This is a genomic window from Caproiciproducens galactitolivorans, assembly GCF_004768785.1.
GTDB lineage: Bacteria > Bacillota > Clostridia > Oscillospirales > Acutalibacteraceae > Caproiciproducens > Caproiciproducens galactitolivorans.
On record NZ_SRMQ01000014.1, the window covers coordinates 1 to 44331 of the forward strand.

Below are 44331 nucleotides of genomic sequence, written 5' to 3' on the forward strand. Positions count from 1 at the left end.
TGAAAATGTCGGCCGCCGACAGGCTCCCGCCCGGGTGTCCTGACTTTGCGTGGTACACACCTTCAACCACGCCACGCCTTACTTTACAGGCCAGTATTCGCAGTTCCTTCTTTTCCATGTTGTTCATGAATTCTCCTCCTGTTTATTAATAGTTGGCCTTTTTATAAATTTCATAGACATCCTTGCCGTCAAGCTTTTTAAATCCGCCGATCGTGCGTTTTCCGTGGAACACGCAGCTATCCGCCAACTGACGAAGAACATCGTCGCTCTGCGCCCCGATACCCAGCTGCGTAAAACAGGTCGGCATTTGGAGCGAAGCAAAATAAGAAACCATTTGGGCAATCGCCGCCTTCACGGTTTCCTCGGTACCGCTCTTTCGGATTCCCCAAACCTTGTCCGCGAAACGCACGAAGCGCTCGGGTTTATCGCGCCAGCAATAAGCAGCCCAGGAGCCCCATACGGTCGAGAGGCTCGCGCCGTGCGCAACGTCAAAACGGGCGCTCAGCTCGTGGCCAAGCTGATGGGGCGCGAAATCCGTTACGGCGCCGAGCCCGGTCAGCCCGTTGTGCGAAAGGCTTCCGCACCACATCAGTTCACTCATCGCGTCGTAATCGTGTGGATTTTCATGTGCGATTCTTCCATTCTTTATGACAACCCGCAGAAGGGATTCGGCGATTTCATCCGTAATCTCATTTCCCTCTGTCGGTGTAAAATAGCGATCAAGCGTATGCATCATGATGTCGACGATGCCGCAGGAAACCTGAAAAGGAGGAAGCGAATAGGTCAGTTCCGGATTCATAATGGCAAACCGGGGGCGGTTGAACGGGGTGTTCAGCCCTCTTTTTACGCCCAGCTCCATATTCGTCAGCACAGCCGAATCGCTGGTTTCGCTTCCGGCTGCGGAAATAGTCAGCACCGCGCCGACGGGCATGGATTTCGTAAGCTCCTTTTCACGCGTCCAGAAAAGCCATAAATCCGTATCCGGGTTCGCCACTCCGTGCGCGACCGCTTTCGCCGTATCAATCACGCTTCCGCCGCCGACGCCAAGGAAAAAGTCCGCACCGAAAGCAATCGCTTTGGCAACCGCATCGCGCGCAAAGGACACGCGGGGGTTCGGCTGGACTCCTCCAACCGTCAGAAAAGGCAGGCCCGCCTTTTTGAGGGTCTGTTCCACTTTTGCGATCAAGCCGCTCCTCACCGCGCTTCCGCCGCCGTAAAGGACCATAACGCGTGTGCCGCCGTGCTTTATAATTTCATCCGCTACCTGAAGCTCGGAATCTTTTCCGAAAATGATTTCCGTAGGGGAATAAAATGTAAAATTTTTCATCTGCAAGACCCTTTCGTTAATCGCTGATATCATTTTACACCATTTTTGAAATGTGTCAAATGTTTGAATCCCCACACCAGTTTATTTAAAAAATATTATGCGCAACTCAGCAGTTCCGGATTCGCATGAAGCAAAAAGCAGGAGTTATGACACTAAAAAGAGAAAAATTCCAATAATAACAGCCGTCCGATAAATTTGCGTTTAAAGGACGGCCGTACACACTTTAATGGAGCCAGATAATGGATAATACCGCAATCAGAATCCCGAGAGCCATGCCGGCGATCACTTCCGTGGGCGTATGCCCCAGCGATTCATTCAGCCCCGTAAGCATATGTTCAAAATATTCGTCACCTTCCGGCAGCTCGTACCGGTGCTTTTTCAGATAAGCCTGTATGGAATTAATCGCTTTCGCTTGCTCACCGGCCGCGTGCCGGACGCCCATGGCGTCGTACATAACAATCACAGCCAGCGTAAAGGCAAAGGAAAAGTAAGGAGATGAAAGGCCGTATTCGTGGGCGGTTCCAACCGCTACGGAACAAACGAGTGCGGAGTGCGCACTTGGCATCCCCCCCGCGCCGGAAAGTGTTTTGAAATCGATCCGCTTGTTGCGGAAAATAAAAATCAAGGATTTAATTGCCTGCGCGGCAATCCATGAAACAACGCCAATCGTAATCAAGTAATTAAAAGTAAGAATTTTATAGATCATCGAACCCCATCTTTCCCTTTATATGCCGGGCGGCGAATTGACATTTAAAAGTGTAATTCATTATACCATTTCCAATGTTATAAAGCAAAATGATTTTCCGGTTTTTTAATATTTTATGACAAAAAAGAGCATATCGGCAAATGATATGCTCTTCGGCTTATTGCTCTTCACTATAGTCCGCCGGTTTAATGCCCCTGTGCGGAACAGGCGTGGAAAAAACGATCTGCGTCTGCGTATGCCCAAATTGCTGCAACTGCCCCACAAAGGTGTCCAATTCCACCGTGCTGGGGAATGCAACCTTGATCAGCATGGAATAATTCCCCGTGATGCAGTTGCATTCAATCACATTGGGACATTTCTGGATGAACGGATAAAATACTACTTTTTCACTTGGGGCAACTTCAAGGTTAATAAAGGCCATGATATGGTACCCCAGCTTAACATAATCGACGGAAGCGGTGTAACCCGTAATGATTTTCAGCTTTTCCAGCCGTTCCAGCCGTGCCGAAACCGCCGGGGCGGACAAAAACACCTCCTGCGCCAGTCTTTTAATGGATATTCTCGCATTGGACTGCAGCAGTTCTATCAATTTCCTGTCGATTTTATCTAGCATTCTCTATATCCCCCGCAACGGGAACAGCCGGCTCTCCTTTCAGCCGGCTGAACCTAGCTTATTTAAAATGTTCCGGACGGCTGCCACTTTCCTTTCGTCCGTTCGGAATATGGCATACTCGCTCATAACCGGAAGTCCCATGCTCACACCCTGTTTCCGGTATGTCATGGCGCTGTCGAGCGTCGCCTTCCCCGACATATGGAAGGACCGCGCACCGGTTTCTTTAGCGAGCACTTCGACATTTTCCGCGCCGACGCCGCCACCGATTAAAATATCGATTTTCCCGTCCGCTTCCTTTACAAGGCTTGCAAGCAGTTCCCGTCCTTCGTAACTCGAATTCTTCTGTCCAGAGGTTAGTATGGTCCGCACGCCGAGCTTTTCGGCAGCACGAAGCATCTGGAACGGGTCGCGGCAAACGTCAAATGCGCGGTGGAGCGTAACCGGCCTGTCCCCGGCCGCGTCCATCAAAATACCCATCCGCTCCAAATCCAGATTGCCGTCTGGCTGAAGGACGCCGATCACGATGCCGTCCGCTTCGTTTTCGCGGAACATTTCAACATCTTTTTGAACAATGTTAAATTCCTCATCCGTGTAACAAAAGTCGCCGAAGCGCGGTCGTATCAAAACATTGACCGGAATGGAAACCTTTTTCTTTACCGCCAAAAATAAATGAATATCCGGCGTGGTTCCCCCGATGATCAAATTTCCGCACAATTCCAGCCGGTCGGCCCCGCCCGCCTGCGCGGCGACCGCGGATTCTACTGAATCCACACAACATTCCAGTAAATAATTTTTCACAGTTACATACATCCCTTTTTATCCGTTGCCTATGCGGCAGAATTCCTACCGGCATCATTTTGCCTCCCGCCAAAGGCAGGAGGCAGTTTCCATTTTCCGTATGTAAGCTATTTTAACCCTCAATCCTGAAATCGTCAACCCCGGATATTGGGCCGGGTCATTGCCATAGGATTCAGAATATTATCCAGCATCTGCTTGGGCAGAAGGCCTTTCTCTAAAACGATGTCCTCCACATTTTTGCCGGTTTTCAGCGCAAGCTTGGCAATTTCGGCGGATTTCCGGTAACCGATGTAAGGGCACAGGGCGGTCGCAATTCCGACGCTTTGCCCGAGAAGCTGCCTGCAGCGCTTTTCGTTTGCGGTAATGCCGGACACGCAGTTGTCCACAAAGGTTCTTACACCGTTTTCCAGTGTGGTCAAGGATTCAAATAAATTGTAAAACAGCACCGGCTCAAACGCGTTCAGCTCCATCTGCCCGGCTTCCGCAGCCATAGTGATCGCCATATCGTTGCCAATAATATTAAACGCAATCTGCGACACAACCTCGGGAATGACAGGGTTTACCTTGCCCGGCATAATGGAAGAACCATTCTGCTTCGCCGGCAGGCTGATTTCCGCAATGCCTGCTTTCGGCCCGCTGGAAAGCAGGCGCAAATCGTTCGCCATTTTGGAAAGATCCACCGCACAAGTTTTCAGCGCGTTGGAAACAGCCACAAAGCCGTCCAGATTCTGCGTGGCATCGATCAAATCGTCCGCCTGCCGGATTTCGATCCCGCTAAGCTTACGAAGGTTTTCAACAATGTGTTCCAGATAGGAGGGACTGACATTGATCGCCGTTCCGACAGCGGTTCCGCCCATATTCACGGCGCGGATTTCCCCCTCGGCTTTTTCCAGGCGCCGGATGTCGCGGTCGACAACGGATGCGTAAGCGTGGAACGACTGGCCAAGCCGGATGGGGACGGCATCCTGAAGCTGGGTGCGCCCCATTTTCACGATGCCGTTGAATTCGACTCCCTTTTTCTTTAACACGTCGCTCAGCCGTTTCAACTGGGCGATGACCTTCGGCATCAGCATCAGCGCCGTCAGCTTTCCGGCGGTCGGGAATACGTCGTTGGTCGACTGGGACATATTCACATGGTCATTCGGATGCACGACCGTGTAATCACCCTTTTTCCCGCCCAGAATCTCGATAGCCCGGTTCGCAATAACTTCGTTTGCGTTCATATTTGCCGAAGTCCCTGCGCCACCCTGAATCGGGTCAACGATGAACTGGTCGTGCCATTTGCCCGCAAGGATTTCATTGCAGGCCTTTACTATGGCGTCCGCTTTTGTCCGGTCGAGCAAGTTCGCTTCACAGTTGGTAATCGCGGCCGCTTTTTTAATCTCGGCCAAACTATTTATAAAACAATCGTTCATCCGTAAGCCGGTGATGGGGAAATTCTGTTTTGCCCTTAACGTCTGAACCCCGTAATAGGCTTCCTCCGGTACTTCCAAGCTGCCAATCGAATCGCTTTCGATTCTTGTTTTCATTTTTTTGCCTCCTCCAATACATTCCGAAACACAACATAACTTTTGCTATTAGAGGATAGCACCGGAGAATCCACACGTAAATACATACCGGCAAAATGAAAATTAAATATGGAAACAGAACCTGAAAGTTAACAAAAATAAGTTTTTCTGCAATATACTTTCTTTTTCAACTTGTTTTCCTGCCCGTTTTTCCGGCGGGATTTACTTATCCTGGTACTCCTGCTCGCAGTAAATGCAGCGGTAGCGCTGTGTTCCGTCCTGCGTAAGGCGGAATACATGATCGATCTCCTCTTCAATGCTGGTAATGCAACGGGGGTTTTTGCATTTAATCACATTGGTCAGGGTTTGGGGAAGAACCAACTTCTTCTTTTCAATAATCTTCCCGTTATCAATAATATTAACGGTAATATTGTGGTCGATGAACCCAAGCACGTCGAGGTCGACGTCGGTGGTTCCTTCGATTTTAATAATATCCTTTTTTCCGAGCTTATTGCTCTTGGCATTTTTAATGACCGCAACGCAGCAATCCATTTCGGACAGCTTCAGCAAATCATAAATTTTCATACTGCTTCCCGCGCGGATATGGTCCAGTACAATTCCTTTTTCCAAGCTGTCGATATTAAGCATGTTCTACCTCCAAAAGCGTCATCATTAGTGCCATTCTAACGTACACTCCGTTTTGAACCTGATCAAAATAGGCGGCGCGCGGGTCGTCGTCCACTTCCAGCGCAATTTCGTTTACGCGCGGCAGCGGATGCAAAATCGCCATATCCGGCTTTGCATTCTTCATTTTCGCCATTGTCAGAATATAGCTGTCTTTTAAGCGGATATAGTCTTCCTCATTAAAGAAGCGCTCCCGCTGAACCCTTGTCATATAAAGGATATCGAGCTGCGAAATCACGTCCTCGATATTTTCGACTTCCTCATAAGGAATATTCTTTTCTTTGAGGACATTGTCGATTATGTAGTCCGGCACCCGCAGTTCCTCCGGGGAAATCAGCACAAAGCGGACGCCCTCGTACCTTGATAAAGCCTTAATTAAAGAATGAACCGTCCGGCCAAATTTCAAATCGCCGCACAGTCCAATGGTTAAATGATCCAGCCTGTGCTTTTTCGCACGGATGGTCATTAAATCTGTTAATGTCTGGGTCGGATGCTGATGCCCGCCGTCGCCGGCGTTAATAACCGGAATTTTGGAATACCGGGAAGCCCTTAACGGGGCGCCCTCTTTCGGATGACGGATTGCGCAAATGTCGGCATAACAGGAAACGGCCCGAATCGTATCGGCAACGCTCTCCCCTTTCGCAGCGGAACTGCTGTTTGCAGAAGAAAAGCCTAATACACTGCCTCCCATGTTCAGCATTGCGGATTCAAAGCTTAACCGGGTGCGTGTACTAGGCTCGTAAAATAAGGTTGCTAATTTTTTCCCCGAACAGACTTGCGAATACTTTTTTGGATTTTTTGAAATATCATCGGCTAAATCCAATAGCATGTCAATTTCCTGCACGGATAGGTCGAGTGGATCGATCAGATGTCTCATTTTTACCTCCATCATCTTCAAATTGCGTCCGGATGCCCGAAAAGAAGCACACCCTGAAAAATTCAAAGTGTGCTGCTCAGTCATGAACCGGAATGGTTTTTGTTTTATAGTATACGCTAGCGCGCCGCCGATGTCCATTGTAAGAACTTATAAAATATGCCTCCAACTCACCGACAACACTTGTTTAGAATAACGGAGGTCGGGGAAAACACGATTATACCGTCTGATCCCTCCGTTCGCCCTGTCAAAGCGCTTTGACAACCGGGAAGGTAACCGCACAGGGCCGGGCAGCTTGTTTTGGCTGTCCGGCCCTGTCGGATTGAGTGTATGATTATCTGTGTCCCCGAAAGCGGGCATGCGTAATTACAGGTTTTCCCGGCAAAAATCGCCGATTGCTTTTATATCCTGCTCCTCATTCTTTCCGGACACCGCAATTTCAATGGTGTCCCCTTCCTTTACGCTCAAAGCCATAATCGAAAAAAGCTTTTTTGCATTCGCACTCTTTCCGCCACAGGTAATAATAATTTCCGAATCAAGCTCCTGTGCGCATTTCGCCAAAAGCCCTGCCGGCCTTGCATGCAGGCCGTCGGTAGCGGTGATGGTATATTGTATTGTTTTCATCTTTGTTTTCCCCTTTGCGTTGCTGTTTTACTTTAATTTTTATTTTTCATATTGGACAACAACGGTTTCTCCCGCTTTTGCGTCCCCTGTCTGCAGGGACAGATTTTTCAGGTCTGTAAGGTTGGTCACGATACAGGGAGAGGCTGTACTGTAGCCCTGTTCTTTAATGAATTCCAGATCCATGTTCATCAGCTTTTGTCCAGCCTGGACATGATCCCCCTGCTTTATATGGCAGCAAAATCCCTTTCCCTTCAACTCAACGGTATTGATGCCTAAATGAATGAGCACTTCCGCCCCGTCGTCGCCCTCAATACAAAGGGCGTGGTAAGAATGCGCAATGTTGACCACCTTACCGGCTACCGGCGCGACCACTTCCCCGTTTTCCGGAAGAATCGTCACACCGTCCCCCAGAACCTTCCCGGAAAAGACGCTGTCGGGCGTTTCCGAAACAGGAACCGCCTTGCCGGTTAGTGGGGCTAAAATTTCGAACTTCTTTTTCTTTCTTGTAAATAATCCCATAGGAACCTCCAGTGATATATTCTGCACAAACCCGTTGATTGAAACGGAAAAGTCGGCGGGCGTGCTTCCGACCGGAGCCAGAAGCATTCCCCCGCCGCTGTGATTTTTAACTTATTCGACTAGGCGCTGCTTTACGCAAGGAATTTTTTCATTGCGTTAACCAGCATTTCCGCCTTTGTACCAACGATAACCTGCGTTACCTGATTTCCTGCTTTCAGCAGGCCCGAAGCGCCAAGGGACTTGAATGCCGTTTCATCCAGTTCCTTGTTGCTTTGCAGAACCAGGCGGATTCTCGTAATGCAGGAATCAATCTCCTTAATATTCTCCGCACCGCCGAGCGCCTCTATGTATTGCTTCGCCAAATTATCAAAGCCCTGGTCCTCCACAAGCTTTGCAAAGTTAGCCGTTTCGTTGTCGTCCTCGCGGCCGGGTGTTTTCAGGTTGAACTTCTTGATAAAGAACACGAACAGGAAGAAATAAATAACCGCAAACACAAGACCGACCGGAATAATCATCCACCCGTTGCGCGCTATGTTCCAGTTGAGCAGGTAGTCTGTCAAACCGGCCGAGAAAGCAAAGCTGTCGTGAATGCCCAGCGCACTGCAGACAACGAGGGATACGCCCATTAACACCGCATGGATCAAGTACAGAACCGGAGCAAGGAACATAAACATAAATTCAATCGGCTCGGTAATACCCGTTAAGAAAGCCGTAAGGGCAACGGAGAAAAGGGCGCCGCCAACAGCGGTTTTGTTTTCTTTCTTCGCGCATACGTACATTGCCAGAGCCGCCGCGGGCAGAGCGAACATCATAATCGGGAAGAAACCGGCTGTAAAATGACCGCCAGTTGGGTCGCCGGCAAGAAAACGGTTGATATCGCCATGAACGACTGTTCCGTCCGGTTTTGTAAAATCGCCAAACTGGAACCAAATCGGCGTATTAATTACGTGATGCAGCCCCAACGGGATGAGCAGGCGGTTAAGGAAACCGTAGATGAATTCACCCGGGCCTTTGCTTGTAAGCATCCAGTTTGCCGCCGCGTCAAGCCCCTTCTGAACAGTCGGCCAGATCACGCCTAAAACAGCCCCCACGGCAAGGGAGGCGCCGCCGGAAACGATCGGGACAAATCTTCTGCCGCCGAAAAATCCGAGCCAATCCGGAAGCTTCGTATCCCTGAACCGGTTATAGAGCAAACCGGCAATAATACCGGCGATAATCCCGCCGAAAACCGCCATGTTGATTTTGGTCAGATCCTTTGGTAGTCCGCCCTCCGGCAAGAAGATGGTATGTACCTGTAAAGCATAGTTTACCGCCTGGCTGGATTCGGTAAGAATATAATAGCAGATTGCGCCGGCTAAGCCCGCCGCGCCGTGGTTGTCTTTTGCAAGGCCTACAGCAATGCCGATCGCAAACAGCATGGGCAGATTGTCGAACAGGACTCCGCCCGAGTTTTGAATAAACGGGATGTTGAGCAAATCCGGCTGCCCAAAACGTAAAAGAAGACCAGCAACAGGAAGTACCGCGATTGGTAACATCAATGATTTACCAAGCTTTTGAAATGCCGCTAAAACCTTTTGCATTGTTTTTCCCCCTAATAATAAATATTTTGAATCGAGCTCCCTCGATTAGGTTACGAGTTGCTTAAGCTTTTCAATATCCGTCGCTATGAAAGCAACCGCATCGCCGCAAAGACGGATATCCATCTCCTTTTCGATCACCTCTGCAACCTTTGAAGCCATCGCATACGAATCGGTCATGCTGAGCTTTACCTGCTGGCTTATCTTCATGGTGATCGGTTTTTGATTGGCGGTTAAAGTAACAAGGCAGTGCACGGAAAGCAGAAAGCTTTTGGCGGGCGCGTGTGCCTTATCCAGTTTTTTCCCGAGCATGGCGCCGACCATATCCAGAATTTCACTATACACCCTTGTATTTTTTATGGTTGTGCGTATGTGTTTGTTTCTGCGGGCGGAACAAAGATGCAGCGCAATAAAACCCGTTTCCCCGTCGCCGATTTCAATGCCGATGCGTTCCTTTATGATTTCCGCGGCGATCTGTGCTATTTCATACTCTTTACTGTAAAGAATAGAAATTTCCCCAATGAAGGGATTGTCAATCGGCAACCCCATTTGCAGACATTCGATCGCAAACGTAATATGATCGAGTAAAGCGCCAAAGAGTTTTTCGTTTTGAATCCCTAGTTTTTTGCGTGCAATTTCAACAATCTCGCGGGTTATCTGTTCTACCTTCGCTTCTTCCAAACTGAGCTGCCTAAGCTTACTTTCGCTCCCGCTGCTGTCCAGGATGTAAAACATTTTCTGTTGCGCTGTATTTTCATCCACAGTATCTCCCGGCCTTTTTCCAAAACCGATGCCTTTGCTCATCAGAACGATCTGGCTGCCATCCGGCTTTTTAGCAAGAACCGCATTGTTGTTCAATGCCTTAATCACTTTCAAGCCCATTTCGGGAGCCCCCACATCTTTCAATTTTTCATAGCATTCCCCATCTTGACGATTCAGCTTCAACCCCCCTCAAAGCATAAAAAGGCATAAGCAGTCAGCCCCCTACAAAAAGGAGATCTGAAAGCTTATGCCTGATCGAATCAGTTACATACTTCAATTTTCTCTTATTATAATTAGTTCCTATGCAATTGTCAATATGTTATGAAAATTTTTCTTTCTATAGTTATTTTTATGGAAATTAATTCTCCTTTAGTCATGAGAGATCTTGCAAAACAGCTTAACCGGCGTATCCCGGCGCAAGCGCTTATTCAATGGCCTTGCCGGGATTCCAGCTCGCACAACTCCAGGTAGGAACGGATATAACCGTCCGCTTCCCGCTGAATGGTTTCCTTTTCATATTCCGAATACGGATCGTAAACCCCGCAGGTACAAAATCCACCTGCTTTCGCTCCCAGGATTCCCAGGGAGATATCCTCAAACACCATGCAGTCGCCCGGCTTCAGGCCAACCCGCTGTGCCGCAAGCAGGTAGACATCCGGAAAGCCCTTTCCGCGCGCAACCTCGCTTAAGTCGGCAAAGGCGTCAAACAATTCCAGCACACCGTTATTTTGGAGCGCCGGGCGGTATAGCTCCTCTGCCTGCGCGGTTGCAACCGCCAGCTTTACGCCCTTGCTTTTCAAATGGCGAAGGTACGTTTCGGCGTACGGCTTCAGCCGGATTTCCGACCGGTAGGCTTCCTTCGAAAGCTCTATCCACTCCGCAATCACTTCTTCCGCTGTTTCGGGCAGCGAAAAACGGGAAATGGTATAATCCGCCGCGTCGCCGTAGCTCATAGGTGTAACCTTCTCTATATAATCCTCCGGAAGCACAATTCCTCTTTTTGAAAGGAACCGCTCGTCAATCTTCGCCCAGATTCCCATGGAATCCAACAGGGTTCCGTCAAGATCAAAAATCGCACCTTTAAAATTTTTCATTCGCTTTTCCCCTTAAATATTTCCAATAGCTCGCGGGCGGCATTGCGGATATCGGGCCGGGCGATAATTGCAGAAACGACCGCAAGCCCGTCGACGCCGATGTTGCGGAAAGCGGGGGCGGTTTCCCGGTTAATCCCTCCGATGACGACGATGGGCAGGCTTACCGCTCTCCGGATTTTCAAAAGCTCGTCCATGGAAACGATCGCCGCATCCGTTTTCGTGCCCGTAGCGTACATGGCGCCAACGCCGAGGTAATCCGCGCCGTCCTTTTCCGCCTGAACCGCTTCTTCCAAAGTGGAGGCGGAAACCCCGATAATCTTATCCTCCCCCAGGATCCGCCGCAGGATCTTGCAGGGCAGGTCGCTCTGCCCCACGTGCACACCGTCGGCGCCGACAGCAAGCGCGATGTCCGGACGGTCGTTGATAATCAGGGGGGTATTGTACCGGTCGGTCACTGCTTTTACCGAACAGGCGGTTTCGCAAAAGGCGCGTGAGGAGCAATCCTTTTCCCGAAGCTGAATCAGCGTGCAGCCGCCGAGAATTGCCTGCTCCACCGCCTCCTCCACGGTGGGGGTGGACATCAGCCCCCGGTCGGTGCAAAGGTACAGCGAATAATCGATTTTACGCTTCATCCAGCTTCAACCTCGCTTCCATTACGGCGAAATCCAACTGGCTAAGCTCGTCGAGAATCGCAATATGAAAACTGCCTGTGCCAACTTGTCCCGCTTTCTTATAGGCGATTTCCCCCGCGATTCCCATGGAGGCAACGCCAGCAGCAGCCGCAACGAACGCATCCCTGTTTGCGCCCGCGTAAGCACCAACCAGCGCGGTCGTCATGCAGCCCGTTCCGGTTACTTTGCTGAGCATCGGGTGACCGTTATGAATTTTCACAACCCGTTTACCGTCGGAAATCACATCCACCGCACCGGTAATTGCAACGGTACAACCAAGCTTTTCAGCGACCAAGCCTGCTACGGAAACCGCGTCACGGCGTCCGTCCGCGGCGGAAGCGTCTACGCCCTTGGTGGTCGCGTCCAGCCCAGCAACAAAGGAAACTTCCGAAATATTGCCGCGCAGGACTGCGATTTTTACCAGTTCAAGAATCTCCTTCACGGTGTCGTTACGCAGTCTGGAAGCACCCGCGCCGACCGGGTCGAACACGACCGGGACGCCGCATTCGTTGGCCCTTTTCCCTGCCGCGATCATGGAATCGATCGTGTGCCGGTTCAGCGTGCCGATGTTCAGTACGAGGGCGGAGGAAATCGCGGTAATATCGCCAGATTCCGCCGGGTCATCCGCCATGATCGGCGACGCGCCGATGGCAAGCAGGGCGTTCGCACAGTCGTTTACGGTAACGTAGTTCGTAATGTTATGTACCAGCGGAGCGGCTTCCCGCAAGCGGGCAATTGCCTGTGAAATTTCTTTTGTAATCGTGTTCATTTTTTCAATCTCCTTTCTTTTTCGGAGTAGAATTCGACCTTTTTGCCCTCCAGAATCCAATTGGTCGTGCGTACGGCGCACATCTTGCCACACATGGAGCAGGTGTGCCGGTCGGCCGGAGGGGTGCTTTCGAAGTACTGCTTCGCTTTTTCGCCGTCAATCGCAATTTGGAACATTTCTTCCCAGTCCATTTTGTGGCGGGCATGCGCCATTTGATCGTCCAAGTCGCGCGCGTAGGGAATGTCCTTTGCAATATCCGCGGCGTGCGCGGCTATTTTGCTGGCGACGATCCCCTCCTTTACATCGTCCAAATCGGGCAGGCGCAGATGCTCCGCAGGCGTAACGTAGCAGAGGAAGTCCGCCCCGCTTGCCGCTGCGATCGCGCCCCCGATGGCAGCGGTGATGTGGTCGTAGCCCGGCGCGATATCGGTTACCAGCGGGCCAAGCACATAGAACGGGGCGTTGTGGCAGATGCGCTTTTGCAGCTTCACATTTGCCGCGATTTCATCCATGGCCATGTGGCCGGGGCCTTCCACCAAAACCTGCACATCCTTTTCCCATGCGCGCCGCGTGAGGTTCCCGATTTCGATCAGCTCGCCGATCTGCCCTGCGTCGGAGCTGTCGTTCAGGCAGCCGGGGCGCAGCGCGTCGCCTAAGCTGATGGTCACGTCGTGCTCGCGCAGGATTTCGAGCACCTCGTCGTAGTATTCAAAGAACGGGTTTTCGTTTCCCGTCATTTCCATCCATGCAAACAAAAGGGAGCCGCCACGGGAAACGATGTTCATTTTTCGCCCTTCCCTATGGAACGCTTCCAGCGCGCGGCGGTTAATCCCCGCATGGATCGTCATAAAGTCAACGCCTTCTTCAGCGTGCGCTTTTACAACCCTTAAAAAGTCCTCTGCAGAAATTTCGAGCAGATCCTTGTCCAGGTAGCCGATCGCGTCGTACATGGGAACCGTTCCGATCATCGCCGGGGATTTCGCGATCAGTTCGCGGCGGAAGGTGTTGGTTTTGCCGTAATTGCTCAAATCCATGATTGCTTCCGCGCCAAAACGCAAGGCCATTTCCACCTTTTGCATTTCCACGTCGTAGTTTTTGCAGTCACCCGAAATTCCAAGGTTCACGTTGATTTTTGTTTTCAGCCCCGTACCGATCCCTTCCGCGGAAAGCGCGGTGTGGTGGATGTTCGCCGGAATCGCTACCTGGCCGCACGCGACCAGCGCACGCAGCTTTTCCGGCTCAACACCTTCCTTTTTCGCTACGGTTTCCATCTCTTTTGTAACAATGCCCTTCTTGGCCGCTTCCATCTGTGTTTTATAATTCGGCATGGCAGAGTCCTCCTTCCTGATAAAGGGTATAAAAATGATTGGTCGGGCCGTTCCCTTTTCCAATGGGCAGGGCATGCCGGATAGCGGTTGTCACATACTCCTTTGCCGCTTTTACGGCTTCAACCGTCCCCATCCCGTTTGCTAGATTCGCCGCGATAGCGGACGACAGCGTGCAGCCCGTTCCGTGGGTATTTTTTGTTGGAATCCGTCGCGTAATAAACGTATGAAAGTCCCCGCCGTCGTACAGAATATCCACCGCGTCGCCCGAAAGATGCCCGCCTTTGATAAGCACGTTCCATGGACCCATTTCCGACAGGAGCACCGCGGCCCGCTTCATTTCTTCTTCGGTTTCGATTTTCCTGCCCGTCAGGGCTTCGGCTTCCGGAATATTGGGCGTAATGAGGAACGCCCGGGGAAGCATTTCCTTCTTTAACGTTTCCAGCGCTTCCGGCTGCATCAGCGCGCACCCGCCCTTTGCCACCATCACCGGGTCAAGCACCACGCCGCGCGGGCGGTACTGCAATAACTTGCCCGCCACCGTTTTCATCTGCTCTTTGTTCGACAGCATTCCGATTTTCACGCCGTCGACCGGTATGTCCTCGAAAACGGCGTCGATCTGGTCGGCAATGATCCCCGGCGCAACGTCTTCAACGGAGATCACCCGGCAGGTATTTTCCGCGACAACGGAAATAATGACGCTCATCCCATACACGCCGTGCGCGGCGAAGGTTTTTAAGTCCGCCTGGATACCCGCTCCGCCGCTGCAGTCCGAGCCTGCAATGGTCAATACATTTTTGATAGCAATTCCTCCTTCAAATAAAGCAGCACACGGAAAGGCGGAGTCGGCGCCCCCACTTGTACGGTTCACCCCGAAAATCAAAAGCGGGTTTGCAGGGAGATGTTCCGCCCCGAAGGGCCAAAGGCTAGACGGAATACCCACCGCAAAGACGGTTGTTTGTAAGCGGGACAACCGTATTTATCTTTCAAGGAAATAAAAAATGCCCGCCGTCATGGCGAGCATTCATCCATCTCAATTTCTCAATTCAAGCTCCCTACGACAGTATTAACTGACAGGTTCAAAGGGTCAGGTTCTACCTTCTCAACTCCGAAGAGTCCCCCCGTGTTCTTATTCAATTTTATTGATATCATATCCCTTTTCTGCGGTTCTGTCAATTCACTCCCGTCAATTTTTCTTTCGAATACCGGAAAAGGCGGCGCACCGTTTCGATACGCCGCCTTTCAAAGCATATTGATCAGCCTTTCACGCTGCCAAGGGTAACCCCGCCGACAATAAAGCGGGCCATGCACAGATAAACCAGAATGATTGGGATAATTGCAATTGTAATGAGCATGTATACCTGCCCCATATCGAATTTCAGGAAATCGGCGCTGCGAAGCTGTGCAATGAGAATCGGAAGCGTCTTTTTATTCTTGCTGTCAAGCAGCAGGGCGGGCAGGAAGTAATTGTTCCACGCAAAGACAAAAGTAAAAATCGCCTGAACTGCAATCGCCGGCTTCATCATCGGCAGAACCACGGTGTTAAACGTCCTGAATTCACTGGAACCGTCGATGCGCGCCGCTTCCACAATCTCCAGCGGGAGCGCGCTGATCAGGTACTGCTTCATAAAAAAGACAACGGTTGGCGAAGCGGCGGCGGGCACAATCAGCGGGATGAAAGAATCCTTCAGCCCCATGGCCGCCATCTGGCGGATGAAACCAAGCGAATAAACCTGCGTCGGCACCATCATGATCAGCATGATGAAGGAAAACGCCAATTTTTTCCCGTGAAATTCATACGCGTGCAGCCCAAACGCCGTCATTGCGGAAAAATAGGTTGCAAACAAAGCATTTAGGAAAGAAATCAGAAGGCTGTTCCGGATGCCATAAAGCACCGGCAAATTCTCGTTATGAAGCACATTGTGCAGATTGATAAAAAAGGAATTCCCCGGAAACACGCTGAACCCTTTCTGAATGTCCGGATGGGCGCGCGTAGCATTGATAAGCAGAATAAAAAACGGGATAAGGCAAAGCAATGTAAGAAAAATCAAAACAAAATAAACCTGTATGCGTTTCCCGTTTCCCCGCCGGCGCGCATAAGTCTTTTCTGCGGTATTCGTCATATTAAGCCTGCCCCCTTTCCATGCGTCCGGTCAGGCTTCGATAAACCAAGGCGCTGAGCGCAGCGCAAAGGAAGAAGAGGATAACGGAAACAGCGCCGCCCAAACCGTAATTTTTGCTGAACAAATGCTTATTCAGGTACATGACGAGCGTCATGCTGGAACGGCTCGGATTCCCGTTGCCGTTCGTCAGAATCTGCGGTACGTCGAACATCTGAAGGCCGCCTATCATCGAGGTAATGAACACATAGGTAAGAATCGGCTTAATCAGCGGCAGCGTAATTTTAAAGAAGATTTGACTGGAGGTTGCGCCGTCAATTTCAGCCGCCTCAAAAAGTCCCGGATCCACCCCAAGCATCGCCGCCATCAGCAGAATGGTCGTATTTCCGAACCACATCAAAAAGTTCATCAGGGCTATAAGTCCCCGCGTGCTACCAATATTTGCAAGAAAGCGGTACGGATTTTCCATCCCCATGCTCATTAAAATGCTGTTCACCGGGCCGGAATCGGAAAACATAGCGTAAAACAGCATGGAAAAGGCTGTCGCCATAATCAGATTCGGAAGGTAAATAACGGTTTTGAAAAATCCCTGCCCCTTTATCCGCAGGCTCGCATTCGTGAACCACGCCGCAAGCAGAAGTGAAAAAACAACCTGCGGAATAAAGCACATCAGCCAGAGAATGACGGTATTTCCCATATATTTCGGCATATCGCCGTTGAGAAAGATTGTTTTGTAGTTTTCAAGCCCCACAAATTTAGGGCCGATATGTAAAAGCCCTACCATGTAATTTTCAAAGAAGCTGTTGTAAAACGTGGAAAGAAGTGGTACAAGGGAAAAAACAGCAAATACAAGGAAAAACGGCGCGATAAAAAAGTATCCCCATTTCGCGTAGCTTACCGACTTTCTTTTTTTCACACCGTGCGAAAGTCCGGGCATTTCGATCACCTCAGAGTACATACTCATTCAAACAGCAGGGCGGACGAACCGCCCCGCCGCATTCCGACACACTCGAATATGGATTTTACGAAGGCCTTTTCAAATTCGGATACTTTTCAATTGCCGCCGTATAGAAATTTTCGAGCGCTTTTTCCTTTGATGTATTTCCGTCAAAATAATCCTTGAAGGCCTTCTGGAATTCTTCGTTCAGACCCTGGTCATATTTCGAGATATTGTCCATTTTAATCTTCGGAGCCGTCTTTGCGAACAGCTTAATGTGGTTCTGGCCGCCGAGGAATGCGGATTTGTAATTGCTGTTCGCAAGCTCGTTCATTGCGGCCTGGTTGTTTGTGTAATCTTCCGTATCCTGCGTAATTTTCTTCATGGTCTCTTTGTCACAGGTCAACGTTTTCATCACGTCGCGCACCAGGTCTATATTGTCGGTGCCCTTCGCCGCGCAGATCCATGAGCCGCCCCAATAGTAGTTTTGCGGGCCTTCGCAGACCGCGTAATCGCCGTAAGCCCCGTTGCCGACTTCCTCTTTGCCGCCGTCGGCAACCGATTTCGCAAGCGAATTTCCAAGCAGGGTAAAGTTAATGCCCCATGTGGAATAGAAGAAGCCGAACACCTTTCCGTTCGGGCCCTGGTCGGCGGCCCAGCCGTCGTCCCATAGGGAGGTTTTGTTGTTGTATCCCAATGACGTGTATTCCTTCGTCTGGTCAACCCACTTCATCAGGTTTTTGTCAACGACAATCGTGTCGTTTTTGTCTACCCACGGCGCCGATACATTATTCGAGAAGGCGCGGTAAGCGTCATCGTATCCGGAAAGCATTTTGTAGCCCTTCTGGTGCATCTTTACGGCAACGGAATTAAACTTATCCCAGTTGGAGATGGCCTCCTGCACTTTTTCGGGGTCGTCCGTGCCCAAGACGTTTTTGGCGATGGAACGGCGGTAGGCGAACAACCCCGGCGTTGCCTGCCAGCTAACGCCTTTCTGCCTGCCCTTGCTGTCCGTTACGATTTGCTTGGTATATTCATACTGTTCTTTCAAATCCTCGTCGGTCAGTCCGACGTCCTTCTTTACGTCCAGCGTATAATCCGAGTCAACATATTTCAAAGCATAGTCTGCTTCCACAAGGAAAATATCAATCTTCTTTTCCGCAGATTCCTGATTAAGCAGATCCTGGTCGAGCTTGTTCTGATACGCGTTGTTTTCGTTCGGGGTGATCACCCAGTCCACAGTAATGTCCTTCGGAAGCTTCGACGCGTAATAATCCTTGAAACGGCTTTGGAACTCTTCGTTCCAGCAGTAAATGCGCAGAACCTTGTCGGATGAACCGGAAGCCGCTTCCGTCCCGCTAGCGGGCGAAGCGGGCTGAGACGAGGAAACCGTTTTCCCACCGCCGCAGCCGGTGAAGGTTCCCACAGCCAGCGCGGCTGCCACCGTAAACGCCAGTACCCTTTTCAGTTTTATGCTTCTTTTCATGACTTGATACTCCTCCTTTAAATGAAAGATAGTCGGGTGCAACAGGGCGACGGCCTACAGTTGCCTTACCGACCGCCCTTCCAGGAGTTTTCCGGGAATAATGATGCGTTCCGGCAAGGTCGTCCTTGGCCGTTCAATTTGATTGACAAGCTGCTCCGCGGCCGCCCGGCCGAGGGCAGAGGTGTCCTGTTTTAGTGTGGTGAGCCGGGGGGAAAGAATCTGGGAAAGCCAAATTCCGTCATAGCCCACCACGGAGATATCGTCGGGAATGGATAGCCCCGCTTCCAGAATCACGTTCATTCCGCCGATATAGGAAAAGTCATCCGGGAACATAATGCACGTGGGCCTGCGGGCCAGCGCCAGCAGCTCCACCGTACAGCGTGCGGTTGCCGCCGCGTCGTGGTACCTTGCTTCCTTCACGTAACTGTCCGGCACCTCGATTCCCAGCTCGCTGCAGGTTTTGTAAAAGCTGGTCAGCCGGTTTTCGGTAACCGCCGTATTTTCTCCATGGATGAAAGCAATGCGCCGGTGCCCCTTTTTGTAAAGATAAGTGACCAGATCGCGCACGCCGCGGATATTATCGGATATGATCGCTGTGCGGTTATTAAAGATATGGTCGATGGTTACGATGGGAAGCTTGGAGTTTACCAGCTCGATGACCTGCGGATCGTTAAAATCCACGGAAGCCACAACAACGCCGTCCATCCGGCGGTAAAGGCAGTGCTCCAGATAACTGGTCGCTTTCCCGCCGATATTGCGGTTGATAAACGTGATATCATAACCGCGCTTTTCAGATTCCACCTTGAAGCTCTCCAGCACGGTTGAAAAATATTCGTGTGTCAGCCCGCGCTGTGTTTCGTCCACAAACAGCACGCCGATATTGTAGGAACGGTTTGTCTTCAGGGAACGCGCCGCCGAGTTGGGCGTATAGCCCATTTCAGCCGCTGCTTTCCGCACCCGCTCCCGGGTGGATTCACCGATATCGCGGTGGCCGTTCAATGCCTTGCTGACAGTAGCGACCGATACGCCACAGCGTTCAGCTACTTCTTTAATGGATACCATGCTTGTTCCTTCTCCCCAATTATGTATATATTATTGTTTTCAGAGCATTTATTTTATTTATTATACCATAGCGGCAGTTTGTTTAGGGGAGAACGGGATAAAAACCCTTCACTTAATCGTTTTCGTGATTTTGAGTATAATGCACATCTGGTCATTTTGCAAGTATTTTTTCTTATTTATTGATATAGTATATGAATTTTGTATAGAATTCTAAAAATATTATTTCATTTTATTAATTATAAGCAAGGAATCATTTGGTTTTCGTGATTATTTTCGTAGCACATGGGAATCTTTACAATGTGATAAATTGTCATTTGGACATTTTGCTGTATTTTTATGTATTCTTTTGACATTTCTATAATTTTGTTTGAAAAGTCCCCAATTTTACACTTGATTTTTCCCCCTGTTTCCAGTATTGTTAAACAAGGATTATTGCTCTCCCATTACTTAATCGTTTTCGAAGAGTAATTCGCCCCCGGGCAAAAGGAGAGCCAATATGCAATATGGGTATTTTAACGACGATTTACGCGAATACGTTATCACCACGCCCCGCACGCCGCTGCCGTGGATAAACTATCTTGGCAACAGGGATTTCTTTTCCTTGATTTCGAATACCGCCGGCGGTTACAGTTTTTATAAGGACGCGAAGCTTCGGCGGCTGACCCGTTACCGCTACAACGCCTGTCCGCCTGACCAGAACGGCCGCTATTATTATATAAAAGACGGTTCCTGCGTATGGAACCCCGGCTGGCAGCCGACGCAAACCGAACTGGACCGGTACACATGCCGCCACGGCCTGGGGTATACGGTCATCAGCGGCGAGAAAAACGGGGTAAGTGCGGAACTCACCTGCTTTGTGCCGCTGAACGACCCGTGCGAGGTAAACCGGCTGGTACTGGAAAACCGGTCTGCGGAAATTAAGGATCTGGACATTTTCAGCCTTGTAGAATTCTGCCTGTGGAACGCCGTGGACGACGCGACGAATTTCCAGCGCAATTACAACACCGGCGAGGTGGAAGTGGACGGAAGCGCCATCTACCATATAACGGAATACCGGGAACGGCGCAACCACTACGCGGTTTTTGCCGTTAATACGGCGATTGAAGGATTCGACACCAGCCGCGACGCTTTCTGCGGGCCGTACCGTGGTTTTTCCTCACCAGAAACTGTTTGCAACGGCTGCTCCAAAAACAGCATCGCCCACGGATGGGCGCCTGTCGGGAGCCACCATATCCGGCTGCATTTACAACCCGGCGAAAAACGCAGCCTGCTGTTTGTGCTGGCCTATATTGAGAACCCGTTGGAGGAAAAATGGGAAGCCCCGGGCGTCATTGCGAAAATACGCGCAAAAGAGCTGCTTGCCCGCTACCGCGAAGACCAGCAGGCGGAATTCGCCTTTGCCGAGCTGCACAATTACTGGAGCGGGCTTCTGAACCGCTTTTCCGTTTGCACAGGGGATGAAAAGCTCGACCGCATGGTCAACGTCTGGAACCAGTACCAATGCATGGTCACCTTCAACCTGAGCCGGAGCGCCAGCTATTTTGAAAGCGGCACGGGACGCGGCATGGGTTTCCGGGATTCCTGCCAGGATCTTCTGGGATTCGTGCATTTGGTTCCCAGCCGGGCGCGGCAACGGATTTTGGATATTGCGGCAACGCAGTTTGAGGACGGCAGCGCCTATCACCAGTACCAGCCTTTGACGAAAAAGGGCAATTCCGACATAGGAAGCGGCTTTAACGACGACCCGCTGTGGCTGATCGCCTGCGTTTCGGCCTATCTGCGCGAAACGGGGGACTTTTCGATTCTCCAGGAAAACGTTCCGTTCCAGAACGACGAAAAGAAAGTCCGCCCCCTTCTGGAACACCTTCGGAGAAGCTTTGATTTTACGGTCAGCCGAAAAGGCCCCCACGGGCTTCCGCTGATTGGGCGGGCGGACTGGAACGACTGCCTGAACCTGAACTGCTTTTCCACCGAACCGGGCGAAAGCTTCCAAACCTGTTCGAATATGGAGAGCAGGAAAGCGGAAAGCGTCTTTATCGCCGGAATGTTTGTGAAATACGGCGGAGAATACGCCGACCTCTGCGACTGGCTGGGCGATACGGCGGAGGCCGCGCGCGCACGGGCGGAAATCGAGAAGGTCCGCACCGCCACGGAAACATCCGGCTGGGACGGCGAATGGTTTCTGCGCGCATACGACGCGTTCGGGAAGCCGGTCGGCAGCCGAACCTGCGAGGAGGGGCAGATTTACATCGAACCGCAGGGAATGTGCGTAATGGCGGGGATCGGCGTTGAAAACGGCCTAGCCGATAAGGCGCTCAACAGCGTGATGGAACGGCTGGAAACGCCGTACGGCGTCATGCTGCTGCAACCCGCTTACACCTGCTATCATGCGGAGCTTGGGGAAATCACCAGCTATCCGCCGGGTTACAAGGAAAACGCCAGCATTTTTTGCCACAACAATCCGTGGATCTCCTGCGCGGAAGCTGTTCTGGGGCACGGAGAGCGCGCCTTCCATATCTATCGGCTTACCTGTCCCGCCTATGTGGAAGCATTCAGCGAAATCCACCGTACAGAGCCATATGTATACAGTCAAACCGTCGCGGGCAGCGACGCAAAGACCTTCGGAGAAGCGAAAAACAGCTGGCTGACCGGCTCAGCGGCATGGAACTTTGTGAACATCAGCCAGTACATACTTGGTATCCGGCCCGGTCTGGAAGGGTTGGAAATCGACCCCTGCATCCCCCGCTGGATGAAAGGGTTTACTGTTCATCGCGTATACCGGGGTGCAAATTACTATATTACGGTAGATAATACGGCGGGCGTGGAAAAAGGAGTGGCGGCAATGAAGGTGAACGGAAGACCCGTAGCCGGAAACCGGGTTCTACTGGAAAACGCCCGTTCCGAATATAACGTTGAAGTAATAATGGGGTGAACGCATGTCTTTTCCAAACGAATTTATCTGGGGCACAGCTTCCGCCGCCTATCAGATTGAAGGCGGTGTTTCGGAGGGCGAGCGCGGCCCGTCGGTCTGGGATACCTTCAGCCATATACCGGGGAAAATTTTTGAAAATCAAAACGGCGACATCGCATGTGACGCATACCACCGGTACAAAGAGGATATTCGCCTTATGGCGGAGCTCGGTATCCATAACTACCGGTTCAGCATAAGCTGGGCGCGGGTCATACCCGACGGTTTTCATGTCAACCCGAAAGGGCTGGAATATTACGACCGGCTGGTGGATTGCTGCCTGAACTACGGCATAACGCCATGGGTCACGCTTTACCACTGGGATTTGCCGCAGGAGGTGGAAAACCAGGGAGGCTGGACAAACCGCAAAACCGCAAAAGCCTTCTGCTGGTACGCGGAAACGGTTGTCCGGCACTTTTACGAGCGTGTGCGCCATTGGTACACCCTGAATGAACCGCAGTGCTTCATCGATTTGGGGTATCGCACCGGAACCCATGCCCCGGGGCGGCGGGAAAACAGGGGGCAGGTTTTTCGCGCCATGCATAATGCGCTTCTCGCCCACGGGCTTGCGGCAAAGGCCATGCGAAGCATCGACCCCGGCCTTATGATCGGGGTTGCCACTACGGGCCGCCTGTGCTACCCGGCCAGTCTGAAGCCGTCCGACCGGGAAGCGGCCAAGGCGGCAACCTTCTTCCTTGCCGACGAGAACTGGTGCTTCACCCATCACTGGTTCCTTGATCCGCTCTTTTTCGGGCATTATCCGGAATGCGGGGGTACCTTTCTGGAACCGCTGGCCAAATCCGTTCCGGAAGCGGATTGGGCAGACATACAGGAAAAGCCAGACTTTATCGGGATGAATATTTACCACGGTATGGAGGCAGAAGCCACACCCGAAGGCGCGCCGTCCATCAAACAAAAGTATACGGGATACCCGTGTACCGCAACAAAATGGCCGGTGACGCCGCAGGTCATGTACTGGGGTACAAAATGGATTCATGAGCGGTACGGCGCGCCCATCATCATTTCGGAAAACGGGCAAAGCGGAAACGACCGGATTTATTTGGACGGAAAGGTACACGATCCCGACCGGATTGACTTCCTAAAACGATACCTTCGGGAGCTGGAAAGGGCGATCCGGGATGGCGTGGACATCCGCGGCTATTTTCATTGGAGCTTCACGGACAATTTCGAATGGGCCCTCGGATACGGCGAGCGCTTCGGGCTGATTTACATTGACTATCCGACGCAGAAGCGCATTCCGAAGGACAGCGCCGCGTGGTATGCGGCCATGATAAAGTGCAACAATCTTCTTTTCTAAATAAATTTGAAAAAGGGACTTCCTGTTCTTTCTCCGGTCACCGGACGGATTACAGGGAGCCCCTTTTGTTATTCCGAATCTTTTTTACACTTTTCTCTCCGGACTTTATGCTTGCAGGTCCCAGATATTAAAGGGCATGGAGATAACCGCGATCAGCGCCCCGGATGCTATCATCAGCATGTATAGCGGTCCTTTTGCGGAAAGGATGACCAGATGAAGAAGACAATAAATGAGGCACTCTATGGAATTAGCGTAGGGTGCCTTGTCTTTTACGTTTTATCCGCATTTATTGAACTTTTTGGCTCCATATATTTTTCAAATAATTATGTTCGATAGCTGATTTATTCATTAGTTGCTAAAATACACTAAATATTATTGAATAATTTAGAAAATTTGTATATCAACATAATTATCTATATGGAATTTAACTAAAAACGAATAGCACAATTACAACGAATAAGACAATATGTGGAATAATTGTGTTGGGTTCAAAGAAATGTGTCATTCATTTATGCATTGTTTTTAGTTCTGGTATTATATAATGAAAATGGGGAGGCAAAGTCGAAAATGTTTAGTAAAATAAGCAGACGTGAACGAGAAATCATAAATTTGCTTCATCAACAGGATGAATATGTGACTGTTCAGTTCATTGCCAACAAAATTCATTATTCTGAAAAAACTGTGCGCAATGACTTGAAAAAAATCAGTAACTATTTAAGTCACGCCGGCTTAGGAGAGATATCCGCCAAGCCCAAAAAGGGGGTGAAGTTGACGGTCACTTTCGATCAGTGGGAAAAGCTGCAAAGCTCCGTCAGACAATTTGAATTTGTACCGTTAGCGGATGTTTTTACAGAAGAACGAAAATATCAAATTTGCCTTATGCTTTTGCAAAACCGAAGCATGAGTGTTGCAGATTTAGCGAAGCGGCTTTACCTAAGCAGAACAAGCATAGAAAGTGCTTTAGTGCAGGCTGAGAAGTGGTTTAAAAAGCATAGTCTCTCTCTTAAAAGAATTCGTGGGAAAGGACTGGTGATAGAAGGAAGCGATTTGTCAATTCGATTAGCAATGTTGGAATTATTTCAAATTTTTAAGTTAAAGCAAGACAAATCGCGCGTGAGTGTGAAATTTGGAAGTGATGCATACGTAATCAACCTGATAGCAAAATTTTTAAATGGTTTTCAGGCAGACGGAGTTATCCGCTGCGTCAAAGAAACGGAAAGGGAGTTCGGATTTAATTTTGAATATCATTCACGATATCCACTTTTCTTTCTAATATCTTTTTCACTGTATTGCTGTCGTTTAAAAAGGCAGTACTCCGCATCATTCGGAAATCCCGAAATATCCGTTTTTAACCGGCAAGTTACCAATTTTTTAATAACGCAGTTAGAAAAATGCTATCGTATGAAAATCCCAGATGGAGAAAAAAATTATCTGCTGTTATGTTTGAGTGCGGCACATATCGAAAAATTTGAAGATACTGAAAAATATGAGTTTTGCAAATCAACTGAAATACAGTTTTATAACCTTGTTCAACAATTTGTCAATCTCACAGCTAAAATAGCAAATACAGACATAAGCTCGGATGAAATACTACTGAAAGATGCATTTCTGTACCTACGCTCTGCAATCGTAAGAATGTGGTGCAAGGTTCGCGTTCCAAATCCTTTTTTGGAACAGATAAAGCGGGAATATCGTAATGTCTTTGCGGTTGTATGGTTATCCAGCACGCTGCTGGAAAGCGAATTGAAAGTGGAAATAAGTGAAAATGAAGTAGCTTCGCTTACCATTAGTGTAGTAAGCGCAATTGCACGCGCAGTATCTAAAATTAAAATATACATAATTTGTAATTATGGAATTGGCTTTTCACGGCTATTGCGTCAGCAAATTGAACGTCAGATTCCAGAAGTTGTAGTAGAGGGAATCGCGACAGTAGCGGAAGCGCAAAAAATTAAAAATAGCGGCTGCGATTTTGTCGTTGCACCGGAAGATCTCGGAGGCCGGTTTGGCGGCAAAGAAGTAATTAAAGTTGATAACTTTTTAAAGACTTATGATATTAAAAATATTCAGAAAAAGGCATTTCAAATCCGCTGTCAGAAAGGACAAGATCTGGTTGGTACAAAAGAAGTGGAGCATGCAATGATTTTTGACGGTAAATTCGTTTATTTTCTCGATAATATTTTAGATAAAACAGAACTGCTTAAAAAAATGTGTTCTCATTTGGAAAAAGGAGGATACGTTTCAGAGGGATTTATCCAGTCGGTCTTGTATCGCGAAAAATCGTCCTCAACAGAATTCGGTTGGGGAGTTGCTTTGCCACATGGTGATGTTAAATATGTCATTCAACCGATTATTTCGGTTGCGGTGTTAAAACAACCCATCAAGTGGGACAATGTGGATGAAGTTGATACCATTTTTTTGCTGGCATTAGACTCGAATAGCGCGGCGAACAATTTACAGGTAAAGAACTTCTATACCATACTTTCGACTATGACTGACAGTTCAGATGTTTTAGAAAAAGGAAAAGAAATGTTGGACGAACAGAAATTCGCCGATTATATGAATGCGTTAACAAAATAAAGTTTTATGCTGATGGAGGCAATCGTTTTGATCAAAGATTTACTTAAAATGGAAACAATTTTTTTAGATATTGAAGTACCGGGTCAAAAAAAGAAAAGCGCACTTAAATTGTTAAGCGAAAAGTGTGCGGATTATAGCGGTATCGAGGAACGAACATTGTTTAAAGCCTTTGAACAGCGCGAAAAGATAGATTCAACCGGTTTTGGCGGAGGAATCGCGATTCCTCATGCTAAATTGGATAAGCTTGAAAAACCGTTTATAGCTATCATGCGTTTCAAAGAGCCTATCGATTGGAAATCCATTGACGGTCAACCGGTAAAATTAGTGATTGCTTTGGTCATGCCGAAAAACGATAAAAACAATACCCACCTAAAAGTGATTTCTTCTTTGTCACGCAAGCTTGCCAATGAGGAATTTATTCAAGAAATAACTGCCAAAGAAAATCGCGGCGAGCTTTATAAATTTATAATTGAAAAAATGGAGGAGAATGCAAAATGAAAGTTATAGGTGTTACAAAGTGTCCTGTTGGTATCGCACATACATACTTGGCAGCAGAAAAGCTGGAAAACGCCGCAAAAGAATTCAAGTACGACGTTAAAGTTGAAACACAGGGCGCACAAGGCACAGAAAATCTTTTGACAGAGGAAGATATTGCAGCCGCTGATTATGTCATTATTGCGGCTGATGTAGCAATCGACGGTAAAGAAAGGTTCGTCGGCAAAAAAGTAGTGGAACTTTCGATTAAAGAGGTTATCAAAGATCCAAAGGCTTTTTTGAGTAGTTTGGAACAAAGAGCGGTCGTTTACTCCTTGTCAGATGTTGAAGGTGAAAACAAACCGAGCAAGGCAGCAGAAAAAGAAAATACGCAAAACAGTTTTGGCAAAGCCATGATGAAACAACTGATGAATGGCGTTTCATACATGATTCCGTTTGTTGTACTTGGTGGTTTATTCATTGCTCTGTCAATTTCATTTGGAGGTACTCCAACAAGCAAAGGAATGGTTGTCAACAATCCGTTTTGGAGCAAAGTAAATGCCATAGGCAGCATCGGTTTTAACTTGATGATACCGATTCTTGCAGGATTTATCGCTTTTTCAATCTCTGGCAGAGCTGCTCTTGCGCCTGCTATGATTTCAGCAGTTGTGGCAAATGATAAATCTATATTGGGTACTTCGTCGGGAACGGGCTTTTTAGGAGCAATTCTAGTCGGTTATTTGGCCGGTTACCTCGTTAAGTGGATAAACACCTGGAAGATTCCGAAAAACATCAGGCCGATTATGCCTATATTTGTAATACCGCTGCTTGGTACAGGTGTTTTGTCTGCCGTATTAATTCTGTTTTTTGGCAGACCTATCGCCATGCTGATGGGCGGCCTGCAGAGTTTGCTGAGTATGCTGTCTCAGAAACCTGAAACCGCTCTTGCCCTGGGGTTGCTTCTTGGCGCAATGGCAGGTTTTGATATGGGTGGTCCAATCAACAAAGTTGCGTTCCTTTTCGGTACAGCATCTATCGTTTCCGGCACACCACAGATAATGGGAGCAGTTGCTGCTGCTATTCCAGTAGCACCACTTGCTGTTGGACTTGCAACTCTTGTGAAAAAAGACCTTTTCAATAAAGAAGAAATTGCTGCAGGTGTACCTGCACTTTTAATGGGACTTATCGGTATATCAGAAGGTGCCATTCCTTTTGCAGCTTCAGATCCGAAAAGGGTTATCCCAAGCAATGTTATAGGAAGCGCTGTTGCTGCTGCTGTCAGTTTATTGCTGGGTATAACAGACGTAGTTCCACACGGCGGCCCAATCGTTGGTATTTTAGGCGCAACGAACAATGTTCTGCTTTACTTCCTTTCTATTTTGATAGGAACAGCAGTAACAATGTGTATGATTTTGCTGTTAAAAAAACGTCAGATGAAAAAGCAGACAATAGATTAATCTTTTGAAAGGAATATATAAATGCGACAGTTTGATTATGTTATTAAAGACCCGGAAGGTTTGCACGCACGTCCGGCAGGACTGCTCGTGCAGTGTGCCAAGGAATGCACTTCGAAAATATCAATTAGCACAAGTCAAGCATCGGCAGATGCAAAAAAGCTATTTAAGGTAATGGGATTGGGTGTTGCATCGGGTGAAAAATTTACTGTGACTGTTGAAGGAAAGGACGAAGCAGTAGACAGTGACAAGATAAGAGCCTTTTTGGAAGCCAATCTGTAAGGTTAGGCGGGGCTGCATGAAGATTAACAGGGATCATGTCAAACCCTTAAAAGCACAAAAAACGGGAGTCATCCATTTGGGGGTGCTCCCGTTTTTTGATTCGTTGAGTTTGATAAGCTGCCGGATAGTTCTTCTTATCTGGACAACATTGCCATAGACAAAAACGCAAGGGCTTCCATGACCGAGGAATTGCGAAGATATGGCATCAATTACACCCAGCTCTTCCTGGAAATCGGGTACGTTGCTCTTAAAATAACCGAGGAAGGATATTGATGGACTGTAAAAATGGCGTATATGGACGGTTTGTTGTATGGCGAGAAAGCACACGAAAGTTCCAAAGTCCATAAAGAACTATTTACTGGACTTTTTATACTCTCACTTCTCACCCCTTGACATCAATACCACACACTCAACGTGCGCCGTGCGCGGGAACATGTCCACCGGGGTTACCTGCTGTGGTTTATATCCCTTCTGGAAGAAAAGCTTCAGGTCGCGGGCAAGGGTGGCCGGGTCGCAGGAGACATAGACCACGCGCTGCGGCGCCATCCCGGCTATGGTTTCAATCAACGAAGCATCGCAGCCCTTGCGCGGCGGGTCAATGATGACCACATCCGGTCGCTCACCCCGGTTTTTCAGCATGGAAGCGGCTTCGGCAGCATCCGCACAAAGAAATTCGGCGTTATCAATCCGATTGTCCTGCGCGTTCCTTTTCGCGTCCTCTACCGCCTGCTCCACAATTTCCACGCCGATAACTTTCGCCGCATTCTTCGCCATGGAAAGCCCGATGGTTCCGGTACCGCAGTAAAGATCCAAAAGGGTCTCCTTCCCGGTTAGCCCGGCATATTTTCCCGCAATCGTATACAGCCGCTCCGCCTGGTCACGGTTGACCTGGTAAAAGGACATAGGGGATATGTGGAAATTCAGCCCGCACAAGGTATCCGTAATCGTGTCGCTGCCCCACACTGTGCGGCACTCCTTCCCCAGCACCACATTCGTCTTTTCGCGGTTAACGTTCATAATTACGCTCTTTAATCCGAGCACTTTTTCTTTCAATATGTTGACCAGTTCCGATTCATAATGCACGCCGTTCCCGTTTACAACAACACAGGCCATCACTTCCCCGGTCGCGTTCGCTTTCCGCAGGTACAGGTGCCGAAGCCTGCCTTTCCCGGTTTCTTCCTCGTAAACGCTGTCCCCGCTTTGCTCCGCCCATTGCCGAAAGGCTTCCATCGCCGCAGTAAATTCTTCCGGCTGCAACAGGCATTCCTCGCAGGGAATGATCCGGTGGCTGTGATTTGCGAAAAATCCCATCCGGATTTTGCCGTCCGGCCCGCACCCGATGGGAAGCTGTGCCTTATTACGGTAACGGTCGGGAGCCTTTGCGCCGACAATCGGCCGAACCGCAATCTTGCGGAACCCGCCGATGCGTTCCAGCGCGTCCTGCACCATCTGTTGTTTCGCTTGCAGCTCGGCAGTATAATCGATATGCCGGTAAACGCATCCGCCGCACTGGGCAAACTGTGCGCAGTCAAGCGCAATCCGGTCTTCCGATGCCTTTAAGATTTTATCAATTCGCCCGAAGGCGTATGTTTTTGCAGTTTTTAGGATTTTTACACGCAGCCGGTCGCCCTTCGCCGCAAGCGGAACGAAAACCGCGATGTCGTTATATCGGCCGACGCCGCTCCCCTGCGCTGTATATCCCGTTATTTCCAAATCAATGAAATCATTCTTCTTTAAGTCCATATCTTTCCCTCATAAGCAGATTTTCCTGCCGTTTATTGTGTCATCATTTTATCATTATACCCTTAGAAAAACAATACAGCCCAAATTCATAAGAATCAAAACTTCCCCTTGACATTTTCGATCACTCCTCCTATAATAAGGCAAATAAGAAAAACCGATGAGTAAGAGTAGTAAACAGGCAAAGCGTTTTCCAAGAGAGCCGCAGGCGGTGGAATTGCGGCAAAACGGGGCTTGTCGAATGGACTTACGAGGGCAGCGTGAAAGGAAGCGAGTAGCTGCTGACGGGAACTCCGCCCGTTACCAAGGGAGCACGCATGATGGTGCGTGGAAAAAGCGGCGCTAAAAGCGCAATTTGGGTGGTACCGCAGGAGCAATCGCTCTTGTCCCTAATGATTTAGGGGCAAGGGCGTTTTTTATTCCCGTTTACGAAAGGAGAATTGTTATGACAAAGATCCCACACAGGATAATTTTAGCCGAGGAGCAGATGCCGAAGCAGTGGTACAATCTTCGGGCGGATATGAAATCCCAGCCCGACCCTTTGCTGAATCCCGCCACCTTCCAGCCGATCCGCACAGCAGAGCTTTATCCCATTTTCTGTGAGAAACTGGCGGAGCAGGAAATGGACTGCACCACAGCCTATTTTGATATTCCCGAACCGATTCAGGAAGTTTACAGGGCGTACCGCCCCTCCCCGCTCTGCCGCGCGTATGCGCTGGAAAAGCATCTGAAAACGCCTGCAAAGATTTATTTTAAATTCGAAGGCGGAAACACTTCCGGAAGCCACAAGCTCAACTCCGCCGTCGCACAGGCATATTACGCGAAGGAGCAAGGCTTGACGGCCCTTACAACCGAAACTGGGGCCGGTCAGTGGGGGACCGCGCTGGCCGAGGCTTGCGCATACTTCGGAATCCATCTGGATGTGTTCATGGTAAAGTCCTCCTACAGCCAGAAGCCGTACCGGAAGACAATTATGCAGACTTTCGGCGCAACGGTAACCGCCAGCCCCAGCGACACGACAAAAGCCGGCCGCACGATTCTTTCGGAAAAACCCGACACCACCGGAAGCCTTGGCTGCGCGATTTCGGAAGCAGTTGAAAGGGCGGTAAGCACTCCCGGATGCCGCTACGTGCTGGGTTCCGTACTCAATCAGGTTTTACTGCATCAATCCATTATCGGGCTGGAATGCAAAAAGGCCATGGAACTGCTGGGAGAATACCCGGACATTGTGATCGGCTGTGCCGGGGGCGGCTCCAACTTAGGCGGCTTGATTGCACCGTTTATGCAGGATAAGCTGCTGGGACGGGCAAACCCGTATTTCATCGCGGTGGAACCCGCTTCCTGCCCCTCGCTCACGCGCGGGCGCTACGCCTACGATTTCTGCGACACGGGCAAGGTTACTCCGCTTGCAAGAATGTACACCCTCGGCAGCGGCTTTATCCCATCGCCAAACCACGCGGGCGGGCTGCGCTATCACGGGATGTCGCCGATCCTTTCAAAATTGTACCATGACGGCTATCTGGACGAAGCGCGCGCCGAGGAACAGAGCAAGGTATTTGACGCGGCAATCCTGTTTGCCAAGCTGGAAACCATTCTCCCCGCGCCGGAAAGCGCCCATGCCATCCGCTGCGCGATTGACGAAGCGATAAAATGCAAGGAAACCGGCGAAGCGAAAACCATCCTGTTTGGGCTGACCGGAACCGGCTATTTCGATATGGCGGCTTATGCTTCCTACCTGGAAGGGAAAATGACCGATTCTATCCCTTCGGACCAGGATTTGCAGGCCGGTTTTGACTCCCTTCCGAAGATTCCCGGCATCCAAGAATAGCATGGCAAAATCTCTGATTTTGTCGAAGCTGGTGCGGTTTTTTTTCTGATTTCTTCGTCAATAATAACTAAATCCCATGAACAAAAAACTACGTTTTATACAAATGAGAGATTGTTAAAAAATCGATTGTTAATTCATTGACATTGCAAAACATGGGTACTATAATAGAATCCAGACAGAGTAAATATCTAACTTTAAGTACGAGATTTGTGACAAGGATTTGTCACGACCTTTTCAATACAACTCCTCCCCATAAAAAACAGGAACTGGTTGCAACCGGTTCCTGTTTTTTGTGCAATTTTTGCATGAAATAATTTCACAAAATGCTTTTTTGTCATATATTGCGAGTATAATGCTGATAGGCAATTAAATGTCGAGGAGTGTCAAAAGATGAATAAAAAGCGCAAAAGCCATTTTCTGTTGTGCCTGCTGATTTTCTTTATTATGATTCTTCCTGTGACAGCCGCACTCACCTGCTTTGCTGAAAATTACCCTGCGCTGGAGGACGTTGACCCCAGCCTTTACCTGCCAGAAAAGCATCTGTTTTTTCACCGCCCGGACGGCGGATTTGTCCTACTCAGCTCCGACGGTAGCCAAAAAACGATGGCCGCCCTGCTGGACAAAGACGGCGGCATGGATTTATCTTGCAGCAGGCCGGTGCAGAATTTGAAATATGTCTACGAAAAAGCTTCTCCATACGGGGATTTCCTTTATATTGTCGGGATGGAACTGAACTCCGACTCCAACGCGTTAATCTACCGCCTCAATATGAAAACCGGCGAACGGATTTATAATAAAATTCTTGGCTGTACCTTTGACTTCACGCGGGATTTCCACGCGGAAGCGGACGGGAAGCTTTCCCTTGTTACCGCCCCCGCCGGGCAAACAATCGACGCCGGCACGAAGGCGTCCGTTTACCGTTTCCAAGAGACAAACGGCATGTCGATTACGTCGGAAGCTCCCGAACCGGAACCCGGCCCCGGTTCCGCATCAAGCGATGCGCCGGCTTCCTCCGCCCCTTCGGAGCCGGCGGCGGAGCTTCCTTCTTCCATCCAGACTTACCGCTTTGAAAAGCCGGTGACAATCGAAGCGCTCCAGTCCGCGCTGGATGCGAACAAGCAAGGCGGAAAAGTCCGGGTCCTGTCGGCCGAAGACAGAACAGAGATAAAAAGCGGCCCGCTCGGAACGGGCCAGATTGTCCAAACCATTTTAAGTGGCAAAACGGAAACCGCCTATATTGTAGTGATCCCCGGCGATCTGGACGGCTCCGGCACCGTGACGGACTATGACTACCGCCTTCTGTGCGATTATTTCACACAAACCGCGGCGGGCGGTTCGGCTGTTCTCAGCGGGCCATATCTTGAGGCAGCAACCCTCAGCGGCGGAAAGCTGCCGGAAACCGGCGACCTTCTGAAAATAAAAAGGCTTATAAAAGAACTTCGCAATTGATTTTCAAAGAAAATCAAAATATAATGGTAAGAAATGAATACATGGAGGAACCTTTCAAATGTATGATAAACTTACCATAGCAAGCCTTTTCGACCTTAGCCATACGGCGGCGGCGCCGCTTCTGGAAAAGCTGAGCTACCCGTGGGAAGCCCTGCCGAAAATCGGCGAATTCATCCTTCAGTTAGGGCAGACCTTGTCCCCGGAGGAATATGAAAAGCGCGGCGAAAACGTTTGGATTGCAAAATCCGCGAAGGTTTTTGCTTCCGCCTTTATCAACGGCCCCGCGATCATCGGGCCGGATACGGAGGTTCGCCACTGCGCGTTTATCCGCGGAAACGCGCTGGTTGGCGCTGGATGCGTTGTGGGAAATTCCACAGAGCTAAAAAACGTAATTCTGTTTGACGGCGTTCAGGTGCCGCATTACAATTATGTCGGCGATTCCATTTTGGGATACAAGTCCCATATGGGCGCCGGCTCCATTACCTCAAACGTAAAATCGGATAAGACGCTTGTAAAAATCAGCGTGGAAAGCGAACGCTTGGGAACCAGCCTGAAAAAAGTCGGCGCCATGCTCGGCGACCACGTGGAAGTCGGCTGCAACTCCGTGTTGAATCCCGGAACGGTAATCGGCAGGGAAAGCACTATTTATCCCCTTTCCATGGTGCGCGGTTATGTGCCCGCCCGCAGCATTTACAAGCATTCCGGGGAAATTGCCGGAAAAATATAACCCGCCGCGATATTTCACGGGCTTTACATTTTTCACTCCCATTTCCCATATGATTGCGTATACAATTGTATAACGTATGAGGTGATTTCCATGGATACACAAAAGAGGATTGCGGCGATCCACGACCTTTCCGGCTTCGGCAAATGCTCGCTTACGGTTGCCCTGCCCATTCTGTCCGCTGCGGGAATCGAAGTCTGCGCCCTTCCAACCGCTGTGCTGTCCTCCCATACAGGCGGGCTTGCGGGATATACCTATCGGGATCTGACCGAAGATATGCCCGGCTTTGCAAGGCAGTGGGAACAGCTTGGACTGCGTTTCGACGCAATTTACAGCGGATTTTTAGGCTCGAGTAAACAAATCCAGATTGTATCAGATTTCTTTGATACCTTTAAAACGGAAAACAATTTCATCATGGTCGACCCCGTGATGGCGGACGAAGGCGTATTGTATAAGACGATCACCCCTGAGATGTCGGATGGGATGAAACAGCTCTGCCGTAAAGCCGACCTGATCGTGCCGAACATGACGGAGGCGACATATCTGCTGGGCAGCGAATACAACGAAGGCCCCTATACCCGCGAGTACATTGACTGCATTTTGCGGCGGCTGAGCGACCTTGGCCCGGAACAGGTGGTTCTTACCGGAGTATGGTTCAATCAGAGCCTGATTGGCGCGGCGGGGTACACCCGCAAAACCGACGAAGTCAGCTATGCGTTTTCCCAGAAGATTCAAGGGCATTACTACGGCACAGGGGATATTTTCGCCAGCGCGCTTTTAGCGGGGCTTCTGAATCAGATGCGGCTGCAAAACGCCATGCAGGTTGCGGTGGATTATACGGCCGGCTGCGTCCGGCGAACCAGAAACGCCGGTACGGACTTCCGGTACGGCGTAAACTTTGAAGCAGGCCTGCCCCGATTTATGCGCGAGCTTGGCCTTACAGAAGAATAATGTAGCAGCGGAGGGGACGATGTCCCCTCCGTTTACTTTGCAAATAAAACATTGTATAATAGGAAAACAAGCAAAGGCAGGCTTTGCTCCAAATTAGGAAGGAGGCGTTTCCTTGACGCTTGACTTACCTGTAATTCAAACTTCTTTTGACTTGGTACTTTTCGCTTTCCGCGTGATTGTACCGTTTGCGTCACTCATCGTAATATGCAGGTGCTTTGCGTCGCTCAAACGCGGTCGCAGACGGGAAGACCCCGTCGTAATATTGGAAGACATGGTAACACATGAAGTGATTCCTGTTTTATACTGGGAAAATTCCATCGGGCGCAGCAAAAGCTGCGATATCGTATTGAACGACCCTACTGCAAGCCGTGACCACGCCGTCCTGATGCGGCGCGAAAGCGGGTGGATTATTACCGACACCGGTTCAAAATCCGGTACCTTCGTAAGCGGCACCAAAATAAACGGCCCGTATCAGGTGATGCCCGGGGACGTGATGGCAATGGGTTCTACGGCATTGATGCTGAAGCGGGCAAACAATAACCCAAAGAAACGCAAATGGGTGCGGCGCCGCGCGGCGTCCCCGTTCGGACTTCTGCTCTCGGTCACGTTCATCCAGATTCTGTTGGTTTTTCAGGCCTGTTTCGCAACGGGCAAATTCAGCCCCACGCCACTACTTCCCTTCGGCGGCCTACTGGGGCTGGAATGGGGATTGTACTTTTATTCCATCAAAGGTCTAGGGCGCGTCAGCTTTGAGCTGGAAACCATCGCGTTCCTTTTAAGCGGCACGGGGCTCCTCCTCATTTCCGGAACGGACGTGAAAAGCACCTTTACCCAGCTCGGGGCGCTTGCAGGCGGGATCGTATTGTTCTGCGTTATGATCCAATTTCTGAGCGACCTTGACCGCGTAATGCGCTGGCGGCTGGCAATTGCAGGCTTTGCCATTCTGCTTTTCATAGCAAACCTGCTCTTGGCGCGCACGCACAACGGCGCGCGCAACTGGATTAAATTCGGCCCGTTAAGTGTGCAGCCCTCTGAATTTATTAAAATCGCCTTTATCTTTGTGGGGGCTTCCACGCTGGACCACCTGCAGACCGCCCGGAACTTAACCGGATTCATAGGTTTTTCCGCCGTCTGCATGGGCGCGTTATTTTTAATGCGCGACTTCGGCACGGCCTGCATATTCTTCGTAACCTTCTTGATCATCGCCTTCATGCGCTCCGGCAGCCTGCGTACTATCGCGCTGATCTGTTCCGTTGCGGCTTTCGGCGCTTTCCTCATTCTGAAATTCAAGCCCTACGTTGCGGATCGCATAAACGCCTGGGGACATGTCTGGGAGCATGTGAACGACTCCGGCGGCTACCAACAGACCCGCGTGTTAAGCTACGCTTCCAGCGGCGGGCTGTTTGGAATGGGCATCGGACGAGGCTATTTAAAAAACGTGTTTGCCGGCACAAGCGACTTGGTTTTCGGTATGCTCTGCGAAGAACTTGGACTGGCCTTCGCGCTGCTCCTTGTAATAACCATCGCGTTCGTGATGTTTTACGCCCGCTCGGACGCAACCCGCAGCCGCTCAACATTCTACTCCATTTCCGCTTGTGCGGCGGGCGGCATGCTGCTGTTCCAAACCTGCCTGAATGTGTTCGGCGCGACCGATGTGCTGCCGTTAACCGGCGTTACCCTGCCCTTAATCAGCCTTGGGGGTTCAAGCGTTATGGCGGTCTGGGGACTGCTGGCATTTATTAAAGCAAGCGATGAACGCACTTACGCGGCAAGGAGGAAGAACTGATGAAAACGACCGGAATCCGCTCATTAATCCTCTGGATTCTAGGGATGTGCTTCTTTGTCGGACTGGGATACCTTGTCCACGGCTTGGTTACAAACGGCCCAACCTGGGCCATGCAGCCCTTCAACAAGCATCTGACCAGCGGCTCCCAGCTTGCAAACGGGGGAGAAATCCTCGACCGCAACAATGTCGTGCTGGCGAAGAGCGAAAACGGCAAACGGATATACAACAGCGACGAAACTGTCCGCCGCGCCATGCTTCACGCCGTAGGCGACACCAAGGGCTATATTTCCACCGGCATACAATACAACTACCGCTCCGAACTTTCCGGCTACAATCTTATTACCGGGCTTGCAACGCCGACCGAAAAAAGCGGCGGCAGCAATATCAAGCTGACACTCGATAGCGCGCTGAGCAAGCTGGCCCTGCAAAAGCTAGGCAACCGCAGCGGCGCGGTCGCGATCTATAATTATAAAACCGGGGAAATGCTCTGCATGGTAAGCTCCCCGAACTTTGACCCGCAGAATCCACCAAAGGATCTGGATACGGACAAATCGGGGAAATACAGCGGCGTATACCTGAACCGCGTACTTTCCTCCTCTTATACGCCCGGTTCCATTTTCAAGCTGGTTACTTCGGCTTGTGCAATCGAGAACATCCCGGATCTGGACAGCCGGACATGGGACTGCAAGGGAAGCATCCTGATTAACGGAAACAAAATTACCGACGTTTCCTCGTATGGAAAGCTGAACTTTAAGAACGCGCTTGCAAAGTCGTCCAACATTGCCTTTGCGCAAATCGCGGTGGAGCTTGGAAGCGATAAGATGAACGCCATCGCAAACGAAATGGGCTTCAACAAAAGCTTTGATCTTGACGGAATTCCCACCAGCAAAAGCGTTTACAATGTAACCGGAGCAAAACCCAATGAGCTTGCTTGGTCAGGCGTCGGGCAATACACCGACCTGACGAATCCGTATCATATGCTCCTGATTATGGGCGCGATTGCGAACGAGGGTGTGCCCGTAAAGCCGTATGTAATCAGCAGTATCACTTCCCCGCTCGGGCTGACAACAAAAAGCGGACATACCCATGAAGGGGATCGTCTGCTGAAGGCTTCCACCGCCAATCGGCTGAAAGAATACATGCGGTATAATGTTTCAAACTACTACGGCGACAAAATGTTCCCAAACCTTTCTGTATGCGCGAAAACCGGAACCGCCGAAGTGGGGCACGGCAAAAAGCCGAACGGCTGGATGGTGGGCTTCTCCTCCAACCCGAACACGCCCCTCGCCTTTGCGATCGTTGTGGAAAATGCGAACAGCGGCATTTCTTCCGCCGGGCAGATTGCCTCCGCCTTGATGGCCGCGGCGGCAAAGATTCAATAACAAAAGGAACTTTCCAAATGGAAAGTCCCATTCTTATATTTCGTATTTTTTATTATGGCTTCCGCACATGTTCCAAAAGCCTTTGCATCCGGTTCATATGGTAATGATAAACTGTAAAAAGCTCTGAACCGGGTTTTAGGGCATCCTCCGTCAGTTCCATAACCTCAATCGCCCTTAACTCGTCCAGAATCATCTTATAGGTGGAAATTTTACAGGATATTTTGAATACCTCGTCGTCGTTCCATCGAAGGAATTTCGCTTGCGCAATGTACATTCGCACATTGTAGTTCAGCTTTTGGATGCCGGCTTCCACCGCGCCGATATCAATCTGCTGAATCTCGGCGGCATTCCCCATGGATTCCTCAATCATAGCGCAGAGCTGATCATAGGATTTTTTGATTTCCTCCGCGTAATTGGGCGGCATCATAACCAGATTCACAACAATAGCGACAACAATTCCAATAAAACAGTTTATCGCGCCGATAAGCGGGGTTCCCAACTGGAACATGATCGCCGTAAAAACAAAGCTGGACAGCGTCGCCGCACCGTCGAGGCGGAAAAAATGGCACAGATACAGCGTTAAGATGATTCCCACGCCGCACAGTCCCGCATTCGCCGGGGACACCGAAACAAGACCATAGCCGATCACCGCGCCAATTACAACGCCGATTATTTTATTGCGACCGGATTTTATTGACGCGTCAATGGATTTCCCCATCGTCATAACTGCGGCAATTACCATAAAAAACGGCTGATCCAGCTTAAAAAAAGTGGATAAGACAACGCAGAGCGTAACGGCAATTCCTGTCTTTACCACTCGAAAGCCAAGCCTGTGGTCGGATTTAAGAAAATTTTGAAGCCACTTCATGAATCACCTCATGCTGCTGGCAGCTATACCATAAATTTGCTCCGGCCTTTGAATAATAAATTTTGCCTGATTTTCCCGTAATTCCTTTTCGTCCCGAAAGCCCCAAAGCACCCCTACCGTATCCATTCCGGCGGCGGCACCGGTTTTCATATCGGTATTCGTATCCCCGATATAAAGGAAGTCCTTCGGTTCAATTTGAAGTTCATCCGCAATTAGCAGGGCGCCGTCCGGCGAAGGCTTCCGTGCAACCTTAGGGCGTTGACCGTAGCAGCAGTCGAACAGTTTTCCGTAAATGGATTCTACAATGGCTGTTGTGCAGTTATGCGGCTTATTCGAAAGCACCGCCAGCTTCAGCCCGGCGGCTTTCAGCTTTTCTACTGTTTCGCGCATGCCGGGGTAGTTTGTAACCAAATAGGTTGGGTTCCCTTCGTACAGCTCGTCGTATACTTTGCGCACCCTTTGGACATCTTCTTCGCCGTATCCGCCTGCGCCGCAGACAGTAGCCAGCATATTATGCAACAGCCTGTCCGCGCCGTTTCCAACCAGATACCGGTATTTGTCTACCGCAATGGTTTCGTAGCCGCACTTCTGCAGAGCGGTGTTTGCAAAGTAAGCAATGGACGCAAGTGTGTTCGCTAGTGTTCCGTCCAAATCGAAAATGCATCCTTTATACAAAAAATCACCTTACATTCAGAATCAGACATATTAATAATAATAAACAATTTTGGAGTGATTTGCAAGTTTTTTATCGGTTCTGCGCCCTTCGCAAACGTTTTCGGCGCGCTGGATCTTCAAGCCCCCGGACAACAAGCCCGTAGCCGTCCAGATGTTTCCGTACGGTCATTTTAAGGAGCGCAACAGGGAATAATAATGCGCCGGAGTTCTCGCTCCGGCGCTCGGTTCATATGTATTAATTCTGCATAGCAAGTTTTACTGTCTGCTGTTTTTTACCAGTAGGACAAATATTATAAATCGTCCCTTCTTTTCCAACCATGGAAACAGGTACTTTGGGCAAAAGCTTATGAATTAGCTCAACAAATCCATTCACCGGTGCTTCCGGCATTCCCGTTACAATATGGACAGCACCGATTTGTTTTGCAAACCCCACGGCGATCAATGCCGCATCGTCGTTAAAATACACGGTCATTTCCGCCTGTGCGTCACGTGCCGTCTGCCTCAGATACTCAAGCTCCTCACAGCTTTCATCCCCTGCGGAAGTTGGCTGCACGCAAAGAACTTGCAGAGAAGTGGAAGTTTCGTCAGCAATTTTCCTGCCGGCCCGAATCAACCTGTCGCAGTCACGCTGCCCCGTAACGCACACTAGGGTTGTATTTCCCTTCTTCAATCATTAGCCTCCTTTCCATAACCTTTCCCGACAATACAAGTATAAAATGGTTATGGTAACAGATAATGTATAAATCATTAACAAACTGTAAATAAAAAATTCGACATTTTTTGTGCGATTCATACATTCAAGTTCTATTATAGCACAATACAGAGGCTTTCACAAATGAAAAAGGCCGCGGAACCAATCGGCTCCGTGACCTTGCAGCGCCCCTAATCGTATCGGGGGCGTGTGTTATTTAATAACAGAGAGTGGGTCAATGTATTTTCCGTCTCTTTTCATGGAAAGATGCATATGCGAAGCATCAGCACTTTCAAAAGGCGTAATACCCACCGTGCCAATTTTCTGACCCTGTTTTAAAACTTCGCCTTTACGGACAATTATAGTGCCAAGGCCGCAGTAGCTTGTTTCTATATTGTCGTGCATGACAACTACGGTGTTTCCGTAAAAATCGTCCGACACAATATCCTTAACCGTACCGTCCGCGGCGGCCTTTACGGTATCCCCCGGCTTCGCCGCAAAATCCGTGCCTGTATGCACGCGCCAATCCTTGAAGGTTTTGGAATAGACCGGATTCTGGCCGCTGAAGCCTTGGGTAACCGTTTTTTCAACCGGGCTGGTAAAAGTTAATACTTTCGCCTCCGTACGCTTAGCGGGTACCTTGGAGGGCGGAGTTACAGGCGCTTTTGAAACTTCCTCTTTTACTTTTGGCGCCGGTTCAGATGAAATCACCGGTGCCGGTTCCGAGGATTCCTCCTCGTACACTTTAATGCCGCTGACCGCTTCATTCGTATGCTGAACCTGCTTACTGCTGACTGTTCCTTCATTGGGAGCCGCGTAATTCACTACGCTGTCATAGGTTGTCCATGCCGCCACGCCGATTGCAATCAGGCATACACCGAGCGCAATATAAAACCCTCTGGAATTATCCTTTTTTGGTTTATTGTTTAGCAGATGTAAATTATCCATTCGTGCCACCTCCGATACTATTTTGACCACATAATAGGCGGTCTATTCGGAAATGGAAGTGAATTTTTGACAAAATAAAAAAGAAAAAGAACCCAGTCCGAATGATTGGGTCCTTCTTCATTAGCTTGAGGGGTATATTGAGGAGGGTAGAACATGTATCAAGTAATGGTGCGGCTCCATATCCTTGATTACATCTCTATTATATAGCAATGCGCTTTTGAGTTGTTAAATAGCTATGAATTTCTTATGAATTTTTGGTTTTACATCGTTTGTTTGATTTCTTCTAATTTTATGTTATAATGTTTATATAAGGATTTTTAAGGGGGCGCGCTGTGTGTTGACCGAAAGCCAGCGAAAAGTTTATGAATACCTGAAAAGCAGGACGGAGGGCGGACTTCCGCCGACCGTGCGCGAAATATGCAAAGCAACGGGACTTCGGTCCACTTCAAGTGTGCATGCCCATTTGAAAACATTGGAACGCTTGGGCTATATTACTCGCGACGCCCGCTTAAACCGTGCAATCCATCTTGCAGGCGAGCAAAGTACAATCCAAGTTCCCATTGTCGGCAGGGTTGCCGCAGGGCAGCCGATCCTCGCCATAGAGGAGATTGAAGGCTATGTACCCTATGCTCCCAGCAATAACCGAAGCAGTTCGGAATATTTTGCACTAAACGTCCGCGGCGACAGCATGATCAACGCGGGTATTCTGGACGGCGACATTGTCATAGCGGTGAAAACCGCCACCGCAAATAACGGCGAAATTGTCGTCGCAATGATTCAGGACGAAGCGACCGTAAAGCGATTTTACCGCGAAAAGGACGGTATCCGGCTTCAGGCGGAAAACCCGGCTTATCAGCCAATTTACGCGAAGGAAGTTTCGATTCTGGGCAAAGTCACGGCTGTTGTGCGCCATTATAAATAAAAAAGAAGAAAAAACGGGCATGGGATTCCTTGATTCCATGCCCTCTTTCATTTTATAAATAAGCATAACCGATTGGAAGCACACGCGGGTAATTATTCCGCCACCAGTACCGCGCGTACCGGGGAGGCCTCCGCGCCGCCTAGGAGCAATGGCAGGGCGATCAGACGGTAGTTACCCGGTTCCACTTCGGAAAGGTTCAAGCCCTCTAGTATCGGAATCCCGGCGCCCAACAGCTCCCGGTGGGCCGGATAGGCTTCGTCCTTGTCCGTTTCAATGCTGAGAGAATCCGTACCCACCAGCAAAATACCGGCGTCGGTCAAGGCAAACGCTCCGCTTTCGGAAAGGAGCGCTTTTTCTTCTCCTTTAAACAGGATCCGCTTTTTGGCAATCGGCAGGATACGGTCAATATCCGAGCCGGTAATAATCCCCTGCATCTCTATAACCGTACACTCACCGAGAAAACGTTCCGGTTCCAATTGGTCAACTGTTTTTCCGTCCTCAATAAAGTGGCTTGGAGCGTCTATGTGGGTTGAAGCGTGACAGCCTGTGTAAAACCCTGAAAGATTGCAAATATCGCCCAAATCCATTCTGCGCAGCCTGTCGCGGCGGGGAATGGGGTCGCCGGGATAAACGGGAGCTGAAAACAGTTCACGCGAAATGTCGATCACCTTCATGGTTTTCACCTCTTTTATATGTTGGGAAGGACCTTCCGAATCAGCTCCGCCGATTTCCGGGCAGAGCTCGCAGCAAATGTAGGGAAATCCACCTTTGCCGCTTCATTCGCGTTATCCGATATGGCGCGGATAACCACAAATTCTATCTGATTCATATAACAAACCTGCGCAATACTGCCGCCTTCCATTTCACAGGCTGACGCACCGAATTCCTCCGCAATTTTATTCAGCGTGCCGACATCGCCGATAAACTGGTCGCCGGTTGCGATAATTCCGGTATGTACGCCCTTCCCGTAGATATTCTGTGCCGTAGCAGCAACAAGGTAGGAAAGACGTTTGCTGGCTGGAATCGTAACAAGGTTCAGCCCGCTGATCAGGCCCTTTTCGTCGCCGAGTGCAGTAGTATCCATATCATGCTGTACCAGCCCGGTCGAGACAACGATATCGCCAATATGGATTTCCTTTCCGATACCGCCCGCCACACCGACATTAATCAACGCGTCTGTTCCATATTTTAAAATCATGGTCTGTGCACAGACGGCGGCGGCTACTTTGCCGACTCCACATTTCGCTACAACGCAGTTGGTATTTTCAATTTTTCCCATATAAAAAACGATTCCGCTGATTGTCTCCGAGTTCCGGTCGGTCATAACCGAAATCAAATTTTCCACTTCAATTTCCATGGCCCCGATAATACCGATCATATTTACACCTCATCCTTATTTTAAATTAAGTATAAAGCAAGAACGATAGAAAAGCAATGAGGAATATTGACGCCGCCTTCAACTCAGGAAAGCAGGCTGAAAGAATACAGCATTTACTCTACACTATACTTCCGATATTTGCTTTTTTGCTTCTCGCAATCTTCACACGAAATTACAAAACCCGCCTTATATATTTGCTGCGAACAGTACCATATGTAAAAAAGCCACCTGTCGTAAGACAGGTGGCTTTCTTGGCTCCCCAAGTTGGACTCGAACCAACGACCCTGCGGTTAACAGCCGCATGCTCTACCGACTGAGCTATTGAGGAATATTTGTGTTGGCACCTTCCTATTGTCCCGGGCCGTTGCCAGCCAAGTATCTTCGGCATCGATGAGCTTAACTTCCGTGTTCGGAATGGGAACGGGTGGACCCTCATCATCATCAGCACCAACTAATATTT

At 49.6% G+C, this 44331-nt stretch carries 40 protein-coding genes, 1 tRNA gene, 1 rRNA gene, 1 pseudogene, 1 riboswitch and 1 other annotated feature; of the genes and pseudogenes, 13 read left to right on the plus strand and 30 right to left on the minus strand.

Translation table 11 applies throughout. The features are described 5' to 3' along the window. The 21 genes and pseudogenes from CAGA_RS12865 to CAGA_RS11310 all read right to left on the minus strand — a co-directional run. Positions 1–127 (minus strand): annotated as a pseudogene (locus CAGA_RS12865) (transketolase); the annotation flags it as partial. 18 nt (positions 128–145) lie between these two features. Then, the gene (locus tag CAGA_RS11215; protein ID WP_135660843.1) at positions 146–1327 is read right to left on the minus strand and encodes an iron-containing alcohol dehydrogenase; all 1182 of its coding nucleotides are present in this window, start codon (positions 1325–1327) and stop codon (positions 146–148) included. A 223-nt stretch (positions 1328–1550) separates the two neighbouring features. Continuing rightward, on the minus strand, positions 1551–2033 hold the full coding sequence (locus CAGA_RS11220; protein ID WP_135660845.1) for a divergent PAP2 family protein: 483 nt from the start codon (positions 2031–2033) through the stop codon (positions 1551–1553). A 157-nt stretch (positions 2034–2190) separates the two neighbouring features. Continuing rightward, positions 2191–2646, minus strand: coding sequence for an Lrp/AsnC family transcriptional regulator (locus tag CAGA_RS11225; RefSeq protein ID WP_135660847.1), 456 nt, complete (start codon positions 2644–2646; stop codon positions 2191–2193). Positions 2647–2685: 39 nt separating this feature from the next. Continuing rightward, on the minus strand, positions 2686–3444 hold the full coding sequence (locus tag CAGA_RS11230; protein WP_243113028.1) for a copper homeostasis protein CutC: 759 nt from the start codon (positions 3442–3444) through the stop codon (positions 2686–2688). 134 nt (positions 3445–3578) lie between these two features. Continuing rightward, positions 3579–4973 carry an aspartate ammonia-lyase gene (locus CAGA_RS11235; RefSeq protein ID WP_135660851.1) on the minus strand — a complete coding sequence of 465 codons (1395 nt, stop codon included), beginning with the start codon at positions 4971–4973 and terminating at the stop codon, positions 3579–3581. Positions 4974–5174: 201 nt separating this feature from the next. Continuing rightward, the gene (locus CAGA_RS11240) at positions 5175–5600 is read right to left on the minus strand and encodes an aspartate carbamoyltransferase regulatory subunit (protein ID WP_135660853.1); all 426 of its coding nucleotides are present in this window, start codon (positions 5598–5600) and stop codon (positions 5175–5177) included. Then, positions 5593–6513, minus strand: a complete 921-nt coding sequence (pyrB, locus tag CAGA_RS11245; RefSeq protein ID WP_135660854.1) for an aspartate carbamoyltransferase — start codon at positions 6511–6513, stop codon at positions 5593–5595. The genes CAGA_RS11240 and pyrB overlap by 8 nt, the downstream gene beginning before the upstream one ends. 363 nt (positions 6514–6876) lie before the next feature. Next, positions 6877–7134: an HPr family phosphocarrier protein gene (locus CAGA_RS11250; protein ID WP_135660857.1), complete on the minus strand. Its 258-nt coding sequence runs from the start codon at positions 7132–7134 to the stop codon at positions 6877–6879. A gap of 39 nt (positions 7135–7173) precedes the next feature. Continuing rightward, positions 7174–7653 carry a PTS sugar transporter subunit IIA gene (locus CAGA_RS11255; protein ID WP_167875227.1) on the minus strand — a complete coding sequence of 160 codons (480 nt, stop codon included), beginning with the start codon at positions 7651–7653 and terminating at the stop codon, positions 7174–7176. Between the two features lie 131 nt (positions 7654–7784). Continuing rightward, positions 7785–9233 (minus strand): N-acetylglucosamine-specific PTS transporter subunit IIBC, encoded by a 1449-nt coding sequence (gene nagE / locus CAGA_RS11260; RefSeq protein ID WP_135660861.1) that lies wholly within the window; start codon positions 9231–9233, stop codon positions 7785–7787. Between the two features lie 45 nt (positions 9234–9278). Then, entirely contained in the window at positions 9279–10175 is an 897-nt protein-coding gene (locus tag CAGA_RS11265; protein WP_135660863.1) for a PRD domain-containing protein, read from the minus strand. A 245-nt stretch (positions 10176–10420) separates the two neighbouring features. After that, on the minus strand, positions 10421–11086 hold the full coding sequence (locus CAGA_RS11270; RefSeq protein ID WP_135660865.1) for an HAD family hydrolase: 666 nt from the start codon (positions 11084–11086) through the stop codon (positions 10421–10423). Then, complete coding sequence (thiE, locus tag CAGA_RS11275) at positions 11083–11718, minus strand: thiamine phosphate synthase (protein WP_135660867.1); 636 nt, start codon at positions 11716–11718, stop codon at positions 11083–11085. Before thiE ends, CAGA_RS11270 begins: the two co-directional genes overlap by 4 nt. Next, positions 11708–12526 (minus strand): hydroxyethylthiazole kinase, encoded by an 819-nt coding sequence (gene thiM, locus CAGA_RS11280; RefSeq protein ID WP_135660869.1) that lies wholly within the window; start codon positions 12524–12526, stop codon positions 11708–11710. Before thiM ends, thiE begins: the two co-directional genes overlap by 11 nt. Beyond that, positions 12523–13854 carry a phosphomethylpyrimidine synthase ThiC gene (gene thiC, locus CAGA_RS11285; RefSeq protein WP_135660871.1) on the minus strand — a complete coding sequence of 444 codons (1332 nt, stop codon included), beginning with the start codon at positions 13852–13854 and terminating at the stop codon, positions 12523–12525. Before thiC ends, thiM begins: the two co-directional genes overlap by 4 nt. Further along, the gene (gene thiD / locus CAGA_RS11290; RefSeq protein ID WP_135660922.1) at positions 13841–14653 is read right to left on the minus strand and encodes a bifunctional hydroxymethylpyrimidine kinase/phosphomethylpyrimidine kinase; all 813 of its coding nucleotides are present in this window, start codon (positions 14651–14653) and stop codon (positions 13841–13843) included. The genes thiC and thiD overlap by 14 nt, the downstream gene beginning before the upstream one ends. 233 nt (positions 14654–14886) lie before the next feature. Continuing rightward, a riboswitch (TPP riboswitch) is annotated at positions 14887–14984 on the minus strand. Between the two features lie 123 nt (positions 14985–15107). Then, the gene (locus tag CAGA_RS11295; protein ID WP_135660873.1) at positions 15108–15974 is read right to left on the minus strand and encodes a carbohydrate ABC transporter permease; all 867 of its coding nucleotides are present in this window, start codon (positions 15972–15974) and stop codon (positions 15108–15110) included. A gap of 1 nt (position 15975) precedes the next feature. Next, positions 15976–16908 carry a carbohydrate ABC transporter permease gene (locus CAGA_RS11300; RefSeq protein ID WP_135660875.1) on the minus strand — a complete coding sequence of 311 codons (933 nt, stop codon included), beginning with the start codon at positions 16906–16908 and terminating at the stop codon, positions 15976–15978. 85 nt (positions 16909–16993) lie between these two features. After that, positions 16994–18394, minus strand: a complete 1401-nt coding sequence (locus CAGA_RS11305; RefSeq protein WP_135660877.1) for a type 2 periplasmic-binding domain-containing protein — start codon at positions 18392–18394, stop codon at positions 16994–16996. 54 nt (positions 18395–18448) lie between these two features. Further along, a complete protein-coding gene (locus CAGA_RS11310; protein ID WP_135660879.1) occupies positions 18449–19456 on the minus strand; it encodes a LacI family DNA-binding transcriptional regulator in 1008 nt (335 codons plus the stop codon). Between the two features lie 496 nt (positions 19457–19952). On the opposite strand from CAGA_RS11310, the gene CAGA_RS11315 reads away from it, so the two are divergent. The 6 genes from CAGA_RS11315 to CAGA_RS11340 all read left to right on the plus strand — a co-directional run bounded on the left by CAGA_RS11315 (position 19953) and on the right by CAGA_RS11340 (position 28529). Continuing rightward, a complete protein-coding gene (locus CAGA_RS11315; protein ID WP_135660881.1) occupies positions 19953–22388 on the plus strand; it encodes a GH36-type glycosyl hydrolase domain-containing protein in 2436 nt (811 codons plus the stop codon). 4 nt (positions 22389–22392) lie between these two features. Next, the gene (locus tag CAGA_RS11320) at positions 22393–23742 is read left to right on the plus strand and encodes a GH1 family beta-glucosidase (RefSeq protein ID WP_135660883.1); all 1350 of its coding nucleotides are present in this window, start codon (positions 22393–22395) and stop codon (positions 23740–23742) included. Positions 23743–24309: 567 nt separating this feature from the next. Continuing rightward, positions 24310–26319, plus strand: coding sequence for a BglG family transcription antiterminator (locus tag CAGA_RS11325; RefSeq protein ID WP_135660885.1), 2010 nt, complete (start codon positions 24310–24312; stop codon positions 26317–26319). 27 nt (positions 26320–26346) lie between these two features. Next, positions 26347–26817 (plus strand): PTS sugar transporter subunit IIA, encoded by a 471-nt coding sequence (locus CAGA_RS11330; protein WP_167875228.1) that lies wholly within the window; start codon positions 26347–26349, stop codon positions 26815–26817. Beyond that, positions 26814–28250, plus strand: coding sequence for a PTS fructose transporter subunit IIC (locus CAGA_RS11335; RefSeq protein ID WP_135660889.1), 1437 nt, complete (start codon positions 26814–26816; stop codon positions 28248–28250). The genes CAGA_RS11330 and CAGA_RS11335 overlap by 4 nt, the downstream gene beginning before the upstream one ends. 21 nt (positions 28251–28271) lie before the next feature. Then, positions 28272–28529, plus strand: coding sequence for an HPr family phosphocarrier protein (locus CAGA_RS11340; protein ID WP_135660891.1), 258 nt, complete (start codon positions 28272–28274; stop codon positions 28527–28529). A 375-nt stretch (positions 28530–28904) separates the two neighbouring features. On the opposite strand, the gene rlmD is transcribed toward CAGA_RS11340, so the two are convergent. Then, positions 28905–30272, minus strand: coding sequence for a 23S rRNA (uracil(1939)-C(5))-methyltransferase RlmD (gene rlmD, locus CAGA_RS11345; protein WP_135660893.1), 1368 nt, complete (start codon positions 30270–30272; stop codon positions 28905–28907). A gap of 148 nt (positions 30273–30420) precedes the next feature. Beyond that, positions 30421–30663, plus strand: a binding site (T-box leader). Positions 30664–30714: 51 nt separating this feature from the next. Between rlmD and CAGA_RS11350 the strand changes: the two genes are divergently transcribed. The 6 genes from CAGA_RS11350 (at position 30715) to CAGA_RS11375 (ending at position 38389) form a co-directional block, all read left to right on the plus strand. Continuing rightward, entirely contained in the window at positions 30715–32097 is a 1383-nt protein-coding gene (locus CAGA_RS11350) for a TrpB-like pyridoxal phosphate-dependent enzyme (RefSeq protein WP_135660895.1), read from the plus strand. Positions 32098–32487: 390 nt separating this feature from the next. Further along, entirely contained in the window at positions 32488–33546 is a 1059-nt protein-coding gene (locus tag CAGA_RS11355) for a hypothetical protein (protein WP_135660898.1), read from the plus strand. 58 nt (positions 33547–33604) lie between these two features. Continuing rightward, positions 33605–34273 carry an acyltransferase gene (locus CAGA_RS11360; protein ID WP_135660900.1) on the plus strand — a complete coding sequence of 223 codons (669 nt, stop codon included), beginning with the start codon at positions 33605–33607 and terminating at the stop codon, positions 34271–34273. A 90-nt stretch (positions 34274–34363) separates the two neighbouring features. Further along, positions 34364–35221, plus strand: coding sequence for a pyridoxamine kinase (locus CAGA_RS11365; protein WP_135660901.1), 858 nt, complete (start codon positions 34364–34366; stop codon positions 35219–35221). Between the two features lie 112 nt (positions 35222–35333). After that, positions 35334–37007, plus strand: a complete 1674-nt coding sequence (locus tag CAGA_RS11370) for an FtsW/RodA/SpoVE family cell cycle protein (RefSeq protein ID WP_135660903.1) — start codon at positions 35334–35336, stop codon at positions 37005–37007. After that, entirely contained in the window at positions 37007–38389 is a 1383-nt protein-coding gene (locus CAGA_RS11375) for a penicillin-binding transpeptidase domain-containing protein (protein ID WP_135660905.1), read from the plus strand. Before CAGA_RS11370 ends, CAGA_RS11375 begins: the two co-directional genes overlap by 1 nt. A 52-nt stretch (positions 38390–38441) precedes the next feature. Here the strand turns inward: CAGA_RS11375 and CAGA_RS11380 are convergent, their stop codons facing one another. The 4 genes from CAGA_RS11380 to CAGA_RS11395 all read right to left on the minus strand — a co-directional run bounded on the left by CAGA_RS11380 (position 38442) and on the right by CAGA_RS11395 (position 41571). Then, on the minus strand, positions 38442–39257 hold the full coding sequence (locus tag CAGA_RS11380) for an FUSC family protein (protein ID WP_135660907.1): 816 nt from the start codon (positions 39255–39257) through the stop codon (positions 38442–38444). Positions 39258–39260: 3 nt separating this feature from the next. After that, complete coding sequence (locus tag CAGA_RS11385) at positions 39261–39932, minus strand: HAD family hydrolase (RefSeq protein ID WP_135660909.1); 672 nt, start codon at positions 39930–39932, stop codon at positions 39261–39263. Between the two features lie 235 nt (positions 39933–40167). Further along, positions 40168–40602 carry an adenine nucleotide alpha hydrolase family protein gene (locus tag CAGA_RS11390; protein WP_135660912.1) on the minus strand — a complete coding sequence of 145 codons (435 nt, stop codon included), beginning with the start codon at positions 40600–40602 and terminating at the stop codon, positions 40168–40170. A gap of 234 nt (positions 40603–40836) precedes the next feature. Next, positions 40837–41571: a M23 family metallopeptidase gene (locus CAGA_RS11395; RefSeq protein ID WP_135660914.1), complete on the minus strand. Its 735-nt coding sequence runs from the start codon at positions 41569–41571 to the stop codon at positions 40837–40839. A gap of 334 nt (positions 41572–41905) precedes the next feature. On the opposite strand from CAGA_RS11395, the gene lexA reads away from it, so the two are divergent. Beyond that, positions 41906–42493, plus strand: coding sequence for a transcriptional repressor LexA (gene lexA, locus CAGA_RS11400; protein ID WP_207669580.1), 588 nt, complete (start codon positions 41906–41908; stop codon positions 42491–42493). 92 nt (positions 42494–42585) lie between these two features. Here the strand turns inward: lexA and CAGA_RS11405 are convergent, their stop codons facing one another. From CAGA_RS11405 to rrf, 4 genes are all read right to left on the minus strand, one after another. Then, positions 42586–43167 carry a cyclase family protein gene (locus tag CAGA_RS11405; RefSeq protein ID WP_135660918.1) on the minus strand — a complete coding sequence of 194 codons (582 nt, stop codon included), beginning with the start codon at positions 43165–43167 and terminating at the stop codon, positions 42586–42588. Between the two features lie 14 nt (positions 43168–43181). Next, positions 43182–43871, minus strand: coding sequence for a 5'-methylthioadenosine/adenosylhomocysteine nucleosidase (locus tag CAGA_RS11410; RefSeq protein ID WP_135660920.1), 690 nt, complete (start codon positions 43869–43871; stop codon positions 43182–43184). Between the two features lie 252 nt (positions 43872–44123). Next, a tRNA-Asn gene (locus CAGA_RS11415) sits at positions 44124–44199 on the minus strand. A 7-nt stretch (positions 44200–44206) separates the two neighbouring features. Continuing rightward, a 5S ribosomal RNA gene (gene rrf, locus CAGA_RS11420) occupies positions 44207–44323 on the minus strand. Positions 44324–44331: the final 8 nt, after the last annotated feature.

Coding starts and splice junctions, on each gene's coding strand:
- CAGA_RS11215 (WP_135660843.1), bottom strand. CDS start 1,327: ATGAAAAATTTTACATTTTATTCCCCTACGGAAATCATTTTCGGAAAA.
- CAGA_RS11220 (WP_135660845.1), bottom strand. CDS start 2,033: ATGATCTATAAAATTCTTACTTTTAATTACTTGATTACGATTGGCGTT.
- CAGA_RS11225 (WP_135660847.1), bottom strand. CDS start 2,646: ATGCTAGATAAAATCGACAGGAAATTGATAGAACTGCTGCAGTCCAAT.
- CAGA_RS11235 (WP_135660851.1), bottom strand. CDS start 4,973: ATGAAAACAAGAATCGAAAGCGATTCGATTGGCAGCTTGGAAGTACCG.
- CAGA_RS11240 (WP_135660853.1), bottom strand. CDS start 5,600: ATGCTTAATATCGACAGCTTGGAAAAAGGAATTGTACTGGACCATATC.
- pyrB (WP_135660854.1), bottom strand. CDS start 6,513: ATGAGACATCTGATCGATCCACTCGACCTATCCGTGCAGGAAATTGAC.
- CAGA_RS11250 (WP_135660857.1), bottom strand. CDS start 7,134: ATGAAAACAATACAATATACCATCACCGCTACCGACGGCCTGCATGCA.
- CAGA_RS11255 (WP_167875227.1), bottom strand. CDS start 7,653: ATGGGATTATTTACAAGAAAGAAAAAGAAGTTCGAAATTTTAGCCCCA.
- nagE (WP_135660861.1), bottom strand. CDS start 9,233: ATGCAAAAGGTTTTAGCGGCATTTCAAAAGCTTGGTAAATCATTGATG.
- CAGA_RS11270 (WP_135660865.1), bottom strand. CDS start 11,086: ATGAAAAATTTTAAAGGTGCGATTTTTGATCTTGACGGAACCCTGTTG.
- thiE (WP_135660867.1), bottom strand. CDS start 11,718: ATGAAGCGTAAAATCGATTATTCGCTGTACCTTTGCACCGACCGGGGG.
- thiM (WP_135660869.1), bottom strand. CDS start 12,526: ATGAACACGATTACAAAAGAAATTTCACAGGCAATTGCCCGCTTGCGG.
- thiC (WP_135660871.1), bottom strand. CDS start 13,854: ATGCCGAATTATAAAACACAGATGGAAGCGGCCAAGAAGGGCATTGTT.
- CAGA_RS11295 (WP_135660873.1), bottom strand. CDS start 15,974: ATGACGAATACCGCAGAAAAGACTTATGCGCGCCGGCGGGGAAACGGG.
- CAGA_RS11300 (WP_135660875.1), bottom strand. CDS start 16,908: ATGCCCGGACTTTCGCACGGTGTGAAAAAAAGAAAGTCGGTAAGCTAC.
- CAGA_RS11305 (WP_135660877.1), bottom strand. CDS start 18,394: ATGAAAAGAAGCATAAAACTGAAAAGGGTACTGGCGTTTACGGTGGCA.
- CAGA_RS11310 (WP_135660879.1), bottom strand. CDS start 19,456: ATGGTATCCATTAAAGAAGTAGCTGAACGCTGTGGCGTATCGGTCGCT.
- CAGA_RS11315 (WP_135660881.1), top strand. CDS start 19,953: ATGCAATATGGGTATTTTAACGACGATTTACGCGAATACGTTATCACC.
- CAGA_RS11320 (WP_135660883.1), top strand. CDS start 22,393: ATGTCTTTTCCAAACGAATTTATCTGGGGCACAGCTTCCGCCGCCTAT.
- CAGA_RS11325 (WP_135660885.1), top strand. CDS start 24,310: ATGTTTAGTAAAATAAGCAGACGTGAACGAGAAATCATAAATTTGCTT.
- CAGA_RS11335 (WP_135660889.1), top strand. CDS start 26,814: ATGAAAGTTATAGGTGTTACAAAGTGTCCTGTTGGTATCGCACATACA.
- CAGA_RS11340 (WP_135660891.1), top strand. CDS start 28,272: ATGCGACAGTTTGATTATGTTATTAAAGACCCGGAAGGTTTGCACGCA.
- rlmD (WP_135660893.1), bottom strand. CDS start 30,272: ATGGACTTAAAGAAGAATGATTTCATTGATTTGGAAATAACGGGATAT.
- CAGA_RS11350 (WP_135660895.1), top strand. CDS start 30,715: ATGACAAAGATCCCACACAGGATAATTTTAGCCGAGGAGCAGATGCCG.
- CAGA_RS11355 (WP_135660898.1), top strand. CDS start 32,488: ATGAATAAAAAGCGCAAAAGCCATTTTCTGTTGTGCCTGCTGATTTTC.
- CAGA_RS11360 (WP_135660900.1), top strand. CDS start 33,605: ATGTATGATAAACTTACCATAGCAAGCCTTTTCGACCTTAGCCATACG.
- CAGA_RS11365 (WP_135660901.1), top strand. CDS start 34,364: ATGGATACACAAAAGAGGATTGCGGCGATCCACGACCTTTCCGGCTTC.
- CAGA_RS11375 (WP_135660905.1), top strand. CDS start 37,007: ATGAAAACGACCGGAATCCGCTCATTAATCCTCTGGATTCTAGGGATG.
- CAGA_RS11380 (WP_135660907.1), bottom strand. CDS start 39,257: ATGAAGTGGCTTCAAAATTTTCTTAAATCCGACCACAGGCTTGGCTTT.
- CAGA_RS11395 (WP_135660914.1), bottom strand. CDS start 41,571: ATGGATAATTTACATCTGCTAAACAATAAACCAAAAAAGGATAATTCC.
- CAGA_RS11405 (WP_135660918.1), bottom strand. CDS start 43,167: ATGAAGGTGATCGACATTTCGCGTGAACTGTTTTCAGCTCCCGTTTAT.
- CAGA_RS11410 (WP_135660920.1), bottom strand. CDS start 43,871: ATGATCGGTATTATCGGGGCCATGGAAATTGAAGTGGAAAATTTGATT.